We start from the raw sequence: 57,671 nt of genomic DNA, 5'->3' as shown, positions 1-57,671 counted from the left end.
CCCCGTCGCGGGCGTGAAATTCCCCGGCGATGATCGCCGAAAGGCTCGCGAGCGTCAGTGCGAATGCGGCGACCGCCGACCCGAGCCCGTACGCGGCCCGGCGGTACATCCGGTTCCCCGTCGCCGCGTACCGAAGCCCCGACGCGAACGCGGCCAGCGTCGCCGTCAGCGCGCCGAGCGCAACCGCCGTTCCGAAGCTCGGCGCCCACGCAAGCCGGAGCGCCGCCGCCGCCGAAGCGGCCGCAAGGGCGGCGCACGCCAAGCGCAAGCCGCGTCCGGCGCCGGACTGCGGTCCTCCGGCCGGGGCGCCTCGTCTCTTGTTCGATTCGAACGTCATGACGGCTTCCCTCTCTTCCCCATCGTCCGTCCCCGTGCGGACCTTCTCATGCGCATCGTACCGGACAAGCCCGCCGTTGTCAAAAGGCGCGCCTCGCCGTCGTTGCCGGACGGCTGTCCAACGCGCGGAGAATCGGGTACAATGAAAGTCGAATTCGCCCTTGACCCTCACATCAATGTGACGGTTTATACTGAGGGTGCGGTACGTAACGAGACATCCGGAGGTGGTCCGCGCATATGAAAATCGGCGAACTCGCCCGCCGTACGGGCGTCAGCATCCGTTCGCTGCGCTACTACGAGGAGCAGGGGCTGCTCGCTCCGGTGCGGGCGGACAACGGGTACCGGGTGTACAGCCCGTTTGCGGTTGAGCAGGTCGAGCGCATCCAGTTTTATTTGGGACTCGGCTTTTCGACGGAGCAGCTGGCCGGATTTCTCCATTGCGTGCTGCAGCACAAGGAAGCGTTTTGCCGGGACGTCCTCCCCGTCTACGAATCGAAAATCGCCGAGCTGGACGAACAAATCCGGCTGCTTTCCTCGATCAAATCGAATCTGGAGGAACGCGTGCGGTCGATCGTCGCGGAACGGCACGAGGCGGAGACGAACCGGACGGAACGCGACAAAGGGGCGGATTCCGATGGCCATTACGATGACGGACGATAACTGGTCTGCCATTATGAAAGAGCGGGACACGGTGCTCGTCGATTTCGACAGCCCGTACTGCGGACCTTGCCGGGCGGCGGCGCCGGCGCTCGAGCAGCTGGACCGGGAGCTCGGCGACCGGGTGGCGGTCGCGAAAATGAACGTGGACGAACATCCAAGCCTTGCCGGTCGGCTCGGCATTATGGGCGTGCCGACGTTCGTCCTGTTCCGCGGAGGCCAGCCCGTCAACAAGACGGTCGGCTTCCGGTCGAAGGACGAGCTGATCGGCACCGTGCGCGCTTGGCTTGACAACCCGAGATGACGAAAAAAAACGGAGCGCGATCGCTCCGTTTTTTCGTCATTCCCGCTTACGCCCGCAGGTAAGCGTCGGCGAACCATGCGGCCGCGGCTTCAACCTCGGCCTGCACGAGCTGGTGGCCGAACCGTTCCCAGTGAACCGTCACGCCGGCTCCCGCCCCGTCCAGCAGCCGGCGCAGCTCTTCCGTTTCCTCCGGCGAGCAGATCGGATCGTTCGTTCCCGCGCCGATAAACACGCCGACTCCCGACAAATCCGGAAGCCGCACGCCTCGTCGCGGCACCATCGGATGGTGGAGAACGGCTCCCCTCAGCGAGCCTTCGCAATGAAACAGCAGGCTCCCCGCCATATTGGCTCCGTTGGAATAGCCGAGCGCCACGAGGTTGCCCCGGTCGAAGCCGTACTGCCGGGCCGCCTCGTCCAGGAAGCCGTTCACCTCGTTTGTCCGGAACAAAAGGTCCTCCTCGTCGAAGACGCCCTCGGCCAGCCGCCGGAAAAACCGCGGCATTCCGTTCTCGAGAACGTTGCCCCTCAAGCTCAAGACGGCCGAGCCGGGCGAGACGACGCCGGCGATGCCGAGCAAATCGCGCTCCGTGCCGCCGGTTCCGTGCAGCAGCACGAGCGTCGGCGCTTGCGCGTCCGTTCCTGGCCGGAATAGATGCTTCATTCCGCTTTCACCTCCACGCTGCGTACCCGGATCGGGAGCAAATTCGCTTCGATCGTCTCCCGCTGCGGCTCGTACCAATCGGGAAGCATGAGCCGTTCGCCAAGCTCCTCCGGACGCTCGTCGCGCGCGAATCCGGGCGGATCCGTGGCGATTTCGAACAAGATGCCGCCGCCCTCGCGGAAATAAACGGCGTTGAAATATTGCCGGTCCAAAATCGGGGTGACCTCGTAGCCGCGCGTCCCGACCTGGGTTCTCCATTCCGCGTGCTCGTCGAAATCTTTCGCGCGCCAAGCGATATGGTGAACCGTTCCGGCTCCTCCGCGGCCCCATTCCATGTCACGGAGCGGGACGTCGATGACGTTCCCCCGGTCTCCGGTCGCCCGGAATCGGGCGTAGCCGTTCTCCTCCCCGACTTTCGAAAGTCCGAGCGCGTGTTCGAGCGCTCCGGTCGTCTGCGCGGCGTTCGTGCTGTACAGCACCGCGCCGCCGAAGCCTTTGATCGCCATTTCGGCGGGCACGCCTCCGAACGACCATCCGCTGTTCGGGCCTTCCTCCCGCTCGACGAGCTCGAGCCGCATCCCCTCGTTATCCGCGAATTGCAGGAACGTCTCGGCAAACCGCGTCGCACTCGAGACGGATACGCCGTGCTCTTTCAGCCGGCTTTCCCAAAACCCGAGCGATCCGGGCGGGACGACGAACGTCGTATATCCGACCTGGCCGCCCCCGACGCGCCCTCTGCGCGCGCCCGGAAACGGGAAAAACGTAATGATCGTGCCGGGACTGCCGTTTTCGTTGCCGAAATACAGATGATACACCTCGGGTGCGTCGAAATTGACCGTTTTTTTCACGAGCCTCAGTCCCAGCACTCCCGCGTAAAAATCGACGTTCGCCTGAGGGTCGCTTGCAAATGCCGTAATGTGATGAATGCCCGCCGTACGAAGCGCCATTGACGATCAGCTCCTTGTTCTCGATATTTTCATGATTCCCCATTCCGTTAAACGATTGCGGCGATAAATCTTTGTTTTGAATTTCTTAAATTTAAGATATATCATTTCCAGCTTCTTGTCAATAGCCCCGTTTTGCAAAACATTTCGCCATACGGCAGCAGGATCGATTATGAAGAACAACCAAGGAACCGATCGTCGCATGCTTTTTAGGGGGGTGTCTTCCGGTCCTCTTCGTTTCCTGAGGCAATGCGGACTGCTCGGCCCGATTCGCCGCGGAAAGGGCCGCTCTTGCTCGGACGCCTCAAATCTTGGTGAGCAGCGAGGCGTCGATATCCCGAATCGAGCAGCGGCCCGAAATCGCAAGCTGCAAATCCGTTTCGGCCATCAGGTTCTCGAGAACGGACCGTACTCCCCGTTTCCCCGCAACCGCCAGCGCGTAGGCGTAGGGTCTGCCGACCAATACCGCCGTCGCCCCCAAAGCGATGGCCTTCAATATATCGGCGCCGCGTCGGATTCCGCTGTCCAATAAAACCGGCACGGCTCCGCGGACCGCCTGTACGATTTCGGGCAAAGCCTCCAAGGTTCCGATCGCCCCGTCCAGCTGTCGTCCGCCGTGATTGGAAACGATGATACCGTCCGCCCCCAGCTTCACGGCATGCTTCGCATCCTCCGGATGGGTGACCCCTTTCAGCAGTAAAGTCAAACCGGTCTTTTTCCGCACGTCCGCGAATCGGTCCCATGTAAAGTCGGTATTATTGCCCTCGTCCAGCGCTTTGCGAACGGCGGCTTGGAGATTGTCGGAGGGAGGCTCGTCGAGCATATCCAGGAAAACCGGGTCCGTGAAATAGTTGCCCATGCCGTGGCCCTCCAAAAAGGGCAAATAGGCGTTCCGCAAATCGTATTCCCGCCAGCCGAGCATGGTCGAATCGACCGTTACGACGACGGCGCTGTAGCCCGCCTTTTCCGCGCGATCCAGGAAGCTTTCCAGCAGTCTCGGCTCCTTCGGCGGATAGAGCTGAAACCATCGCTCCGCGTCGCCCATCGCTTCCGCGACCTTTTCCAGCGGTTCGCTCGATACGTTGCTCAGAATATAGGGAACGCCCAGCTCCGCGCATACGCGTGCCGGAGCGAGCTCGGCGTCCTTGTGCAGGATGGAATTGACCCCGATCGGCGCAAGGAGGAAGGGAACGGGCATCGTCTTGTCAAAAAGCCGCACGGACATGTCGCGCTTCGTGATGGACGTGCAAATTCGCGGGCGAATCCGGTAAGAGCGAAACGCTTGTTGGTTGGCCAGCATCGTATCGCCCGCCCCCGCTCCGCCATAGACATAGCCGAAAGGACCGGGAGCCAGCAGTTCCCGCGCCCGTTGCTCCCATTCGTGAAACGCTACGGGGAGATGCATGGCCGCGTCGTCGGTATGTTCGTAAAACCGCATTTGGATTTCGTCGCTTTTCATAACCGATATCCCCCTATTCCTGTCGTACCGACCATAAAATTCTCCGATGCGACGATTTCAATAAGCGGGAATAATTGTTAAGGCTTCGCAACGAATTCGCCATACGGAAAGAAGTCCGATAATTTATGGTAAATCGGGAAAAATAAGCGCGGAGGTGATCGTCGCATGTCTACCGGGTTTCGCAAACCGAAGTCGTTTTCCGAGTGGGTCCGCCATCGTTCGCGGCAAAAGCAAGATCGTCTCGATCAGCGATTCGACCGGTCCATGTCGGCTCTGCAGGACATTCCGCTGGAAAGCAGCCTTGAAGCGAACGTGGACAATATTCGAAACATGCTCGGCAACAGCGACGATTTGGTCATCCGGCATTTTTTTATCGAAGGCGACATTCGCCGCAAAGCGGCGATCGCCTATATCGACGGCTTGATTGAAACGGTATTCGCCAATCAATTCGTGATGAAAGCGGCCATGGAGCTCGGCCGTCCCGCCCATTCGTCCGGGGAAGGCAGAGTCGGGTCGGTTACGGAAGTTTTGGCCGATTACGAAATTCCGATCAGCGAGACGGCCAAGACGAAACGGCTGAGCGAGGCGATCCGCTCCATCTTGTCCGGCGACTCAACGCTGCTCGTGGACGGGACGGACGAAGCGGTTTTGCTCAATACGAAGGGTTGGGAGAAACGCGGCATCGACGAGCCCCGCACCGAATCGGTCGTCCGCGGGCCCCGCGACGGATTTACCGAGACGATCTGCACGAACACCGCCCAAATCCGCCGCCGGCTGAAAGACCCGAACTTGCGCATCCGTTATTTCACGGTCGGCCGCCGGACGAATACCGACGTCGCGGTCGTTTTTTTGGACGGAGTGGCCAACGCGAAAATCGTCGAGGAAGTCGTTCGCCGCATCAAGGCGATCGACATCGACGGCGCCCTCGAAAGCGGCTATATCGAGCAGCTGATCGAGGACAGCCACTGGACGCCGTTTCCGCTTATCCAAAATACGGAGCGGCCGGACAAGGCGACGGCCAACATCCTGGAAGGCAAAATCGTCATCGTTTGCGACGGGACGCCGTTCGTGCTGATTGCGCCCGCCGTCTTCGCGCAATTTTACCACAGCCCGGAAGACTACTACGAGCGGTTTCTGATCGGAACGCTGATCCGGCTCATCCGCGTCATCAGCATGGCGATGGCGCTGCTGCTTCCTTCGCTGTATATCGCGTTCAGCTCGTTCCATCCGGAGATGATCCCGTCCCGTCTGGTCATCGCGATGGCGGCCGGACGTTCGACCGTGCCGTTCCCGTCCATCGTCGAAGCGTTCGCGATGGAAGTGACGATGGAAATATTGCGCGAGGCGAGCGTCCGGCTCCCCGGTCCGATCGGCCCTACGATCGGCATCGTCGGCGCCCTCGTCGTCGGGCAGGCGGCCGTCCAGGCGGGCATCGTCAGCCCGATCATGGTCATTATCGTCGCTTTGACGACGATCGGCTCGTTCGCCGCCCCGAGCTACAGCGCGGCCATTGCCCTGCGCATGCTCCGGTTTCCGATGATGGTGGCCGCCGCTCTGTTCGGCCTCTACGGCATCATGCTGCTTCTCATCCTGATCATCATGCATCTGTGCTCGCTGAAATCGTTCGGCGTCCCCTACCTGGCGCCTCTAACCCCGAGCCGATTCGGCGACCTGAAAGATACGTTCGCCCGCGCTCCTCTCCAATGGATGAGGAAACGGCCGTTATTTTTCAAAACGAAAGACAAAAGGCGGATCGGCGCCGATTCCGAAGATACGGGGGTACAACACGGTGGCGCGAACAACCAACAACAACAGGACCACGATCAACGAGAGCAAGAGCAACGGGGCGGAGAGCAGCCGCACCCTGAACAGCAACAGCGGCAACGGGGCGGAGAGCAGCAGCGGCCCGATGAGCAGCGGCAACGGCGTGGAGAGCAGCAGCCCGAGCAGCAATAGCGGCAATAGCGGCAATAGCGGCAATAGCGGCAATAGCGGCAATAGCGGCAACGGCAACGACGGCCGGGGCGGCAATCCGACCGACTTGACCTCCAATCCGAATCCGACGGATAAGCCGTTCGTCATCAGCACCCGTCAAGCGGGCTCGCTTATCGCGAGCACGTTGATCGGCGTCGGCGTCCTGACGCTCCCGAGAGTGACGGCGGAGACGACCGCCGAGAGCGGGTGGATTTCGGCGATCGGAGGAGCGCTGCTGGCCATGGCGGCTATGGCGGTGATCGTGACGCTGGCGAAGCGCTACGTCGGGCTGACGATCGTCGAGTATGCGTCCCGTCTGCTCGGCCCGTCCCGTTTCCCGCTTGTCGGCCGGATGATCGGCTTCCCGATATTCGCGCTTTTTTTCACTTACTGGGCGTTGTCCACGACGGTCGTCGCCCGCGTGTTCGGGGAAGTGGTCATCACGACCGTCCTGCCGAAGACGCCGCTCGAGGTCATCATTTCCACGATGCTCATCACCGCCTTCATATTCGTCATGTACGACGAAGAGGTGCTGGCTCGCGTCAACGAAATATTGCTGCCGATCATCGTCATTCCCGTCCTCGTCATCGCCTTGTCTTCACTGCAAAGCGCGAGGCTGGACAACCTGCTGCCGCTGTTCGCCGTCGACTGGAGGGCGCTCCTGAAAGGCATTCTCATAACGGCGACGTCCTATCTCGGCTTCGAGATCATGACGATGTTTTTCTCGGTCACCCAGCAAGGGCACAGGCTGATGTCGGCCAGCATGATCGGCATCGCCATACCCGGGATTATTTATACGCTGATCGTCATCTCCGGCATATCCGTATTCGGGGTCGAGGAGATGCGGCTGCTCGCTTGGCCGACGCTCGAGCTCGTCAAGACGACGGAGGTGCCCGGCCTCATTCTGGAACGGCTCGAATCGGCGTTTCTCGGCGTATGGGTAGCAGCGGTTTTCACGAGCGTGGGCAATATGTACTACGCCACCGCCGCGATCGTCCGGCACGTGTTCCGGCTGCGCGGACATCGGGTCGTCGCGACCGTGATGCTGCCGGCGTATTACTGGCTGTCGCTCCGTCCGCCGAACGTCCAGAAGCTGTTCCAGTACCAGACGTGGCTCGGGTATATCGGCGCGGTATGCGCATTCGGCATCCCGGTCGCGCTGCTCCTGCTGTCGCTCGTCCGCGACGGCCGGGCGAAACGGTCCGGCGAACCCGACGCCGCCGGCAAGGAGGCGATTCCCGAATGAAGGTCCCCTTTGCATCGGTGCGCACGATCGTCCGGCTCGTCCTCGCGCTGCCGCTGCTCGTCCTTCTGACGGCCGGCTGCTGGGACCGCCGGGAGATCGAGGAGAGAACGTCCGTCGTGGCGCTGGCGATCGACCGAGACCGGGACAATCCCCAATTTATTACGCTGTCCGTGCAAATTCCGATTCCGATCCGGATCGCCGGGTCGGGAGCCGGAGGCGGGGGCGGTGACGGAAAAAACTCGGTAAAGGTTATGTCCGCGACAGGCAAGACGGTCGTCGACGCGTTCCAAAATTTGCAGAAGCGGCTGAACCAGGAGCTGTTCTACGGCCATACCCGCATCATCGCGATCGGCGACGACGTGGCGAAGGAGGGGCTAATCCACATTCTCGACCCGTTCCGGCGCGATCCGCAAATCCGCCGGCTGCTGTGGCCGATTATCGTCAAAGGCAACGCCCTCGAGCTGCTCAACGCGGTGCCGACTCTCGAGCAAATTCCGACCGTCTTCATCATGTCGCTGATCGAGAACGGAGCCAAAAGCGGCCGCATCCCCGACGTCAATCTAGGCGATTTTTTCATCGACTTGTCGTCCGCCTCGCGCGAAGCGTATATGAACTATGTCGAGGTAAACAAAAACGACGTGAAATGGTGCGGGGTCGGCGTATTCCGAGGCGATCGGATGATCGGGAAGCTCGACGAACGGGAGACGTGGAATTTGATCCATCTTCGCGAGAAAAAGGGCGGCGGCAATATCGTATTCCCCTACGAGAACGATCCGTCCAAGCTCGTCACGCTCAATACCGAGTTCGTCAGCTCGAAGAAAAACATATCGTTCCAGGACGGTAAGACGATCGTCCGCATCCATGTCGAGCTCGAGAGCAACCTGCTTGAAAAAACGTTCGACATGAACTTGTTCCAGGAGGCTTCGATCAAACGGCTGGAACAGCAAGCGGAGAAATATTTGAACGAAGGCGCGGCGGATCTCGTCCGCAAGCTGCAGCGGCAGTACAAGACGGACACGCTCGGCATCGGCAGCTATATCAAGGCGCACCATACTTCCGAATGGAAGCGGATGGACTGGGAGCGGCAGTTCCCCGAAGCGGACATTCGGATCACCTACCGGATCCGGGTGAGAAATCCGGGCATGGAGCTGCGCTGACGGTCGGCGATCGGGCTTGTTCGCATGTATGCGCCACTCCGGGAATATATATAGGAAAAAACGAATTTTGGAGTGGCGGCGCATGCAAAAACAATCGTTCGTACGAGGAACTTTCATCTTGACGGCCGCGGCGTTCGTGACGAGGCTGCTCGGCTTCGCCAACGGCATCTTCCTGGCGCGGCTGCTCGGAGCGGAAGGAATCGGCCTGCTCATGATGGCCCATCCGCTTCTCCCGCTCACGATCACGTTGACCGAGCTCGGCTTGCCCGTGGCGATTTCCAAGCTCGTGGCCGAAGCCGATGCGCAAGGCAACGCGAGGAAGGTGAAGCGCATCCTCGTCGTCTCCCTGTCCGTGACCGGGACGCTCAGCGTCGCGCTGACGCTCGTCTCGCTGATCGGCTCGAAAGCGATCGCGGCGCTGTTCCTGCCGGATCCGCGAGCGTACCCGGCCATGCTCGCGATCACGCCGATCGCGCCCATCATCGCCGTCTCGGCCGTGCTGAAAGGCTATTTCCGCGGCAAGCAGCACATGAAGTCGATCGCCTTCTCCGACGTGCTGGAAAACACGGTACAAATCGTCGGCATATTGGCGCTCGTGCAGCTGCTGCTGCCTTACGGGCTCGAGTACGCCGCCGCCGGCGCGATGGTCTGCTCCGTCTTCGGCGAAGGTGCCGGCCTGCTGTACTTGCTGGCACGCTACCGGCGAAGCCGCGAGCGCGGGGACGGCGGCGATTCGATCGCCACCCATCTGAGAAACGGCAAGCGGACGCTGGCGGAGCTGCTACACATGGGGCTGCCGACGACCGGCCACGGCTTCGTCCAATCGATCTACAGCGCCTTTCAGCCGATGCTCGTGCTCAAAAGCTTGGCGCTGGCCGGCGTCGGAACGGCGGTCGCGACGAAGCAATTCGGGATGCTGGCCGGCTACGCGTTTCCGCTCCTGTTCTTCCCGAGCTTCATCACGCACTCGCTGTCGACGGCGCTCATACCCGCGATCAGCGAAGCGAACGTTCATAAGAACGGCATGGTCATCCACCAGCGGATGGATCAGGCGATGCGGATCGCGCTGTATGTCGGCGCTCCGAGCACCGTCATTTTGTACGTATGGGCGACGCCGCTTACGACGCTGCTGTACCATTCGCCGGAAGCGGGCAAGCTGCTGCAGCTGATGGCGCCGATCTTCTTCCTGCACTACTTCGAGGCGCCGCTTCACGCCATCCTGCTCGGCCTCGGCAAAGCGAGCACGACGATGTGGAACTTTATCGTCATGACCGTGTTCAAGGCGGCGGCGATTTATTTTCTCGGCATGCAGTTCGGCATCACGGGCGTCGTGCTCGGCATCAACTTCGGCATCGTGTTCATTACGCTGCTCAACTTCCTGTCCATTTCGAGCGCGATCGGCTTCTACATCAATTTGCGCCGAATCGTGAAGGTGGCGATCGGCATGGCGTTGATGGCGGCGTCCGGGCAGTACGCCCATGCGCTGCTGCTTCGGGAAGGTTTCCCTCCGGCCGGCAGCTTGGTCGTGTCGGTCCTCGCGTCGCTGCTCGTCTTTTTGCTCGCGCTGATCGTCACCGGAGCGGTCGACGGGCGGGCCGCACTGAACGTCCCGTCGGCGCTTCGGACGCTGTCTCTCCGCAAATAGACGGCGGCCGTAACGACCAATAGAGCCCCCTTCTATCGCGAAGGGGGCTTTTCGATCGAGACGCGTTCATTTTTTCAAACGTTCGTTGAAGTAGACGCCGGTCGGGTGGAACCCGATCTTCGACTTGAGCTGCTGGGCGATTTCCTTGAACGAGTGCATGCATGTGCGGCACAATCGGTTATCCCGGATCGGGCTTCCGCAAGATTCGCACGGATAGGTCAGCTTGACGTAAGCTTTCGACAGCTTGCCTTCCTTCATCAGCTTGGCGATGGCGGATGACGGAACGCCGGTCGCTTCGCTCAGCTGCTCGGTCGTCGAATCCGGGCATTTCCACAGATGATCGAGACAGCGGTTCAAGCCGTCGTCCAATCGGGCGCTGCATGCCTGGCACAGGTTGCGGACGTTTATCCGATACACGGCGCCGCAAGACGGACAGTTATCCACGTTTAAGTTCATCCGCGCTCGTTCCCTCGTCCTGAGTAATAAGTCCTAGTTCCATATTACTACACAAAGGAAGCGGCTACAATAGGCGTTCGCCCTGCGGGCGAGCCCGTTTGTCATTTTATTTGTACTCGGTCGTCCAGTCGTCGATTTTGATCGAACCGTTCTCCTCCAGCAGCGTGCACGTCAAGTACCCGTCATGCGTCCCGGACAACACGTACGTGGCCGTAAAAACGACCGGATCGGCCGGCTTGCCGGCCGCGGTTACCTTCGCGTCCTTGACCGATTGGACCGGTCCGGGAGGGAGAAGGCTCGGAAAACCGCCGGCCGTGATATAGCCGCCGCCCGAGGGGACGACGAGTCCGTCCGCCACCTCGGCCGCTTTGCGCGCCGTGAACGCATCGTTCAGCCAGGCGACGATTTTCGCCCTGCCGGCTTCATCATCTCTTTGCCGAACGCGTCCCGAGGTGCCGGCCCATGCGCCAAACGTTCGTACCATTCCGGTTTAGTCCCGCTCATCGTTCATCGCCTCCTTCCGCTTCGCCGATAGTTTCGCCCGCGCTCTCGCGACGCGCGAGTTTACCGTTCCTTCGGGAACGCCCGGCAGCCCCGCCATTCTCCTTCACCGGCAAGCCGCAGCGCGCGTCGAGCAGCAGCGCTTCCCGGTACGGCTCGGGCAGCTCGAGGACGAGCCGCCATTGCGGATCCGCTTCGATGCGGGACATCGCTTCCGTTTCCGCGGACGGGTAGCTTTCGGTGCGGACGCGAAGCGCGGCGCGGTCCAACGTCGTCGCATAGCGGACGTACTCGTGCTCCATGTCATCACCTCTGTAAGGATTAGACACCGTTCGAGCGATTTGGTTCCCGCCATTCGAAAAAAAGTTCCGCCCCCCGCCCGCCTCTCCCTCTATCGCGCTTCAAAAGATCGCCGGCCTGCCGGCCGGGACAGCTGCCGCCGGGGCGGAACAAAGGCACGTCCGGCTTCTGTTGCGGCACGGCGGGCGAAGCGTTATGATGAAGAGGAATTCCGATGAAGGAGCGTGAAATCCGTCATGACGTATACCCCCCGCGAAGAACGGTACGCCGAGATGAAATATAACCGGTGCGGCAAATCCGGCCTGAAGCTGCCGGCCATCTCCCTCGGCCTGTGGCACAACTTCGGCGGCGTCGACACGCTGGAGAACATGCGGGCGATGCTGCGCCGCTCGTTCGACCTCGGCATCACCCATTTCGACTTGGCCAACAACTACGGACCGCCTCCGGGAAGCGCGGAAGAAAACTTCGGCCGCATCCTGCGCACCGACTTCGCCGGCTACCGCGACGAGCTCGTCATCTCGACGAAAGCCGGCTATTATATGTGGCCGGGCCCGTACGGCGAATGGGGCTCCCGCAAATATTTGATCTCGAGCCTCGATCAAAGCTTGAAGCGGATGGGGGTCGATTATGTCGACATTTTCTACTCGCACCGCCCCGACCCGGAGACGCCGCTCGAAGAAACGATGATGGCGCTCGATCAGGTCGTCCGTCAAGGCAAGGCGCTCTACGTCGGCATCTCCTCGTACAGCGCCGAGCAGACCGCCGAGGCGGCGGCCATTCTGAAGCGGCTCGGCACGCCGCTGCTCATCCACCAGCCTTCGTATTCGATGCTGAACCGGTGGATCGAGAACGGCCTGCAGGATACGCTCGACGAAGCGGGGGCCGGGACGATCGCGTTTTGCCCGCTCGCGCAAGGCTTGCTGACGAACCGCTACGTATCCGGCATTCCGGAGGATTCCCGCGCGGCCAAGCCGTCCGGCTTCCTGAAGTCGAAGGACATCACGGAGGAGAAGCTGGCCAAAATCCGCTCGCTGCACCAGCTCGCAACCGAACGCGGCCAGTCGCTCGCCCAGATGGCGCTCGCCTGGGTGCTTCGCGGCGGACGGGTTACGTCCGCGCTGATCGGCGCAAGCCGGGTATCGCAGATCGAGGAGAACGTCGCCGCCTTGAACCGGCTCGACTTCACCGAGGACGAGCTGCGCCGGATCGACGATATTGTGCAGTAGGACGGCATCACGCTCGGAATAAATAAGACACGGCACGGAGCGCCGCTCCCCGCCGTGTCTTTTTGCTTGCGCCGTGAACGTTCCATTCCGGCCGAAACGTTTAGCTTTCGCGAAGCGTTCAATTCCCCGTTCGCGTCGACCAGCTCGACGAATTTCTAATTCGAATCGGACATTGTGCTTGAAAGCTGTCTGCCAGGGGGGTTGCCTGATCAGGTAATCTCCCTTTTATGCGGGAAGTACCATTGCTGAAAAACGAATCATTGGTGGACTGGTATGACACTTCTTAACAATTGTAGCAGGACGACAATTCGTAGGTTTCTACGTACTGAACGACTTTCGGCCGAGTCTTAATCGGTACCTATAATCATTTCAGCTTGCTTCTTGAGTATTTGCTTACTGTCCTCCGGAATATCCTGTTGACCGGGTTTGTCCAAATGCTTCAGCAAATTGTCCATATGCTTTGAAGCTTGCTGCAAGCTGTTTAGAAGCTGCTTATATAGCGAATGGTCGATCGACCCCCATACATTTACTCGCTCGATAAGCTGCCTCATCGAAGAAAGCGAAACGGCTACGCTGAAGGTTACGCTTTTCTCCGTCGCGTTACCCGCATTGTCCGTCGCCGTTGCAACAAGGGTATGTGTACCAGGCTGGCCTGCAAAATCCAAGGTACCTCCTCCATAGGGGATACCGTCGATGGTGACGGCGACCAGCGCTACACCCGACAAATTGTCGGCAGCCAAAGGATCGAATACGTATAGCTGTCCGTCTCCAAAAATCATTCCTTCTTCCAGCACGCTGCCATTCGTCTTCAGTACCAGACTCGGGGCAGTCGTGTCGATGCTGATCCTGACGGTACGTTCCTCTTCCGCATTTCCTAACGTATCGATAGACCGGTATGAAAGGTCGTACACACCTTCAGTAAGAACAATCGGAGAAGTATAGTTGACGAATCCATCCGTTGAAGGCTGCGTTACGCCATAAACGCTTTCTATAACGGTACGCCTGAACTGCGTGACGGCCACCGGCACATCGGTGCTTTGCGCGGTGAGCGTAACATCGACATCCCCGACATACCAGCCGTTTACACCAAGTTGTCCGGCAACCTCTATTTGCGTAATCGGACGTTGTGAAGCCACGTAGGTATTCTGCCTGTATAAGCCCTGATCCCAAGTTACCCCTCTTGAAATACCGTCATAATCGGTCGATATGTCAATCGTTTGCCCAGTTCTCAAGACGAAGTCCGGGTTCGCCTCTCCTGCGCCGATAGCCGGACTGCCCTCCTTCAGATGCCAGTTCCCGCCGTTCAAGTTCGCTATATACGGATCGGCGTATACGCCGTGAGTCTCGGCAGAAAGAGGCGAGACCGCATTATTATGATACAAGTTATAGTCATGCACCATATTGATCGGCGGCTTAGTTCCGGCCAGCTTCACCGCTTCACCGGCAGTGTTCATGATGATATTGTTTTTGAACACCGGGTTCACATTATCGGGATCCCATGCCCAACCTACGCCTGGCGCCGTGTTTTTAGGCACTTCAAGATAGATGCCATACTTGCTTCCTGCAATCAGGTTGTTGTAAGCGGCGCTATCTTTGCTCCCCATAAAGGTGATACCCTTGTCGATCTCGGCGGTTCCTTCGGCTACGATCACATTGTTATACGCTACCACGTTCCACGCTTCATAGCCGTTAACGCTATAGTCGAGCGCGGATATGTTGTTGGTTTGACCGCCCAAGTAAATGGCGCCGAGAAGCATGTCGACATTCCCATTGTGTACATAATTATTGTGAATTTGAACGTCGTACGAACCGCCTTTAACTAGAAGACCGACACGGGCTGCATCGAAGATTTCATTGTTCCGGATTACACTGGAAGATACATTGACCAAATCGATGCCTTCATGCGCCATGTCGTAAATGAAATTTCCTTCGACGAGGAAATCCGTAATTTGCGTGCCCTTCACACCTTCCTCATAAGCGTTGTGGATCTTGTTCCCGATAATGCGAACGTGATCCGCGCCTTCTCTCACTTGTACAAAAATATCGTTCGTGTCGATTCCCCGCGTATCTTGGGTAATTTCAAAGTCTTGCAACGTAATATAAGGTTTTCCTTTGATCAATATTTTCGTTGTCGGCATGTTGTAAAACTTAATGACGGCTTTATGCTTATTCCGAGCTTTCACTACAATTCGCTCGTTCGCGTTCCCGCCTTCCGCAAAAATAGCCGGCCGCGTCTCCATATATACGCCGTCTTCAAAAATGACGGTATCTCCACGTTGAACCAGTTCCGCGACTCTGGCAAACGTCCTCCAAGGCGCTTGCTCATTCCCGGGGTTAAGATCGGACCCTGTCGGGGAAACATAGTACGTGCCGCCAGGAGCCGGTCTTGGACCTGGACCAGGACCGTTCGGCCCTGATGAAGCGTCGATTTCGGTTACCTTGACATCGTCGATGTGAGCATCGGCTCTGAAAATAGCGGCCGCAATCCCGCCGGCGGTAAGCTGTTGATCGGTTCCGCTTAGCTCAAGACGACCATTGATATACACTTGGATGTCGCTGCCGTTCACCACAAATTTAATATCCATCCATTGTCCGATAGGAGCCTGCCATCCCAGCTTTTCCTGCAGCGGGGTAACGGTGCCGCCCACCTTTTTCTTCAATGCAATATAACCGGTTTCCGGACTGCCTTTCATCTCTACCAAATAATAATTGTTAGTGTCCACAAACCTGGTGTAAAGAGTTACCCAACCCGAAGAATGATAAAATCGATTGAATTTGACTCTAGTTTCGAGCTGATAGCTTCGCCATGCCGTAGATCCTGCGAACGATCTGGCCAATCCGCTTGTAGCGGAGGCACCCGGCTGAGTATACACGTGATTGCCCCCATACGTCTCCTCTACAACAGACATGTTGCCAAGTTGGACAGTCCAAGCATTCGCCCCGTTCTCGAAGTTGTCGGAGAGCAAAACAGCGCCTACCGCAGGCATGGCATCGGAGTAAATTCCCATATGCCACGGTTCGGACCTCGGTTTTCCGTTGTAATCCAGAAACACGTTCATCGTCTCGCCGTAATATCCAGTAACGTTCACCATTTTGCCTTCGCCGAGGGCCGGGCTATCTGCCTGCAGGCGCCAGTCGCTGAAACGGTCGGCAAATTTCGGATCGGCATTAACTCCGTTCGTTTCAACCGGAGCATTCGTACAGTTGTGATACAAATTGTAGTCGTTCGAAGCATCAACAGGGGCGTTCGTCACAAGTTGCGCACCAACCGTGCAGCCGGAGAAGATGTTGTTCATGAACTTGGGGGAAGTTGTAACCGGCAGCCATCCAGCCGTCGAACCTCCGCCGTTCATGTAGCGAACGCCGTATTTCGCATCAATGACAACGTTGTTATAGAAGCCGCTATTGGTGCTCCCTGCAAAAGATAATGCACTTTCAATTTTGCCCGGCTCCTCCGCCACGACGATGTTATTCCAAGCTGCAGCGTTGTAAGCCTCGAACCCGTTCGGATCATAAGCCGCCGAAGCGGGATAGCCTCCTCCGAGCATAATACCGTACTTTAACGGAGCAACGCTCGTATGAATATAGTTATTGTAGATTTGAGCGCTTCGGGTGCCTGCCGCCACCATAATGCCTACATTGCCGACCTCATAGATCTCGTTGTTATTGACGACCGGCCGATCCATGTTCGCCAGGACAACGGCTTGACCCGTAATATCGTAAAAATCGTTCATATTGATCGTCACATCGCTGCTCTTTGAGCCTTGAACCCCTTTTCCGCCGGCGCCATGCACGGAGTTCCCGCTAAACAGGCAGTTGTCACAGCCTCTGATGTCGATGAATATATCTGCGCTGGATGTCCCTCTGACGGCCTGGGTAATTTCAAAATCTTGAATCGCGATATATTGTTTGTTCAACAAGATGACTTTGCTAGTTGCGTTCAACCCGGTAAACGTCAGCTTCGCTTGGTGCTTGTTCTTCGCCTTGATCGTAATCGGGGCCCCAGCCGATCCATTGTTGGCGAATGTAATCATCTGATTGCTATCGTATACACCGTCTTCAAAGATAGCCGTATCCCCGGCTGCAAGTGCCGTCGCCGCTTTCTTAAGCGTTCTCCAAGGGGCGGCCTCCGTTCCGGAGTTCAAGTCCGAGCCGTTTGGGGATACGTAGTAGGTGGTTCCCGCAGCGGCAACCCCTTGCTCACCGCCTAACCGCAAGCCTGCAAACAAGCTCAGAACAAGTACGAACGAACATAAAATACGAATACTCCCGATCACTCTCATCTGGAACCCTCCATTGGAAATGAATCTGACTACAGAGTATGCGTTTCTTATTCCTCGATCGCTATCCGGTTAGCAGGGCGGCGCCTCTATTCTTTGATTGCCCCTATCATGACGCCTTTTACGAAAAATCTCTGCAAGAACGGGTAAATGAAAATAATAGGCAGTATGGCTACGATGATTGCGGCATACTTGATTTGCGCGCCCACCAAAGCCCTCTCGAATTGATCCGTCACCCCCTCCATCAGCGACATCTCCTGCTTGACCAAAATTTTGTACAGGTATAGCTGGAGCGGCTGCAACTTGGCATCCGAAAGGTAGATCAAAGCCGAAAAATAGCTATTCCAGTACCCGACAGCATAAAATAAAACAAGCACGGCAGTGATCGGCTTGGATAACGGCAGCATGATCGAGACAAGAATTCTCATTTCGTTGGCTCCGTCGATTTTCGCCGATTCCTGCAAGCTTTCCGGTATCGCTTCGAAAAAGGTGCGGGCCATGATAATGTAAAAGGCGCCCACAGCCCCAGGCAGTATAATGGCCCAGCGCGTATTGTACAATTGCAAATCGTTCACGATCAGGAAGGCGGGAATGAGCCCCCCGCTGAAAAACATCGTGAAAGCGATAAAAAACAGGATAGGCGTTCTGGCAAAAAAGCTTTTCCGCGACAAAACGTAACCGGCCGTCACGGTTAGCGCGACGCTGATCGTCGTCCCTACCGCCGTATACCATACCGTATTGTAGTAGGACTTCCAGATGTCCGGATTTTCGAAAACGATCTTATACGCTTCCGTGGAGAAGCCTTTGGGAAACAGGAAAACCTCTTGCCTCATCGCATAAACCGGATCGCTGATCGACATGCTGACAACGTAGAGGAAAGGATACAAGGTTACCGCAACGACCAGAAAATTTACTATGACGATGGCCGCGTCCGAAAGCTTCTCACCGAATGACCGCTGTACTTTCATTGCCGTCTCTCCTTACCATAAAGCGATGCCCGATGTTTTTCGACTGAGTCTGTTCACCGTAACGAGCAAGGCAAAATTGACTGCCGAGTTAAACAATCCTACCGCGGAGGCAAAGCCGTATTCCGCCCCTTCAAGCCCCCTCCTGTATACGAAGGTCGAGATCACGTCCGAGACGGCGTAGGTGGAAGGATTGTAGAGCAGGATGATTTTTTCGAAGCCGACGTTCATGATATGTCCCATATTCATGATGAGCAGAATAATGATCGTCGGGCGTATGCCCGGCAGCGTAATATACCGGATTTGCTGCCACCGCTTGGCTCCGTCCATTTTGGCCGCTTCATAAAGGGATGGATCGATCGATGTGATGGCGGCCAAATAAATAATCGAATTCCAGCCGAAGCTCTGCCATACGTCGGAACCGATGTAAATCGTCCGGAACCAACCTGGCATGCTCAAGAAGTTGATCGGACTGAAGCCGAGCTTCGCCAGAAGCATGTTTACGACCCCTTCGGCGGGAGACAGGAAGCTGATAATCATCCCGCCAATGACGACCACCGAGATGAAATGAGGGAGATAGCTCGTCGTCTGCACAATCCTCTTGAAGAGGCCGTTCTTCAATTCGTTCAGCAGCAGGGCGAACAGAATCGGGACGGGAAACCCCCACAACAGTCCGTAAACGCTAAGCAGCACCGTATTTTTGATCACGCGGACGGCATAGATGGAATCGAAAAACTGCTCAAACCATTTGAGTCCGACCCAAGGGCTCCCCCAAATCCCTTTGACCGGCGAATAATCCTTAAATGCGATGATAACCCCGTACATGGGAAAATAGTGGAAAACGATATAGTAAACCAGAACCGGCGAAATCAGCAGCAACAGAAACAGATCCCGCTTCACATGCGTACTCAGCCGGGTAAGAAATCCTTGTTTGCCGTTTGCTTCATTCTGCCCTGCATATTGTACCTTGGTCGTCAAAACGTTCACTCCTGTTGAAATCGGAAGCATATGCCGGGCTTTCATCAAGTGCATTGCTCCCTGTCCCGTTATTTTTTGTACCTGTCGTACTGCTGCTGTCTGATCTTCACAATCTCGTCGATGCCCAAATCTTTAAGATTCTTCATAAACTTATTCCAGTTTTTGTCGATATCGTCGCTGCCGGTAATAAACTTGGCTATACTTTCGTTCAGCTTCGACTGATAATCAGCGTATAGCGGTTTAAATTTCGAAGCTTCTTCTGGGGTCATCGAAATATAGTGGAACGGAATCGGATCGATAATCGACGGTAAAATTTGTTCCACCGCCTTTTGCAGCTTCGGTTCGCGGGCAATCATCTGCGGCGGCTGCTTGGACAAAGGCCCTTTGTCGTTGCGTATCCACGGAAGCCGGGGCGCAGCGCCCAGCGTGCGCAAGGCGTTCATCGAGCTCAAGCCGTCCGGGTTTTTGAGGATAAAGTCGGTAAACTTCGGCTCCCCGTTCTCCATCACATAGCTCTTGCCTTCGATGCCGAACGACGTAAAGCGATTGCCTTCCTCGCTCGCATACACGTAATCCAGCCATTTGATCGCCGTTTCCTTGTTTTTGGATTGCGAGCTCATACCGAAATATCCGCTGATCGGCCCGTATTTCTCCGTGTGGCCTTTATAGCCGTTAGGGCCTTGGGGAGGCTTGACCGCAATCCAATTGACGTCACTTACGCCCGCCGCCTGAACGTTCTTGTCGTATTGAACGATCCGGTTTACGAACACGCGCGTAGCGCCGACGACGTTCTTCGTAATTTTGGTCGTAAGCTGATCGTCAGACGAGGTCAGGAAATCGGGATCCAATAATCCTTCCTTATACAGCTTGTTCAGCCATGCCACCATTTCTTTGGCCCGTGGATCCAGCCACTCGCTTTGGATCTTCCCCTCCTCATCAGGCCAGAACCCGTCGCTAAACAACAAGTGCAGTCCCCACGCGTCGCCAAAATAGTGAGCCACGGTATAGAGAGGAAGTGCCAGCGGAATTTCATCCTTTTTGCCGTTTCCGTTCGGATCCCCGTCCTTGATCGCCTTCAGTACGGTATACCACTCGTCGATCGACTTCGGTTCCTGCAGCTTCAGCTTGTCGAGCCAGTCCTTCCTGATGAGAAATCCGCCGGGATCGGACAAATTCGTTCCGGTTACGATACTGGAGACATAGTAGATGTGGCCGTCCGGCGCTTTCAGCAAATTGTAGATGTTAGGGTTCTCCGCGAAAAACTTCCTCATGTTCGGCGCATGCTCTTCAATCAGCTTCTCGAGCGGCTGGAGGACGCCGTCCGTCCCGAATTTGACCGGATCGCCCGGAACGACGAACAAATCCGGAACATTGTTCATCGAGGCGAGACGCACATTCATCGTTTGAGCATACTGAGCGGCAGGCACGACATCCCACTTGATTTTCACGCCCGTTTTATCTTCAATCGCTTTCCAGATGGGCAGGTTCTGGGTGTAGCTTGCCGGCGTGTAGCCGTTATCCTCCGAGCCGATCGTTAAAGTTACCGAGCCGTCCGCAACAAGCGGAAGCGTGTAATCCTTCTTCAGGCTTCCCGCTGACGAATCGGGCGACGGTTTGCTCGTCGACGAAACTTCACTCGATTGCTGCCCCTGATTGCTTTGGCTTTGGCAGCCTGCGATCAGAAGCGCCATCGCTGCCGCTGCGCATATCCCCTTGCTAAAACGCTTTCTGTACATTTGCATCCTCCTAATTATGCTGTAATCGCTTCCAATCGATTGACCTGTCATTTCCGCTGCCGCAGCCCGGCGTTGGAAACGACGTTACCTTCACTATGCCGCCGCGGGGTAAGCGTAATCAACGATCAAGTTCGGGATCGGGCATCTCATTTTTCACATCGGCGATCGTTCGTTTTTTTCAAGTAGTTTCGACCATTTTACACCACTTATTATTGATGCACATCTGCTTGGCCGCCCGCGATATACAATTTTTTCGGGGCAGATCACCTTTTTACATGTCGCCTATCCCGCGCCAAAGCTACTTCCGCCGGCATATGTTTTGTGTTATGATCACGCCTGAAGCTCTCGAATTCCTGCAACGGATCGCGATGAGGCACGAAGAACCGTACCCGTTTTACCAGCTCGGTCCGACCAGGCTGCCTTCCGACGAAAGGAGAGATCTTATTGCTAAAGCTGCCCTCGCTTCCCGGAAGCAGAAGCTCCGTCTTTACGAAATTTCTAATGTCGTACATCATCGTGTTTACGGTTCCTTTCATGATTCTGGGCGTCGTCATTTACTCTCTGACATTCGATATCGTCAAGACGCAGACGGAGAAAACCTATTTAAACGCCGTACAAGACGCTGCCAAAAATGTCGACGCCAAAATGGAAGCCCTGCATGTCCTGTCCGCGCACATTGCCGAATTGCAGTGGGTGCAAAAATTGATGTATATGCGTGGAAGCACGGTTGATTATCATGCAGTCAACCCTTTCTCCTTCAATTACTATATGAACGATTTAACCATGTTCAAGGGCATTAACGGATTCGTAAGCGATATCGCGATCTATTTCCGCGAGAAGGATTTGGTCCTCTCCAGTCAAGGAAAACATACTTTATCGTCGTTCTTTGAAGACGCTTTCTATTATGACGGATTAACGACAGACTATTGGAACGGCCTTCTTGCCGAACGAAGCTTCGCCGCCATGAAATATCCGGAAGACGTTCTTACGTACAAACAGCCGAGGAGACTGCTCGCGTACATGCAATCCCTTCCCATGGTAGCTAAAGATTTCAAGGCTGCGTTCCTCGCTTTTATCGATGAAAATACGCTGAAGGACAGCTTGAATATAAGCACGATCTCGAACAGCGGCAGTTTGTACATCATAGACCGCAACGGCCGCTTCGTCACGGGAATCAACCCGGACGAAGAGATGAAAACCATTTTGACCGTGCAAATGGCGAAGCAAAACTCTCCCCTCGAAGGGCGCATCGCGAATCTGAAGTCGCCGAACGGGGACGATCATATTGCCATCCGATCGAATTCGACGGTTAACGACTGGTCCTATATCGCTACGATCCCGCTAAGCACCGCAATGGCAAAGGTGAATCGCATCAAAACGCTTACCCTATGGATAACGGCGCTGTCTGTGCTTGCCGGGCTTATGGTTTCCTATATTTTGGCGCTCAGGAACTATACGCCTCTTGCCAATATCGTGAAAGATTTAAGTCCGAGGCTGTTGAACCTGCCCGGCGCAAGCAAACGGCCGAATGAATTCAATTTTTTGCAAAAGGCGCTACACTCCATGCTGGATTATGAAAACAAGACCAAAGAAGAGATCGAAATCTATAAGCCTCTTGTGCGAAATTCGCTATTTATTCAGCTGTTGGAGGGGAAGCCGGCCCCTTCCAGCTCCAAGCTGCTTGAGATGATGGAGATTACATTCAATAACAGCTTTTTTACATGCGCCTCCGTCATCCTTGACTCGGACCATGCGATACCCAACGATGTGCAGAACGACCTCATCCTTCGTTTGTCCAAGCGGAAAACCGCCGTCTTTTTTGTCGATATCGGGGCTAAACATAAAGTCATCGTGTTCAACTCCGCATACAAGGAGCAAATCGAACCGAGCATCGAAGAAATTGTATGCGCCTTCAAAGATGCCGGCCTTTCCTGCAAGGCGATAGGAGTCGGCAAGGCCTGCAAAGGATTGGACGAGCTGTGCAGCTCGTATCGCGAAGCCAACGCCGCGCTGGATTACCGGTTTATAAGAGGGCATAGCTCCGTTATATTCTATGAGCATATAGAGGACGCCTTTACGCTGCCGGCTTATTATTACCGGACGGAGAAGGAAGACCACCTGGTCAACTTTATTCGGTTCGGCAATGACGAAGAGGCGGTCAAGCTGTTCCGCGAAATCGTGGACAACCATATCGCGAACGCCGCGCTTCCTCCCGCGGTGGCGCGAAATTTGTTCTATAACATGGCGGCTTGCGCGCTTAAAGCGTTGGAGGACTTGAATATCGATATTCATCAAGCGTTTCACATGGACGAATTTCTTCATCTGGAAACGTATAACGAGATGTCGAACTATATTGAGGAACTGTTCCGTCATGTATGCGAAATCATCGTACGGAAGAAAGAAAGCAAGAACACGGTTCTGAGAGATGAGCTTCTGAACTATATTCACGAACATTTAACCGACCGCAATTTGACGCTGACAAGTCTTTCCGATCAATTCGGCAGCTCCCTCTCCTACTTAAGCAGGTTCATCAAGAATCAGACCGGTACCAATTTTGTGGACTATTTGAATAAACGCAGGATTGAACTGTCGAAGACGCTGTTAGTCCGGGATATAACGATTCGCGAAGTATCGCAGCAAGTAGGCTTCGATAACGATCTTACCTTCCGGCGTTTGTTCAAAAAATACGAGGGAATCAATCCAGGAGAGTTCAAGAGCATGACGGGCGGGGGGAAGAAGTAAAAAGACCGCGACACGGCTGGTCAAGCCCCCAAATAGCGGACATTGGAAAAAAGCCCTAGGCAACAAGCTGGCGTCGGTACTCAATCGGCGTCAGCTTGTTTAGCTTTCTCTGCGCTCGCCTTTGTGCTTCCGCAATGCTTCGGATATGATTTGGGCGCCAACCTTTGGCGGCAAGTCGTGACAGGCATGGGACGTGTACCGGCTCCCCTGATCGCTGTGAACGATCGGGCCAGTCACGTCTTTATGCGTTTCAAAAGCCTTTTAAAATTTTTGATTCGGTTTAGTGGCTTTAAAATCCCGTTGCAGCAAATTCTCCGCGATTCTTCCATCAGATTTTGCTGCTTCACGCGTCGTACGATGAACCTATTTACGACGGATTATCGCCTAATCCCCGACTCTTGCATAAGCCGCAGAACCTTCTTATGGTTTACACGCCGGCGTTCCTGACGGTACAACTCATCCTGCATCCGCCGATATCCAAACGTCTTCTTGCGCTGATGATAAATGTCTAGAATCTTCTCCTTGAGATCAGCGTCAGGATCTGCGTCTTTCCGCTTCAAATAAGCGTAGCAGCTGCTCCTGGAGACTTGAAGCATGCTGCACAACGCTACGACCGGATAGTGCCCAGCCGCAGCTTCAATGATTCCGTACTTTCCGTTCACCCCCCCCGTTTCCAGATTTGCAAACCCTTTTTTAGAACATCATTCTCCCGTTTGAGCTTCACCACATGGAGCCGACAGAGCGATCGTCAAGCCCGAAACCAAACGCACATTCGACCGTATTGAATAACGTGGCATACCGCACAATCGAAAGGAGCCAACATACCGTGTCCGAACCGAAAACCGTTTCATCGCCCAATCCGAAGCTCATATCCAAAGGAATAACGGGTCTCGTCGTCGTCATCGTCATCGCGCTGCTCGCATTTCAATCGTTCACGATCGTCGAAGCCGGCCATCGCGGCGTCGTCCTCCAGCTCGGCGCCGTCCAGCCGAAAGTGATGGAGGAAGGACTTCATTTCAAAATACCGTTCATCCAGACGGTCATCCCGATCGAGGTACGCGTGCAGAAAGCCGAATCGAACCAAGTGTCGGCCAGCCGCGACTTGCAAACCGTCAGTACGACGCTCGCCGTCAACTACCATCTGGACGGCGCGACGATCAACAACCTGTATCAGAACGTCGGTCTCGAATATCGCGGGCGCATCGTCGATCCGGCAATCGGCGAATCGCTCAAGGCGGTTACGGCGCAATATACGGCGGAGGATCTGATCTCCAAGCGGTCGGAAGTAAGCGCCAAAGTGAAAGAGGTGCTCGCCGCCAAATTGAGCCTGTACAACATGATTCTGGACGACATCAACATTACGGAGTTCAAGTTCTCCGAGGAATTCGACCGCGCCATCGAGCAGAAGCAGATCGCCGAGCAGCAGGCGCTGAAGTCGAAGCTCGACCTGGAGCGGATCAAGATCGAGAAGGAGCAGGAAATTACGCGGGCGCAAGCGCAAGCCGAGGCGCTCCGTCTGCAGAAGCAGGAAGTGACGCCGGAGCTGATCGAGCTGCGTGAAATCGAAGCCCAGCTGAAAGCGATCGAGAAATGGGACGGCAAGCTGCCGAACGTGACGGGCGGCGCCACGCCGTTCATCAACGTGCAGCCTTAATCGGCAGCCGGAATCGAAGAGGACATCGGCTTCAACAAGCGGCCGATGTCCTCTCTTTTTTCGTTATCTTCGTTCGCCGCCGTCAGCCGGCGTCCGCGACCGGGAAATGCCGCGCCAGCACGTCGCCGATGCATTCGGCGATGAGCCGCTGACCGGCGGCCGTCGGATGGACGCCATCGTCATCCCCGCTGTTCTCGACCGTCCGCAGCAGATCGCGCAGTCGGCCGCCCTCCTCGACGAAGCGGCTCCAATAAAGCGCGACGTCGGCCAGAGGCACGTCGAGCGCGGCGGCGACGCCGCGTATCGCCTCGTTGTACAGATCGATCCGCGCCTGCGCCCCGTCCGGATCGCGGTACCATTCGCGCGGATGGCGGTTGTAATAGTATCGCTCGGCGTCGCCCTCGATGATCGGGTTGACCGTGGCGAGCAGCGGGGCGATCCCTTCCTCGCGCAGCCGCCCGACGATCCGTTCCACGTTGCGACGGAAATCGGCGAGCGGCGTTTTCGCGATCCCCGGCGCCGTAAGGACGTGGTCGTTCATGCCGAAGGCGACGATGCACGCGTCCGGCCGGTGCGCGATGACGTCGCGCTCGAACCGCTCCAGTCCTTGACCGGTCGTATTGCCGGGTACGCCGGCGTTGACGGCGTCGAGCCCGAAGCGGACCGCCAGCATATGCAGGTACGTATCCGTCTCCTCCAAATATTGGCCCGCCGTTATGCTGTCTCCGAATGCGGCAAGTTTCATGATCGCGTTTCCTTCCTTTGTCCGATAATGCGTCTCCCTGACAAAGGCATCATAAGCGCTCGGACGGGCTCCGTCAATAGCCGATTGGCGGCGTCGAGGCCGGGTTACCCTTCCCGGGCGGCGGCGGCGTCGAGCAGCGAAGCCGATTCGCGGTCGACATACAGCGTCCAGTCCTTATGCGTCTTCAGCATCGTCGACGGCACATCCGGTGTCACCTCGTTCTCGATCGTCCGCTTGACCGCGACCGCTTTCACTTGGTGAGGCACGCACGAGATGATCGAGGTCGCCTGCATGATCTGATGGACGGTCATCGTGATCGCCCGCTTCGGCACGTCGTCGACGGAGGCGAACCACCCTTCCCTTACTTGCTGCTTTTTGCACGCTTCGTCGAGGTCGACGACGATGTATGCCTCCCGCGCGTCGAAATCGGCCGGCGGATCGTTGAAGGCGATATGGCAGTTCTCGCCGATGCCGATCAGCGCCACATCGATCGGCGCCCGGCGCAGTTCTCCGCTCAGCTCGCGGATGTTCGCTCCGACGTCCCCTTCTCCGTCTACGAAGAAAGCCCGAACCTGCGGGACGTGAGCGACGAACCGCTCCTTCAAATAACGGCGGAAGCTGGCGACATGGCTTTCCGGCAAGCCGACGTATTCGTCCAGATGGAACATGTCGACTTTGCTCCAATCGATCGGTTCCCGCACGAACGAGCGGATGAACTCGAATTGCGACGCCCCGGTCGAGAGCACGATGCGCGCCCTTCCGTTCGCGGCGACGGCCGCCCGGACGACGTCCGCCGCCTGCTTGGCCGCGGCCGCCCCCAGCTGCTCCGGCGTATCGGAGACGATCAGGTTGATGGTCATTCGGATTTCCTCCCTTTTCTGTCGGAGTCTGTACCCGTTACGTTCAGTGACTGACGGGCTCGGGCGATTGCAGAAGGTCGGATATGGCGACCGGCCTCCCGCTCTCGATCGATTCGTTGGCGGCGGCGCCGATCAGCAGCGACATCGCGCCGGCCCGCGAGCCGGCCATCTGGCCGAGCGGGTCGGGGACGTCGCCGGCGAATATCATCCTGCGCAGCCGCTGGTCGCCGCCGCCGTGATCGCCCGACGCCTTGCGGCTGCGCATCGTGACGAGCTCGTTGCGGCGGTTGTACAGACGAATGATGTCGTGCCCGGCGTCGTGATCGGGGCCGCTGTGGCGTTCTTCCGCCTCGATCCGACCCTTCGTGCCGACGAACGTCGCCTTCCACCCCTCGTACGGGCTGTACGCATTCAGCGAGTAGGTGAAAAGCGTTCCTTTCGCATACCGGACGTTCAACGACATCGTGTCGTAAATGTCGATGTCGTCGCCGAACACGCACCGGTCCCGTACGTAGCCGTCGTGCGCTTCCGCGTCGCGGTAGAACGACCGGGTGAACTCGCTTGCCGTTATATCGAAGTAAAATTCGCACGATTGCCGATGCTCGCACGTGAGGCATCGTTCGCCGCGGTTGTCGCGGGTCGGTCCGTAAAACAGCCGGGCGCCGCGGGCGAAGACGGATTCCGGCTCGTCGTCAAGCCACCAGTTCACCATATCGAAATGGTGCGTCGACTTGTGGACGAGCAAGCCGCCGCTGTTCTTCATCTGCCGGTGCCAGCGGCGGAAATAGTCGGCGCCGTGGCTCGTGTCGAGCGACCATTCCATGGCGACGTGAAGAATGTCGCCGATCGCCCCTTCCCGGATCAGCTCCTTGATCCGGACGACGTACGGCATGAACCGGCAGTTGAACGTGACGACGACCCGCTTCCCCGTCCGCCGCTCCGCCTCGATGATCGCCCGCGTCTTCTCGGCGCTCGTCGTCATCGGCTTCTCGGAGACGGCGTCGCAGCCGGCTTCGAGCGCGCGGATGATGTAATGGTCGTGCAGGCTGTCCGGCGTCGTCACGATGACCGCGTCCGGCTTCGTCTCGCGAAGCATCGCGTCGAAGTCGCCGAAAACGGGTGCGCCTCCCGCCTGGCGGCCGAGCATCTCCGCCCGCACCGGGTTGACGTCGTACACGCCGACCAGCTCCGCCACCCCTTTCAGCTCGGTCGAAAACGGCTTGGCGAACATCCCGTACGCCCTGCCTCCGGCGCCTACGATGGCATATTTCTTCATGTCGCATCCCCCTGCACCCAAAATTACGCATGTGTGCTTTCCGCCCCGCGATTCGCAGTAATCGATTAACAGGAACATGACCCGCTCCGTCTAGGAAATATAGGATCAATGCGGTTCGAGAAATAAGCGAATTATAGTAATCGATTTCTATAAATCAGTTTAGCACAGCGTATCCGATTTGCCAACGAAAAAAACGCGTATCCGCCAATCCGAAAAGGCCCGGTCTCCGCCGAACCTTTTTCGGTTTCCGTGGGGCACGCTCGGACCGTGCCGAGAATCGCGCGAATAGAGAGAGTGTGCGGCGAACGGAATAAGAGGCGGAGAGAGTGCCGCAGCGGGCTTAACCGCCAACGAGCAAGTCTGCGACCGACTCGCGCTCGAGCAGCCTCGGCTGCAGGACGATGCCGACGTCCGGCTTCTTGCCTCCGGTCAGCATGTCCAGCAGCATGGTGCAGGCGAGCCGCCCCATCTCGTACGTCGGCTGGAGCACCGACGTCAGCGGCGGCGTAATCATCTGCCCGATATCGAGGCCGTCGAAGCCGATGACGGATACGTCGTCCGGCACTTTCAAGCCTTGCGCCGCCAGCTCGTTGACGACGCCGAAGGCGGTCATGTCGTTGCAGGCGAACACGGCGGTCGGCCGGTCGCCGCCTTCCGCCAGCAGCTTGCGCGTCAGCGCCTTGCCGTTCTCGAACTCGTACGCGCCGCTGTACGTCGTCTCGCTTCCGGCCTCGACGACGGAAGGCTGCAGCCCTGCCTCGTCCATCGCCGCCGCATATCCTTCGCATATGCTTTTGCGGCTCGGCCGATCGAGCGGGGCGGTGACGTAGGCGATATTCCGGTGCCCTTTGCCGATCAAGTGGCGGGCGGCGATATAACCGCCTTTCCGGTAATCGAAATCGACCTGCGTGACGTCCTCCATCTCCACCTTCTGGTCGAGCGCCACGACGTTGAGCCCCATGTCGATAAAATGCTTCAGCTGCTTTTTGTCGCTCGAAATGGAGGAGATGACGAGTCCGCGCACCTGCTTCTCGAACATCGCATGAATGGCTTTGTCCTCGAGCTCCGGATCCTGGAACGAGTTGCAGAGGAGCACCTGGTAATTGCTTTTGCGGGCGATTTCCTCGACGCCCAGAATGATGGACGAGTAAAACAAGTTCGTGATGGACGGGATGACGACCCCGATCGTCATGCTCGTTCTCGTCTTCAGCTGCTTGCCCAGCATGTTCGGCACGTAGTTCGCTTCCTTGGCGATGCGCAATATTTTCGCGCGCAGCTCCGGGCTGACCGGATAGCTGCTGTTGCTGAGGACGCGGGAGACGGTCGCCGAAGACACTTCGGCCATTTTCGCGATATCGTGTATCGTAAGCGACTTCTTCATCGGATTCGCCTCGGTTTCGTATAGTAATCGGTTGCTGTAGCAATTCGATTATACCATGTCCCGCCGGTTGCGTCCTCGCCGCGGAACATCGCCACCCTTCGGGGCCGTAGCGAAGGCGAGCCGTTACGAGGAAACACGCCGAAAACGCGACAAGGCTAACCGCAACCGCCGCATACGGCGGCACCGGTTAGCCTTGTCTGTCTGCGGTTCGCGCTCACGATTCGAAAAACTCCTGCTCGAGCATGATGCACAGCGCATGGTAAATCGGCAAATGCCGTTCCTGAATATCCGGCGTGCTGTCGTACGGTACGCGGATCATGACGTCGCACAGCTCGTTCATCTTGCCGCCTCCCCGGCCGGTGAAGCCGATGGTCCACATGCCGAGCGCGCGCGCCACCTGCAAGGCGTGGACGACGTTTTTCGAATTGCCGGACGTGCTCAAGCCGACGATCGCGTCTCCCGGCTTGCCGTAGCCGTACACCTGCTGCGCGAACACCATGTCGGCGTCCACATCGTTGATGAAGGCGGTGGACAGCGCCGAATGGCTGACGAGCGAGATGGCCGGCAGCGCGCCCTGCAGACGGTCGGCCAAATCGTCGCCGTTGTCCGGGAACAGCTCGCGCAGCTTTTGCCGTTTGGCGTCGGGCACCGGGCGCCGGTACATGAAGCCCTTCATCAGCTCGCCGACGATATGCTCGCTGTCCGCGGCGCTGCCGCCGTTGCCGCAGACGAGCAGCTTGCCGCCCTGCCGGTAGCTCGTGCGGATCGTCTCGAACGCCCGCGCGATCGCATCGGCGCAGCCTTGCAGGTCGGGATATTTGGTCACAAGTTGTTGCAGCACGGGATGCATGTTCGCTGACTCCTTTATGTCGGGTAATAGCGGGGCGGCTTCACGCCTCCGGCCGGCCTTTGACCGGGCATACGATCAGCTGGACGCCCTGCTTCTCGATTTCCTCCAACACCGTTTCGTCCGCCAAATCGCTCGTAATGAGAATGTCGACGTCCTGAAAATTGCTGAACGAAATGAGCGCCTGCTTCTGGAACTTCGAATGGTCGGCGACGATGACGACCTTTTGCCCGGCGGTAATCATCGCCCGCTTCACTTCCGCCTCGTAAATGTCGGAGCTGGTGAAGCCTTTGCGCAGCGAAATGCCGGACGTGCCGAGGAAGACGTAATGCGCGTTATATTTTTGCAGCTCGATTTCCGCCTGCGGTCCGACGAGGCTCATCGATTTCTTGATCAGCTTGCCGCCGATCAAAAAAACGGACGAATCCTCGATATAGCTGCATTCGTCGGCGACGTTCACGCCGTTCGTAACGATCATCAAATTGTGGACGTTCCGCAAATGCCGGGCGATGCACCACGTCGTCGAGCCGGAGTCGAGAATGAGAATTTGCTCGTCCTGGACGAGCTCCGCCGCCTTCCGGCCGATCGCGTCCTTTTCTTCGAAATGCTGAAATTTGCGCTGCTGGATCGGAGGGACGGACGTCGCCGCGTTTTGGAGCTCTTCGACCAAAATCGCTCCGCCGTAATTTTTTTGGATGAGGCCTTCCCGCTCCAGCTGGTTCAGATCGCGGCGTATCGTTTCTTCCGAAACGTTGAATTCCCGAACGAGATCGGCCACTTTGACGCTGCGTTCCTGCAGCAATATTTCTTTGATTTTGTTACGCCGTTGCACGACGATCATCGTAAAAATCCCCTCCAGATGGACAATCCAACTGTACCATTATAACGCATCGGCCTTATTGTGTCTTTAAATGCTCCAGCGCGCGGACAAAAAAGTCGGGCTTGCCGAAGCTCCCCGATTTCAGGACGAGCAGCACCGGACGGTCGGACAGCGACACGCAGGACGGAAGGCCGGATTCGATCTCCTTCCAGACGCGCATTCCCTTCACCCCGAGGCGGGCGCAAACGGCGGCCGACGTGTCCCCGCCGGCGACGAGCAGACGGTTTTCTCCGGTGCGCTCCAGCACCCGCGCGGCGATTTCGGCGATCGCCCCCGAGACGAGCCGGGAGACGTCGGTGTTCGTCAGTCCGGCGCGGGCGCCGGCTTCCTTCGTCCGGGCGACCCGCTCCGCTTCGTTGGACGAATGGTACAAAGCGTTCCGGCCCTGCTCCAGCACGGCGGACAGCTCGGCGGTCAGCCGGCCGATCTCCGCCTCGCGGGACGCCTCGTCCAACAGCCGCATCGTATCGAGCTCGAAGCCGGCGACGCCCGTTCGCTTCAGCTCGGCGATCTGGGCCGCCGTCTGCGGCATAAGGCTGCCGGCCGCGCACAGAATGCCGACGCCGTCCCGCTTCGCGAGGGGCAGCCGGCTCGCCTCGCCGGCCGGCTTCGCGCCCCACGCGAGCGCCAGCTCCTCGGCGAGCGCCGAGCTGCCGCCGACGACCCGCTCTCCGCGCACCGCCTCCGCGATCGCGGCGAGCGCCGCCTGGTCGGTCACGTCGAGGAGGAGATAGCCGCCGGGGCCGTTCGCCTTCCGCGCCGCAATCGCCTCGCGGAGCGCCTCCGCCCCCCGCTCCACCGTCTCGCGGCCGATCCGCTCCACGCTGCGTCTCGTCTGGGCTTGCAGGATGCCGACCAGATCGGAGCGGCGCATCGGATGGACCGGGTCGTGTCGGAACTCCGACTCCTCGAGCTTGCGTCCGTGCACGTAATGGATGCCGTCGACCGTCGTCCGTCCGTTTTTCGGGAAGCCGAGCACGACGATCATGAACGATTCGCCGAGCGCGTCCAGCATCGCGTCGAACTCCGCGCCGACGTTGCCGCGGAAGACGGAGCACGTTTTGTTGTAAAAAAACGTGCAGCCGCTGTCCGCAAGCTGCCGGGTGGCCGCGTACGCCTTGTCGTAGGCGGTTTTCGCGGAATCGAACCGCGAATCGGTATCGAGGATGACGACGTCCGGTCCGCCCTGCGCGCGGAACGCCGCTCCCGGCTCGAACGGATAGACGTGGGTGACGTAGTTCGATTTCGCGAACATGATGCCGATATCGTTCGCTCCGGTAATGTCGTCGGCCACCACTCCGATCATGTCGGCCACTCCCTTCTCGGCTTGTAGCCGGCCCGGTGCAAAAAATCGCTCACCGTGTCCGGCGTCAGCTTGCGCAGCGCGACGCCCGACTGCATCGACGTCACGACCATGCGGCAAGCCATCTCCAGCGTCTGCAGCGACATGCGCGCCTCCCGGATCGACGTGTCGTACACGAGCACGCCGTGATTGTCGAGCAGCAGCACGTTCGCTTTCCGCACTTGCGCCCGCACCCCTTCGCCGAGCGCTTCGGAGCCGGGATGGAAATAAGGAACCCGTTCGACGCGCTCCAAATAATACATCGTCTCGACGAACAGGTCGGACGGCAGCTCGACGTCGGAGCAGGCGATCAGCGTGCTGTAGAACGGCGACGCGTGCAGCACCGCGTTCACCTCGGGGCGCTCCTCGTAGACGGCGCGGTGCATCGGCAGCTCCTTCGACGGCTTGCGGCCCGCCGGATGCCGCGCTTCGCCGGCGAACGTGCACTCGACGAAGTCGTCCTCGGCCAGCTCGCCCAGAAACGTGCCGCTCGCCGTAACCAAGTACCGGTCCGGGCCGGTACGGGCGCTGATGTTGCCGGCGTTGCCCCACGCCAGCCCGTGGTCCATCATGTACCGACCCGCGGCGCTCAGCCGGCGGGCGGCTTCGGTTGCTTCCAGCATCGGTTCTCGCCTCGTTTCTGCATGGGATGGGGCGGCGCTACGGCAGCCGCAGCGGCCCGGCGTTGAAGCCGCTCGCCTCGATCGACCGGTCTTCCTCGGGAACGACGCCGTCCCAATCGATCACAATCGTCCGGCTTTCGCCGGGCAGCAGATGGAAATGGTTATCGTCGAAATAGACGTAGCCGCAATCGCCGAGCCGCCGGGCATCGTCCAGCCGGACGCCGACGGCGGCCGCTTCGCCGTCGTTGCGCAGCGTCACGTTCCACCGATCCCCGTTCCGCGCGATCCCGGCGACGGTCAAGCCGCCGGCCGGCAGCTGCAAGATCGGCTCCAGGTCGGCCGTGCGGCTGAATAGGTAACGGTTGTCCGCGAGGACGGCTCCCTCCGGACCGGTCAGCGTCAAATCGAGGAAGAAGATGTCCGTCCCAATCCGGTCTAGCGCGAAGCCGAATTCGCCGATCCGCTCCGGCGCGTTCGCGGCGAGCGCGAACGCGTGGCGCGCCTCGTGGACGAGCTTGCCGGCGGCGTCGCGGACGGCGGCGTGCAGCGCGCAGCCGTCCAACGCGCACTCGCCGGAATGCGCCGCCCACAGCTCCGCCTCGAAGACGTCGCGCTCCGCCCAGGCTTGCGCGGCGAACGAAGCGGTGACCGCTACGGGCGCATACGCTTTCGCCACCGCGTAGTAGACCGGCTTCGGAACCGCGTAGTAGTCGAGCGCCGACGTGCAGTAGCCGTTCGGGTACGGCTCGTTGAACTGCCACGGCAGCGATCCGCTGTTCCGGTATTTGCGCCGCCGGTTCGATTCGACCGCATAGCGCAGTCCTTCCGCCTGCAGCAGCTGGCTGGCGCGGATGAGCGTGCCGACGTCGCCGATGCCGCCGCCGAACGCGCTTTGCACGTAGGGCTCGTTCGTCCACCACGAGCCGCGGTGGAAATAGACCGGATTGTCTTTGCTCGCCGGCCATTGGTTGTCGGCCGATATCGTCGCGTCCAGCGTCTTCCGGTTCGTCATCCCTTCGACGCCGAACTCGCTGTGAAGGAGCGACGTTCCTTGGTTGTACAGCGTATACTGCGAGGTCAGCCCTTGGTGCTCCCAGGGTCCGTGCACGTCGTGAAGGCCGTCCGGGTCCGCCTCGATATGGGCCAAACTGTTGCTGAACAGCCGCCCCGTCGGAGACGTCGCGAGCCAGTGGCGGTCGGGGTCGAGCCTCCGCACCGCGTCCCGCAGCGCGGCCAGCGCCGGCTCGGCATCGTCGAGCGGCCTCCCGTCCCGCGTCTGCAGCTCGTTGCCGCCGCACCAGAGCGCGAGCGACGGATGGTTTCGCTTGCGCGGAATAATCCGCTCCGCTTCGCTTACCATCATGGCGATGAAGGCGGGATCGTCCGACGGCTTGTTCTCGATGCCGGAGCTCGACTGGATGAACTCCTGCCAGACCAGAATGCCCATCCGGTCGCAAAGTTCGTAGAACGCCTCCTTCTCGATCAGCCCGCCGCCCCAGACGCGCAGCATGTTGACGTTCGCCCGCTTCGCCAGCGTCAGCAGCCGCTCCAGCTTGGCCGGCCGCTCGACGCCGTACATGACGTCGATCGGCACCCAGTTCCAGCCTTTGATATAGAGCTTCCGTCCGTTCACGACGAACGTATACGGCAGCGCCGTCTCGTCCGGCGTTTCGTTGCGGACGAGCTCGACGGACCGGATGCCGAACGTCGTCCGCCTCGCGTGGGAGACGGGCGGCGACGATTCCGCATCCGGATGCGGATGCGACTCCGTCCCGCTCCGCCGCTCCAAGATCCGGACGGCTACCTCGGCCTCGTACAGCGGCTGCGCGCCATAGCCGTTCGGCCACCATAAGCTCGGCTGCGCGACGTCCAGGCAGACGTTCAGCGGCGTTTCGCCCGGCGCGACCGCATGCTTCGTCGTCGAACGCGCGACGACGCGCCCGCCCAGCGTCAACGTCACGTCCGCTTCGACAACCGCCCGAACGGTCGAGTCCAGCTTCGCCGTGACCGATACGGCCGCGGCCGATCGATCCGCCGACAGCTGCGGCCGGACGAACGCGTCCTCGACCGTAACCGGTCCGCTCACTTCGAGGCAGACGTCGTCCCAAATGCCGAGATGGATCATCCGCGGGCAGAAGTCCCACCAATACGTCATCCGGCTTTTGTGCGTCCGCACCTTCGACGTGCGGCCGACTTGGGGCTGCGCGTCGGGCGCCCGCTCCAGCACGACCGCGAGCAGGTTGTCTTCCCCGTACAGCAAGGCGTCCGACACCTCGAAAACGGCCGGCGTAAACATGCCCCGATGGGCGCCGATCGGGACGCCGTTCAGGAACAGCCGCGCCTCGTAGTCGATCCCTTCGAAGCGAAGCCGGACGCGTCGTCCTTTCCAGCCGAGGTCGGCGCGGAACGTCTTCTTGTACACCCACGTCCGCTCCGGTACCCATTCGGCTAGCAGGCTGTTTCGCTCGAAATACGGATCGGGAAGTTCCCCGTTCGCCCACAGGTCGTGATGGACGCTGCCCGGCACGGTGCCGGTCCGCCACCAGCGGACGTCGCGCGTATCCGGCTTCTCGGCATGGCGCCATACCCAGTCCTCGCCCAAAAAGTCTTTGTACAGCCAATCGCTGCCGTTCAGCGAAATGCGCATCGGCCCGCTCGCCCTCCGATCACCATTCGAGCATGTTGTTCTCGACGACCGGCAGGCTCGCGTCCTTCGGCACGCGGAACGTCTTGATTTCGCACGGACCGAACTTCACCCGGATCGTCCGGTTCCATTTCGGCAGCTCGATCGTCGCTTCGGTCGCCGTCTTCGTCGTCTCGTACACGCGGAGAATCAGGTCGTCGTTGTCCTCGGCCTTTTTCACCGCGCTGACGATGACGTTGTCCTTGTCGACCGACAGGAACGAGTCTTTTTGCGGCAGCGGACCGTCATGGTACGTTTCGATAATCGTTACCGGACGGGTATTGAGTTCGGCCGCCCGTTGGACCGTGCCGCCCTGCTCCCAATTGCCGAGGTGCGGAATCATCCGGTAGTGGAACGTCTGGATGCCTTGGTCGATGAACGAGTAATGGCCGTCCGGATCCGGTACGAGCGGATCGTGGTGCGCGTAGATCGGGCTGCGGACGACGGTGATCGCCATCTCCTTGTTGTGGATGCTGTAGCTGTATTTCGCGTCGTTCGCCAAGCTGAGCCCGTAGACGAAGCCGCCCTCGCGGGTGACGCCGGAGTAATCGATCCACTTCAAGCCCGGCTCCTCCTCGCCGTTATGCTCCCGCTCGATGTAGCCGTACGGAATTTCGTACGATTGGCGGGTAAAGACGAAGTTGACCGGGAAGACGAGCTTCAGCATTTTGAAATGCTCGCGCCAGTCGACCGTCACCTTGACGTCGATGTAATCGAGCTCGCGGTACATCGCGAAATCTTGGACGAGCTTCGAGCTGCCGTATTCGCTGACGACGCGGATGACCGATTTCACCGGACCGTGCTCGACGAGCTTGACGCTTCTCGCCTGGAACGTGCCGACGACGTTGTTGAAATGGAACACGTTATGGCTCCACGTGTCGCTCTTGTCCTCGATGACGACCGGCTTCGCCGCGTCGCTGCGGAACACCTCGGTCGCATGCGTCTTGTCGTACAGCGACTTGACGAACCCGGTTTTCGGATCGAATTCGACGCGGAACCGGTCGTTTTCGAACGAATAGTCGTTCGCCTTGATCGGCTGGGCGTCCGATTTTTTCACCGACGGGTTCGACGTCATCCGGTACGTGCGGTAGCCCATCGGCGGCAGCTCGGCGACGAAGCTGACGCGATGCCGTCCGCCCGCGGTCGCGAGCGACTGCACCTTCTGATACGGGACGGTGCGTCCCTCCTCGTCGACCAGCTGATCGGCTTCCTTCAGGCCGCCGTATTCGAGCTCGACGTTCACCTTCGCGTTCCACGAATGCGGGTTGAAGACGACGATCGGCTTCATGCCGTCCTCCTGGTCGATCTTGATGCTCCAGGAGATCGATTGGAGCGCGTAGTTCATGTTGCGGTCCGCGATCGACATCGCTTCGCCGTATTGGTTGCGCGCGTCCTCGTAAGCGGGCTCGATGCTCGTGCCGGCGAGAATGTCGTGGAACTGGTTGAACAAAATGTTTTTCCACGCCTGCGTATATTCCGCTCTCGGGTACGGCTGTCCCGTCACCCATTCGGCCAAGGCGGAAAATTTCTCCGCGGCGACGATCATGTTCTCCGCCTTGCGGTTCCAATGCTTCACGCCGGAATGCGCCGCGTAGCAGCCGCTCGCATGATGCTGCAAATCGTCGTGGACGACCGGAATCGGCAGCCCCCGCTTCTCGATCTCGGCGAAAAATCGGTTCGGCGAGCTGAACGTCATCGACGGGAATTCGGGATCCTGCGCCATCCGCTTCAAGCTCTCGATGTTTTCCTTCGTCGGGCCGCCGCCGTGGTTGCCGACGCCGTAAAAGCACATCAGCTCGTCGAACGGCTCCTTCAGCTCGGTCGCGCACCGGCGCACGTGCTTGTCCAGCTCCTTCGGCCACGTGCAGTATTCGAACAGGATGCGGAACGTCAGGACGCGCGAGCCGTCGTCGGATTCCCAGTGGAACAGCCGTCCCGGCAGCCCTTTCTCGTTCGGCATCGGCCGCATCATGACGTAGTAGTCCATGCCGCTTTTCTTGAGAATTTGCGGCATCATGCCGAAATGGCCGAAGCTGTCGACGTTGTAGCCGACTTTGGCGGTGACGCCGAATTTCTCCTTGAAGTAGCGCTGGCCGTACAGCCCTTGGCGGACGAACGACTCGCCGCTCGGAATGTTGCAGTCCGGCTGAATCCACCAGCCGCCGACGATGACCCAGCGGCCTTCGGCGACGCGCCTGCGGATTTCCTCGAACATCTTCGGATCGTTGTTCTCCACCCATTCGTACGTGGCGGCGGAGCTCGACGTGAAGATGAAGTCGTCGTACTCGTTCATCCGGTCGAGCGCCGAACGGAACGTCGCCTTGATTTCCTGAAAGCCTTCCTGCCACTGCCACAGCCATACCGGGTCCAAATGCGCATTGCCGATCAGGTGAAGCTTCTTGTCCTTCATCGCCATCGTCTGTTTCCCTCCGTCTATATGGGCGGATTTCGTTCCGCCCGTTTTCGTCTTACGGCCGGACGACCGTCACGAGCGCCTCGGCCTGCTGGCCGAACCGGCGTCCGTCCGCCGTCACGTCGACGGCGATCCGCTCCCGCCGGACCGGCTCGGCTCCGGGCGGCACGGTCGCCGCGAAGCGGATGCGGCGCGTCTCGTTCGCCGCGAAGCGCTCGCGCGCGACGGCCGGCTCGGCCGTCCATCCCGTCGGCAGCACCGGCTCGAGGACGAGCTCGGCCGGGCGGCCGAACGGGTTGACCGTCTCGGCCTCGTACTCGATCGTCTCGCCGGGGCTCGCGATCGCCTGATACGGCTCGAGCCGCGCGGCGAACCCTTCGGCGCCGAAATCGGCTTCGCCGAGCGGCAGCAGCTCGCGGTGCAGCCGCTCGAGCGCTTCCCCGCGCTCGTCCAGCGCGTCGAAGTAGGCGGGCGTCGTCCAGAGCGGCTCGGCGTGCCCGGTTACGACGACGTCCGGCGCAAGCCGCCGGTACAGCGCCGCGCTCGCCGCGTAGTCCGGAATCCGGAACCGGTTCCGGTAGACGTAATTCCACATCTCGCCTTGGTATTGGTCGCCGCCGACGAGCACCTTCTTCCCGTCGACCTCGAGGAAAATCGCCGCCGCGTACAGCGTATGGCCGCCCTGCTCGTACAGCGTCAGCTCGTACTCCTCCCAGCGGATCGGGGTGCCGAGCGGCAGCCTCCGGTCGACCGGGATCGGCTCGAACCAGAGACACTGCACGTCGAACCGCTCGGGGCGCTCGAGCACGTCGGCGAAGTTGTCCGGCGCCCACACCCGCGTCCCCTCGACGTCGCGCAGCAGGTTGATGCCCGCGACATGGTCGTCGTGGTAATGCGTCGGCACGACGACGTCGATGCGGGCGACGCCGTAATTCCGCTTCAGCGCCGGCAGCGAGTACAGCCACGGCCTGCGGGCCGGGCGAGCCGTCTCGACGGCCATCCCGGTCATGAAGTCGTAGCCGAAATCGAACAGCAGCGCCTTGCCGCTGTCCGACAGCAGCACGTAGTAATTCGCGAAGCTCGCCCGGCTCGCCAGCAAATGCGGCGTCACGTTCTCGTACGGCTTGTCGCGAAGCAGCAGCAGCCGAGGATTGTGCCCTCTGTACGCCATCAGCTCGCGCAGCCGGGAAACGGTCAAGTCGATCGCTTCGCCGGGGTTTGCGATCGGCGCGCCGTGCGACGGGAGCAGGACGTCCGGCTCCCGGTCCTTCAAGTCGAGCAGAGAGGCGGCCGTCGCGGGCAGCCCTTCTCCGCCGTTGTACGACCATTGCGTCGCGGCGAGCGACCATATTTTGCCCGGCGCCGCGATCAGGTCGCCGGTGAACGCGTACGTCCGGCCGTCGCGGCGGGCCAGCACGCTGATCGAGCCGACCGTGTGTCCGGGCGTCGGCAGCACGGTCAGCGTCCAGCCGCCGAAGACGTGCTCGCTGTAATCGCGCAGCGTATCCGCTACCGGGACGGAGCGGAGCAGGCTGAACCGGTCCTGCCGGCCGCTGTATTCGTTGGACAGCTGCTTTCGCTGCCAATGCAGATCCGCCTCGTCGAACAGCTCGCGCTCGGCGTGGGGGACGAGGATCGGGATGCCGGCTTCGGCGGCCCGCCCGAGCCCTTGCCCTTGGTCGCGGTGGTGGTGCGTCATCCAGACGCCGGCCACCCGCTCGACGCCGATGGCGCCGAGCGCGTCGAGGACGCCGCCGCCGCCGAAATCGATCAGCAGCGCTTCGGAGCCGCTGCGGACGACGTAGACGCTGCAGCTGTCCTCGTAGAGAAAGAGGTTGTCGGATAGCGGCTTCAGCATAATGCGGCCGGCCTCCTGTTCCAGTGAGATAGGGAAAATGCGGCAAAAGAGCCGGACTATCGTGCGAATAAAGTCGTTTTGTACGCGATTTCGCCCGCTGCCGCTACGCCAGCTCGATGCGCACCGTCGCCAGCCCCCAAGCCGGCACGTCTACGGCGAGCGTGCCGTCGGCCGCCACCGGCAGCTCGCCGAGCTCGCGCTCGAGCAGGTCGGTGCGCACCGCCTTGACGATGCGCCGGCCCGGAATGTCCACCGTCGCCGTATTCGGCCGGCCTGCGATGTCGAGCAGCCGGACGACGTAGCCGTCCGCCCCTCTCGCCTTCTTGACCGTCGTCGCGACGACCCCGTCTCCGCCGATCCGGGCGAGCGTGCCGCCCGTCTTCGCTTCGTACGGCGGCTTCGTGTCGCGGAAGTCCTGGAAGCTCATCCGCTGCGCATAGAGCGGCATCCGCTGCTGCCAGCCGAACTTGTACAAGTCCGGCTTCGCCAATCCGCGTCCGCTCGTAATCGAATAACGGAACGCGATATCGCCGCCTTGCGACGCCTTGTAGTTCGTATGCCAGTAATTGTTCAGCACGTACGAGAATATGCGTCCGCCGGTCAAATCCATTTCCTTCGGCCAACGCCCTTTCACGACGTCCCCGACGCAGAAGAGCGGAATGTCCGGGGAGGCGATGAATACGTCGGCGTCGCCGCCGTTCACCCAAATCCCGGTCTGCAGCGGCAGCCATTCCTTGCAGCCGCCCGGCAGCTGGTCCTTGTCCCAGCATACCCAGCCGAGCTGCGAGTCGGAATGAACCAGCGCCCCGGGCTGCGCGACCGGGAACGCCACGTACACCGCTTCCTTCTCCGTCCGCTCTTCTTTCCGGTACGCGTAGCGGACGTCGACCCGCTTCGCGCCGTTCGGCAGCGACCATTCGACGGTCAGCTCCCCGTACGGAACCGAGCCGGTCAGCACGATCGCCGTTCCGTAATCGTACCGTTTCAGCTCCGCCGACTTCGGCTCGAACTCGCCCCGCACGTGCGGGTCGCCGTCCTGCAGGTCGGATTGGTTGCTGACGAGCCGGGTCCCTTCCCCGCCTTCCGCGTACAGCAGCTGGCCGAAGCCCCAGACGTCCGCCCCGTCGGCCAGCTCCCGGCCGAGCTCCTTGTCGAACAGCCCGGTGGCGAAGCCGCGCGCCGTCGAGACGGTCAGCCGGTACCAGTCGTTCTCGAGCGTCAGCTCCCGGCCGCCGTCGGCGATACCGACCGCCTCGACCGTCGTCCCGGCACCGGCGCGCGCCGCGGGCGACGCCTCCTCGCGCAGCACGAGCCTCCGGTAGCTGAGCCCGGGCATGTCGTCGACCCACAGCTCGACGATCGACTGCCCGTTCAGCTTTCGTACGAGCCGCGCCGGTACGGGCCGTCCGCTTTCCGCATCGTATACGTTTTCGCCCGCGCCGATTTCGACCGTCACCGGACCGCCGAACGTCCAGCTGTTCGGGTTGTACACGACGACCTCGCGACCGTCGTTGTTCCAGCTGAGCGAATGCCGCGTCGCCGCTCCGTGCAGCAGCCGGTCGGCCCACCGCTTCGCCCCGTTCGCCATATGCTCCTTGATCGTCCATTGGTCGCGGGCGAGCAGCGCCTCCGGGTCGGTGCAGCTGAGAAACGCGCCCCAAGTATGCTCGTCGTACAGAAGCAGCTCGCGCCACGCCTCGTCGAACTGGCGCTCGGGATAGCTCCAATCGCCGTTGTGGATAACGGCGAGCGATTCGAGCCGTTCCGCCGCCGGCAGCATCGCCTGCGCGTGCCGGACGTCGATCGTCGGGACGATCGACGAGCCGGCGCCGTCTTCCCAATACGCGCCGCCGTCGCCCTGGAACGTGCGCAGCGTATCGCCGAAACGGTCCTCGACGTAACGGAAGAAATCGCCGAGGTGGCCCGCGATCAGCTTCGGATATTCGTACTTGGCGTTCCATTCGGCGATGAACGCGTTCGGCTGCGGGTCGAGGTCGGTATTGTCCGCCTCCTGGCCGTACAGCATAACCGCATCCGGCGCGTAGTCGCCCGTCTCGTACTCCTGCAGCCACATGCCGAGTCCGCGCTCCGCGGCATTCGCCAGCGGCGGGCTGCCGCACACCTTGCGCAGCTCGCAGTACATTTTCGCCAGCCAGACCAGCACTTTGCCGCCGTTCGTCCCTTCCCAATAAAAAGGCGATACGCGGTGCAAGCCGCCGTTCAACCGGAACGGTCCGCGGTCCTGATTGTTCGCGTGGACCAAATACGGGACGCCGCACCCTTCCAGGATCGCCGGCATCGATCCGGTAATCGAGGCGACGTCGACGACGGCCGACAGATCGGCCTTCATGCCGTGCGGTCGCAAGTAGCCGTCCGTCCGTTCCCCGTTGCGGATCAAATCCTCGAGTGCCGCGTACTGCGTAAGCAGGTCCACGTAATTGCTGACGACGTTGATGCGGCCCGCCTTGACCCATTTCAGCAGCTGCTCCTTGCGACGCTCGCTCCGCGTTTCCAAGTACGTCTCCAGCACCCAGAACGAATCGAGGTGGTAGGCGAACGCCGGCGCCGTATCCGGCCGAGACGCCCGTTCCGCCTCCTCCGCTTCGAGAAAATCGATCGCCGTATCGACATTCCGGCACAGACGCTCGGCCACCTCCCACTGCCGGTGCGTATACCCGATATCCGTATGGGCGTGGTCGGTAACGAACACCTTCCATTTCCGCCGGCGTTCCACATTCCCTTGCCACGATACGGCCTTCCCTCCGACCGTCCCTTCGATCGCGACCTTTACTTCGCCCTCGCCGTCGAACAAATCGAACGCGATGCGGCGATGGCCGAACGCCGCATCCGGCACGTGCAGCTCGATCCGTTCCGTTCGGGAGGCGTCGCCGACCGTCGCCGTCAGCGCCGCGTCCCAAACCGGGCCGTCGAACTCCAGGTACAGGTCGCACCGCTCGACCAAGTCGCCGCGGTCGTTCCGGTAATACAGCACCGACGGAATCGGCTCCGCCCGCCGCAATCCCGCGGCGTCCGTCTCGTCCGCCAGCTCCGACAGGGCGATGCATTGGTACAGGAAGCCGGCGCCGTTCGCCATCCGGTCGAGCCGTTTGATTTTCTCGACGCGATCGATGCGGATGTATTCCCCGCCGTCCCGGGCGGTCAGCTCGAGGCGGTTCACTCCCTGCCGCAGCAGGCCGCCCGGAATGACGACTTCCGCGACGCCTTCCGAATAGATCGTCGTATGCAGGCCGGCATACAGCCGGATTTCCCCCGATTGCGAAGGAACGGGGCGAAAGTACGCATGGCCGGCCGTGCCGTTTACGCCGATTTCCAAATAAGCGAGCCGCGGCGCGATGACCAAGTAATGAATGCGCAACGCGCAGTTCCCCGCCGGCCGGTCCGCCAGCTCGAACTCGATCCCGTACGTATACGTCCGGTAGCCCGCTTCGGGGTCCGCCTCGCTCGGGTGGAAGATCGGCCACCGCTGGCTGCCGTTCCCCGCCGCGGGATCGGACGGCACGCGCCATGTCGCGTCGCCCGGCACCGTCGGCGTCTTGTAATTGTCGTACAAATCGGCGGACTTCCCGTCGGGAGAGCCGATCGACCAGATCCGTCGTTCCGTCATGCGATCACCTCTTGTACGGGGCCGATTTCATCCCGCCCCTAAGTCGGCTTATAGCGCGAACGTGCCCGCCTGTCCGGCGCTCGAAAGGAAGTTGCTCATTTTGTCGGCGACCGTCTTCTCCACCGCCGCGCGGCCTTGCTCGAGACGATCGGCCGGCAGCGCCTTGCACTCCGCGTTCGTCATCCGTTCCTCGCGGCCGAGCGCTTCGAGCAGCGACAGCTCGAGATCGGTGGCGATGTTCACCTTGCTGACGCCGCCGCCTTCCAGCTTGATCGCCTTCGACATCATGTCGGCCGGAACACCCGAGCCGCCGTGCAGCACGAGATGAACCGGGGTCAGCCTGCGGATCGCCTTCAGCCGGTCGTAGTCGATTTTCGGCTGGCGCACCATGTAGACGCCGTGCGCCGTTCCGCACGAGACGGCCAGCGCGTCGACCCGCGTCTCGCCGACGAACCGCTCGGCTTCCTTCGGATCGGTGTACAGCTCCTCGTCTTTGTCCGTTTCGACGAAGTCGGTCGTGCCGATCATGCCGAGCTCGGCTTCGACGGACACGCCGTGACGATGCGCATATTCGGCCGCTTGCTTGGAAATCGCGATGTTTTCCTCGAGCTCCTTCTCGGAAGCGTCGATCATGACCGATGTGAACCCGGCGGCGATGGCCGCTTCGATGACCGCCATCTCCTTCGTATGGTCCAGATGAAGCACGACCGGGACCGTAATGCTCTCCTGCTCGACGACGCGGTAAAATTCGTCGGCGAACTCCTTCGGGGTAATGCCGTACCGGTCCAGCTCCTTGCTCGAAATTTGCACGATGAGCGGCGAGTTCATCCGTTGGCCGGCGCGCAGCACGGGCGCGATCATCGGCGTATAGCGGGGAGAAAAGGAGCCGAGGGCGTAACCGTGCCGCTCGGCGGTTTCCAGTGCGCGTTTCAACGTAATCACATTATGGGGTCTCGTACTTTGGCTCACAGTCATCTCTCCCTAGCTGAATGTATGGTAAACGAGTCGGAGCGGACCTTGCAGCGGCATGTAGCCTTCCTCGTAAAGCTTTCGATACCGCTCGTGGCGTCCGGCTTGCGGATATACCCACTCGACGCTGCGGCTCGCGGCCGCCGCCTCGGCGGCTCGTTCGGCATCGGCGTACGCGCCGCCGGCGACGCCCGCCGCGAGCGCGGCGCCGAGCAGCGTCGCCTCCGGCAGCCCGGCTTTGCCGATCCGGCAGCCGGAGACGTCCGCCTTGATCTGCATCCAGTGGCGGTTTTTCGTTCCGCCGCCGACCGCCACCATAGAGCCGATGCGCCGTCCCGCCGCCTTTTCGGCGGCCCGGCGGATCGATTCCAGCTCGTAGGCGGTGCCCTCCAGCACCGCTTTCATAAGCTCCGCCTTCCCGTGGGCCGCCTTCAAGCCGACGAATGCGCCGGACGCCTTCGGATCGGGCTGCGGCGCCCCGCTTCCGGACAAATACGGAAAGTACAAAATGCCCGTCGGCTCGGGGGACAATCGGTCGAGCATCGCCAGGACGCGCCCGTAATCGAGCGGCTCGTCGCCGAGCAGCGAACGGAGCCATTCCACCGATCCGCCGGACGCCGACAAGCCGCCCATCCAGAAATGCCGCCCGCGGACGGCGTGCAGGCCGTACGCCAGTCCGGACTCGTACTCGGCGGCGCCGAGCGGCGACGCGTCGACCGTTCCGACGAGCGTCTCGGCCGTCCCCATCGAGTCGTACGCGTCTCCCGGTGCGACGGCGCCGACCGCCAAGGCGGCGCAGACGTGATCGTGGCCGGCGACGCCGACAGCCGCGCCGGAGCCGATCCCGCAGGCGGCGGCCGCCTCCGGCGTCACCCTGCCGATCTTCGTGCCGCAGCGGAACGCGTCCGGGAACAGGTCGGGCGGCAAGCCGAAATGGCGAATCCAATCGCGGTCCCAGTCGGCCTTCGCGATGTCGAAGGCGAACGTGCGGGCGGCCAGCGTATAATCGGTCGCCATGACGCCGGTCAGCCGGTACGCGATATAATCGGCCGCCGACAGCCATACGGCGCCGCGGAACGCGTCGGGCCGTCTTTGCTTCAGCCAGAGCAGCTTCGTCAGCCCTTGCTTGAAACTGGCGCGCAGCCCCGTCTTGGCGAAGCGCGACAGCGGATCGTCCGCCGCCTCGACGACGTCCGCGAAGGCGGCGGCGCACGGGTCGAACCACGGCAGAAACAGCGAGCGCGGCTCCCCGCTTTCGCGGTCGACGAGCAGCCCGCTTTCCGCCATGCTGGCGACCCCGATTGCCGAGACGGCCCCGGCAGCGACTCCGTCTACGGCTTCGCCGCCGGCCGCCGCTTCGCTTATGGCGGACGCGACCGTGACCCACAGCCGGTCCGGGTCGTAATACGCGTAGCCCTCCGGGCTGCGTAACGTTTCGGTGGGACGGGAGGCGATGCGGACGGGCGTCCCGTCCTCCCGGAACAGTCCCGCCTTGCAGTGCGTCGTGCCGATGTCGATTCCGATCAACGCCATATTAGCCGCTTCCCTCCATAACCCGTTTGACCCGCTCCATGCCGAGCCGCGGGCTGGACAAATATTTCGGGCGGACCGCCTCCGGCAGCGTCTCGACGACGCGCGCCATCGACGCCTGCGCCAGCACGACGACGTCGACCTGGTCGCCGAGCTCGAGCAGCGTCTCCGCGAGAACGCGGTCGTGACCGTCCTTGTCGCCGGCCATCAGGAGGCGGTACGCGGAGTCGGCCAGCGCCGGCACGAATTCCGCGTCGTTGCCGGCGGCGGCGGCCTTCGCCCGCAGCAGCCGGAGCGTCGGCTCGAGCGTCGTCGGCACGGTGGCCGCGACCCCGATTCGCCGGCCGCGGCCGACGGCCTCCTCGGCCATCGCCTCGTCGATGCGGACGATCGGCACGCCGACGTGCGGCTGTGCCTTCGCGACGAGCTCCCCGACGGACGAGCATGCGTTCAAAATGCAATCCGCCCCGACCTGCTCGGCGAATTTGGCGTAATGGATCCATCGCTCCTCGACTTCGGCGACGTTGCCGCCGTTAGCCGCGAGCTGAGGAAGTATCGAATCGTCGACGAAATTGACGATTTCCGCGTCCCGAATCGTTTCGCGGGCAAGCGCCTTCAACGAATCGACCGTAACCGGCGTCGTATGGATGATGGCAAGCTTTCGGCTCATCGACAGTTCACGCTCCTTGCGAATGGGCGGCGGCGCTCGGCGCGCCCGCCTTTTGCCGCTTCATCTATCGGGAAAGGACTTGACGGACGAACAGGTGGACGTCCTCGACGACGCCGTAATCGTCGGACGGAATGACGAACGTCACGTCGGCCGACCTCTTTAGTCGAGTAGCCGGTCGACGATCGCGAAATCAAGCGACTCCGGCGTCCGGATCCAGGCGGTCCGCTATTCGTCGTCAACGTGGCGAACATCGCGTTCCTCTCCCCGATTGCGCACATCGTGCATTTTGTTGTGGAAATTACGGCTAGTATTCCGCAATTTTTCCGTTTTTACGTGCCTCCGCCAACCTTTTCGACGGTTTTTCGTATAACATACCTTAAAAACGTCAAAATCGCAATGCGAAAATTCAAAATCCCACAAAAATGTTTACGCATCCCCCATCATTTAGAGGGATTTCGCCCCGCCGCACTCGTTCCGCCAGCCCGGCCCGAGCCGTTCGAACAAGCTTAAAAGCGGATTTCCAGCGTTACGATTTCCGCCGGTCCCGCCCTGACGACGAACGAGCCGTCACCGGCGATGGACGCCGTCCCGCCGTACGGCTCGACCGGCTCTTCCTTCAAATCGACGTAACGGACCGAGGACGGCGCCTCGCCGAGACGCACCGTGGCGGCCGTCTCCGCCTTGGCCACGTTCCACAGTCGGACGATGAGGGCGTCCGACCGCTCCGCTTTTTTGCAGGCGCTCATCAATAGCGTATGGTCGCCTTCCAGCGCGAGCATGCCGCCTCGCATCGGCAGCGTGCCGTCGTGCTTGCCCGTCACCGTTCCGTACAGCGGGGTCAAATAGTCGTGCACCCGCTCGAACACCCGCGCCTCCAGGCCGTCTCCGGCATGAGGCACGATCGCGTATTCGGCGCGCTGCACGCCCGGGCATTGCGCCTCCGGCGTCGGCGTCTCGGGTCCGGCTCCGCCGACCCGCACGAGCGTATCCTCGCGCGACAGCCAGCCGACGGCGCGCAGCAGCGTCACGGCGATCGTCCCCCGCCCGTCGCGCAGCAGCTCGAACTCGGGCAGCCCTTTGTTCGCCACCGTCAATCCGCGGTCTTCCGCGCTGACGGTAACGTAGCCTTGCTGCGGCATTTGCCCGATCGACGGCTCCGGCCAGCCGTTGCCGAAGAACGACTCCCCGTCGCCTTCCGCCCCCCGCTCGGCCCCCCAGTCGCCCGGCGCGCCCGCCGGCCGCTCGACGACGTCGAAATGACCTTCGGCCCGCGATGCCCGCGCGTCCCGCCCGAGCGGGAACAGCGCCCGCAGCCGGTGGTCGCGGATCGCGTTGTCCCATTCCGTCGCGATGTCGACGCGCCGGGATTCGGCGGCCAGCGTGACGCGGCTGACGAGACGGACGACGGTCCGTTCGGCCGAACGGCTCAGCCGATCGGCCGTCAAGCCGACGGGCAGCGCCCAGTCGATCGTAACCGCGAGCGTCGCCGAAGCGTGCCCGGCGACAGCCGCCTGCACGGTTACGACCGCGTTCCGGTCCGTGTCCGTGCGCAGCACGTTGTCGTTCAGCGGGAACGCGTAGTTGTACGTATCGCCGGCGTCCCCGCTGCTCTCGAACGCGTTCAGCCCCCCGTACGTCTCGCCCGTCGTCTTGTCCACGACAGTCAGCGTCCCGTCGGTCAAGCTCGCCTCGACGCGCAAATACCGGTTTTCCAGCACGTTCCGTCCGACATGCAGGTCGGTCTGCGGCTCGCTGCCCTTCAGCTTCGCGGTCGTCTGGACGGCCGCATACGGGACGAGCTTCGGATCGAGCGGCTTCTCCCGTTCGGCGAGCCGGTACGCCGCGTAGCCGAGACCCGGCACGCCGGAGGCGACGAAGCGCACCTCGGTATGAAACCATTTGTCCGTCATCGCCATCCGACCCTCGACGGGAGCGACCTGGAACGGAACTTCGTTGCCTTCGTCGTCGAGCAGCCGATGGGTTCGCGGATGGACGCCCTTCTTCGGCTCGAGGCGAACCGTCGCAACGTCCGTCCGGCTCCACGGCAGCGGATTGTGGACGACGATCGCCTCCTCTCCCTCGTGCAGCGCGCTCGTATCGAGAAGCGAGTTGAGATGCTGCGCCGCCTTCTCCGTCACGATTTCGGCGATTTGCGCCGATTGGTCGAACCGCGGCATCATTTCGCGGTGCACCTGATCGATGCTGCAGCCGCAAATGCTGTCGTGCGGATGGTTTTGCACGAGCAGCTCCCACGCGTGCCAGAGCAGGCTCGCGTCATACTTGCGCCCCTTCCTCCACGCGATCGCCGACATCGGCTCCGCGTACCGTTCCAGCCAAAGCTGGCCCCGGAAGTTGAGCCGCTTCAAGTACATCCGCGCCGACAGGACGCCCGGCAGCAGGTGCGGCAGGTCCGCACCGGCGCCGCGGAGCTCGCCCGCGATCGTCTCGAGCTGCGGGTTACGCTCGCGAAGCGCCGCGACGAACTCCTTCGTCGTCGACCAACGCAGCTCGGCGAACCCTTTCAAGTCCTCGTTCACTTGCCGGATGAGCCGTCCGAGCCGGCGGTCGATCAACCGATGATCGCCGCCGTACGGCATGAGCAGGCAGTCGGTCGTCGCCCGCTTCGCCCACCGCTCGAGCGAGCGTCTCACCCGGCCGTACGTCTCGTCGTACGTCTTGTTCGGATTGTCGAAGTGAAGGAAGTCGACGACGTAATAGCCGTCGGGAAACCAGTAGGCGAGCACGCGGCTGCCGTTCGGCGCCTCCCAGGCGAACTCCTGCTTGAACGTCTCCTCCGGCCCGCCGAGCCCGCGCCAGACGAGCGCGTTGTCGATGCCGAAGCCGTTCAGCAGCTGCGGCATTTGCGAGATGTGCCCGAACGTGTCCGGAATGTAGCCGACGTCCTGATTGACGACGCCGTACTTCTCGGCGGTTTTGATCCCGAGCCACAGGTTGCGAATATGGGCCTCGCCGCTGACGAGAAATTCGTCCGGCAAAATGTACCACGGCCCGCACTGGATCCGGTTGTCGCGGATATAGCCGGTCAGCTTGTCGCGGTTTTCCGGGCGGATGGCCAAATAGTCGTCCAGCACGATCGTCTGGCCGTCCAGCAGGAAGCAGCGGAAGTCCGGATCTTCGTCCAGCGCGTTCAGCAGCTCGTCGATCAGCTCGACGAGACGGATGCGGAAATCTTGATACGTCGCCCACCATTCCCGGTCCCAATGGGTATGATGGTAGACGAATACGCGGTAAGGCGCGCGTACGGCTTCTTTCTCGGTTCCATCCAACATGGCGGCAGCTCCTATCCGTTGCATCGATTCTCTTGGTCCGTCATCCCTTCGTGCCCGAGCTGATGTTCATCCCTTCGATGAAATATTTCTGGAACAGGAAGAACAGCAGGATGACGGGCGCCAGCACCATGAGCGAGCCGGCCATCAAGTAGTGCCATTGAACCGCTTCGGTTCCTTTGAACGATTGCAGACCGAGCTGCAGGTTGAACATTTCCGGCTTGTTGACGTAAAGCAGCGGGCCGAGGAAGTCGTTCCAGGCGCCCTGGAACGTCGTGATCGCGATGACGATGATCGCCGGCTTCGCGAGCGGGATCATGATTCGCCGCCAGACGTAGAAATGGCTGGCGCCGTCGATTTTCGCCGCTTCGATCAAGTCGTTCGGAATGCCCAAGTAAAACTGGCGCAGCAGGAAAATTTGGAACGCCGAGCCGAAAAAGCCCGGAATCGTGAGCGGCAAGTACGTGCCGACCCAGCCCATTTTCGAAAACAGAATATATTGCGGAATGAGCGTGCAAAAGCTCGGAATCATCATCGTCGACAGCATGAGCGAGAACAAAAACCCGCGGCCCTTGAACTTGATTTTGGCGAAGCCGTAGGCGATGAACGAGTTCGACAGCACGTGGGAGCAGACGCCGACGCCGGCCAGGAAGAGCGTGTTCAGCGTATACCGGCCGAAGTTTCCTTTCGTCCACGCGTACTTGTAGTTCTCCCAATGGACTTCCTCCGGAATCCACGTGGGCGGGTATTTCATAATTTCCTTCAACGACTTGAGCGACGTCGAAATCATCCACCAGAACGGCGCCAAAATGATGATCGACAGCCCAACCAGCACGATCGTGATGATGATTTTGACGATCAATTGCTTCGTCTTCCGGCTCTGGAAATGGCTCGAGCCCGCGTTCGACAGCGTTGCCGCGCTCATCGGTTGTCACCTCCTTCATAATGGACCCAAAATTTCGAAACGAGCATGTTGATCGCCGTCAGCACCATGACGATCAAGAACAGGAACCAGGCCATGGCGGACGCGTAGCCCATTTCGTATACGCGAAACGCTTTCAGGAACATGTGGAGGTTGTAGAACAAAAGCGAGTTCATCGGCGAGCCCGGGCTGTTCTGGTCCTGCGCCATGACGTAGCCTTCCTGAAAAATTTGGAACCCGCTGATGAAATGCGTTACGAGCTCGAAAAACAGAACCGGCGTAATCATCGGCACCGTAATGTGCCAAAACCGGCGGATCGCGCCGGCGCCGTCGATTTCGGCCGCTTCGTACAGCTGCTCCGGCACGCCCTGCAGGCTGGCCAAGTAGAGCAGCATGCCGCCGCCGACCGCCCACAGCTTCATGAGAATGACGGCCGGCTTCGTCCAGGCCGGGTCGACCATCCAAGCCGGTCCTTCGATGCCGATCCAGCCGAGCGCGACGTTGACCAAGCCGGAGGTCGGGTTAAGCAGCATCATCCACAAAATATAGACGGCCACGCCGGACAGGACGGACGGCAAGTAAAAGATCGTCCGGAAATAGCGCATGCCGGGAATTTTCTGATTGAGGGCGACGGCCAGCAGCAGCGACCCGAGCGTCGTGAGCGGCACGTTGAACGCGACGTAAAAGAGCGTGTTTTTCAAGGACGTCCAAAACAAGGCGTCATGGTTGAACATCGTATCGTAATTGCGCAAGCCGACCCATTCCATGCGGGACGTGATATCGTAGTTCGTAAAGCTCGCGTATAAGGAAAACAGCAAAGGAAACATCGTAAAAACCAAAAATCCGATCACCCAAGGGGAGACGAACACATAACCCCAAAGCGACTCCTTGCGTTCCAGCGATAACGCTTTTCGTTTTTTCGTCGTGGAGACGGCCACGGGCTTCACCCTCTCTCTTTCGTTCGATTGATTGCCTCAAGCGTTCCCCGATCGATCGGAAAAAGGTGGAGCGGCATTCGCCAACCGCTCCACCCCGTACGCATCCGTCGAACCGGATTACTTCGTATTTTGCTTGATCAAGTTCTCGACGTCCGCTTGCGCCTTGTCGAGCGCTTCCTTCGCGCCGATCTTCTTCAGGATCGCCGCGTCGCGCTGCGGGTCGATCAGCTTCGTAAAGTCGGGCGCATTGAGCGGGGTCGGGAATACTTTCGTCCATTTCATGTTGTCGACGGCCGCTTTGTACACCGGGTTTTTCACGAGATCCGGATCGTTCGCCGCTTTGATGTTGGCGACGTTGTCGAAGTTTTTCTCGGCCCAATATTTTTGGGCGGCCGTGTCGGTCATAAATTTCATGAATTCGTACGACTCGGCCGGATGCTTCGCGCCCGCCGGAATTTCGATGACGAAGCCGCCGCCGATGCTCCAGTGGCCCGAGCCTTCCTTCAGCTCCGGAATCGGAGCGATGCCGTATTCAAGCCCTTGCCCGTAATCGCGGATTTCCGTGTAGAACGTCGTGTTGTTCGGCCAGATGGCGACTTTGCCGGCGATGAACGGGTTCGCCTGCTTGCTGCCGAACTCGGCCTTGAACGCGTCGAGGTTTTTCTGTCCGATCCGGTCTGCGTTGGCCAGCACGTAGTTCATCGCTTCCAGCTTGGCCGGAGCGTTGATGACCGGCTTGCCGTCCTTGTCGAACCAGTTGCGTCCGCCGTCGAAGTTCATCGCGATGCTGCCCCAGTCGAAGCCGCCGTATTGCGGCGAGAAGCCCATCTGCAAATATTTGTCGCCCTGCTTCTTGTCGAGCTTCTTCGCCGCTTCCTCGAGCTCCGCCCACGTGTTCGGGAACTTTTCGGGATCGAGTCCGGCTTCGCGGAACATTTTCTTGTTATAGAACATCATGCGGGTGTCGGTGTTGAATGGTAGCGCATACGCTTCGTTTTTGTACAGGACGGTGTTCCACAGCTCCGGGAAGAAGCGGTCTTTCACCGATTGGTCTTTCGCCAAATATTGCTGGATGTTCGTGTTCTGCTTCTTCTCCGCGCGGATCGCGGTGGCGTTGATATCGTTGATGATGACGTCGGGAGGATTGCCGGCCGCGACGGCGGCGAGTTCTTTCGTCCAAATGTCGCCGAACGGATAGTACGTATGCTTGACTTTGATTTTATCCTGCGATTTGTTGAAATCGTCGATCATCTTCTCGATAACCGGCCTGCGCTGCTCGGATCCCCAGAACGTCCAGAAATCGAGCTCGACGACTTGGCCGGATTTGCCGGAATCGGTGTTCGTGCCCGTATTCGTGCCGGCGGCTCCGTTATTCTCGTCTTTGCCTCCGCAAGCCGTCAGCACCATGCCGGCGCCCAGAACGACGGTCAACGTCGCGCCCAGAGCTTTTTTCATCTTCATTTGCGATGACCTCCTGTTTCTTCTTTTGTCAGCTTCAACATCCCACACCCACAAGTTGAACGTTTTTAACTGGTATAGCGCTTTCAACGTTGTTTTATGAAGCTTACAACCTTATTATTACCTAACATCCGTCAACAAGTCAATATGGTATTTAGGCATCGTTCGCCGTTTTTTTGGCGCTTTCTTGACCGGTTCGCTGCGAAAGAAGACGGTTTTTGTCGAAAAACAGGCACAATCCGCAAGGTGAACAGACAAAAAACGACGACGCCCCTCCCGGCGCCCCGGCGCGATACGGTCGCACCGCTTCGCCGCTTTTTATGGTGTTCCCGGACAGGCAAAATTATGCATCGTTTCTCGTCCGGGAAAGCGCTATACCGATCGCGGGCGCTGCTCCGCCGGTGATGAAATTCCGGCGCCTTCCTCGGCTCGACGCTCGGCACGAGCCCTTCGATCGTCGGCCACCCGTCTGGCCCCTATTCGATTCGGTCCGGCGGGAGCGGTCGCCGCGGCGGTTACCGCCGCCCGGCGCCCGGCGCCATTTTCGCAGCAGCATCCCGAAGCCCCGTTACGCCTCCAGCGTGTTCAGCGCGACGGAGAGGCTCGCCAAGTCGCCCACCTGCTCCCCGAGTCCGGCCGGAACGACGCGGCATACGCGCAGCGAAATCGGCAGCGCCTCCTTCTCCAGCTCCTCGAGCGTAATCGGCTCCAATATGGACCGCTGCCGGCCGTAAATGCTGCCGATGACGATCCTTTCCGGGTTGAGCAGGTCGACGATCATCGCCAGCCCCCGGCCGAGCTTCCGGCCGACCGTATGGAACACGTCCAGCGCAAGCGGATCGCCCCGCTCCGCCGCTTCGCCGACCGCTTTCGTCGTTATGCCGCCGAGACCTTCGGCCGTCGGGCAAAAGGCGGGCGGACGCCCGGCGCGGATCGCCTCCTCCGCCATCGCGCGGGCCAGCTGGGCGATGCCGCCCCCGCTGCAAAACCCTTCGAACGAGCCGGCCTTGCCGTAGCCGACCGGACCGTCCGCCTCGAGCCGGATATGGCCGAGCTCGCCGGCCATGTCGTTCGTGCCCGCGTACAGCTTGCCGTCCAGGATGAGCCCGGCTCCCATGCCGGTGCCGAACGTGAGGAACACCATGTTGCGGGTTCCGCGCCCCGCGCCCCATTTCCATTCCGCCAAGGCGCAAGCGTTGGCGTCGTTTTGCAGGCCGACCGGCACGCCGAAGGCGTCGCGGAGCGGCGTGACGACGTCGATCTTGTCCCAATGAGGCAAGTTCGGCGGCGACAAAATAAAGCCGGTCCTGCTGTCCAGCGGACCGCCGCAGCTGATGCCGATCGCGGCCGGGCGCTCCGCCGGACGTTCGGCGATCAGCCGCTCCATCGCGCCACGAAGCTTCGCGATCGCCTCCTCCGGCGTCGGAGGGGTCGGGAACTGCGTCTTCGCGATCACCTCCACGCCGCCGTCTTTCACCGCGCCGAGACTGACGGCGCACTTCGTCCCCCCGATATCGACTCCACCCAATACGGTCATCGCATTCGCTCCCTTGTCGCTTAACATGTAAACGGTTTCCCGCCATTCGGCGGAATCGCGCTCTCCTTCGAACATCGCCGCTCGTTCGCGTTTCGGTAACGTCACGTTCGTTCGACTTCGACCTCTGTCGTCTGAACAGTCCGGAAGCAATCGTTCGACCGTCGACGCTCGTCCTTTCGGAAGCGGCTCGATCGTTCGATCATCGCCGTCCGCTCCTTCCGTCCACCGCGCATTGAACCTTCCGGCAACTTTGCCGACGCCCAACCGCGTGCGCAGCGCCGCCGCACTTCACGCCGAGCGGCTGATCGCGGGCAGGCCGAAACGCAAGTGAGAGCGAAACCCAACGAAACGGTCCGAATGTAAACGGATTTACGCCTATTTTCCCGCAGTAACCCACGAGATGTCAATGCGATATTGCGACAATCGTCTAATTTATTTGTGGGAATGTGTGGTTTCCGCATCGGTTTTGAGTTTCTCGCATCGGGATCGAATGCCGATGTCCGTTCGTGCTTTTCGAGGAGAAGCGCACGCTATGCAACAAAGCGGGTAACGGGCCGTGGGCAGCGGACTTAGACAGCAGACCGCGGGGAGCAGGCTACTGACAACGAGCCCCGGGCCGTTTCCGGTAAGGAGCGGCGGTGCATGACGAGGGCCGACCGTCCAAGCGCCGCGTCTTCATTCGACCGTTTCGCTTGCTTTCATGGATTTTGTCCAATGACTCGACTCGTTCCGGCTCTACATATTAGACCCTATTGGAAAAAATCCAACCGTTTCGCCTCCGATCGCACCCGTCGGCCATTTTTTTGGATAAAATCCAACGAACGCGCGGATTTATACCTTCTCGGCCTTTTCTATTGGATGAAATCCAATCGACGGGCTATGGTAGGTTTATTGTGTTGCGTCTAGATAGGCGATTTCAAAGGCTTGGCTCATGTGGAGACGGTGAATGGCGGCAAGGTGGGAGAACCAATTTGTAACCAAGCCGGAGGATGTGGGCGAGCCGCGAGACTAGGCTGTGGCGGGGTCACAGTGACTACGGGCGGCAAGACCATAACCGAGGCCGCCGCCGAGTTCGAAGCCGGGGAAGGGACGCACGAACACCGCAACCGTCGTGCTCCCCCTCATCCCCTCACCGTTAGGGAGCCTCGTCCCGTGCAGCGCAAAAAAAACCGTCGGCAGGCCCGACGGTTTCCCTTATCGCTTCAAAGCACCCGCGCCGCGGGCGGCATCGGACGCCCGTACGCCGGTTTCGTAATATTTGCAGGCGTACCGCAAAAAGAAGCGCAGCTCCTCCCAATCGATTTCGTGGTCGCGGAAATCGCGCGGGTGGATGACGATCGTCAGCTTCTCCGTAAACTTCCTCGCCTCGCAGGCGGCGAGAAACGACCGCACGATCGTCTGGATCAGCTCGAGCCGCGTCACGCCGACGCGGGAGAGCCCGCTGCCGAGCACCGGCACGACGAGCGGGCCCATCCCTCCCCGGTGGGCCAAGTAGCTCCACAGCTTCGCCAGCGCCGCCTCGATATGACCCGGCGACGAGTGCGCCTTGCCGTACTCGTTCAGCTCGGCGATGGCCGTGAAATACGCCACCCGTCCGCCCGCGTCCAATCGGGCGACGGTGCCGATGTCGTACGTTTTGACGCGTCCGCCGGCCGTCGTCCTCCACGAATGCGGCTCGCCGGCCAGCGCCCCCTCCAGCATCGTCCCGAGCCGTTCCGAAGAATCGCAATACCGGTCCGCGAACTGTGCCTGCAGGCTGGCCCGGTCGATGCCGGCAGAGCGAAAATCGGCGTTGCTCCCGATTACGAGCGCGCCGTCAAGCTCGAAGCAGTCGCCGACGCGGATTTCGATCGTCGCGTCTTTGCCCGCCACCCGCTCCGTCATCGCGAGTCGGGGCCGGCTCTCCCATATCGTCCACAGAAGCCCGATCAGAAAAAAGTACGGCCAATTCGCCTTGATCCCATCGCCGATCGCTCCGGAGAAAAAAGCGGCGATTTCCGTGGCGAGCCAAATGACGGCGAACACCGCGAGCAGCGATTTGACGGCGTTTTTCGCGGAAAACGAAAAACGCCAATAGTTTTTCATAAAAAACGCTTTCAGCGTAGTCATTCGTCCCCGACTCCTTCCGAACGCCGTCAAGTGGCGACCGGTACCGCTTCCTCCTTGTCCGGCACGTACGTTTCCGCGACGATGCGCACGCCCTCATCGCCGGGCCGGCTCAGCCGGAAGGACCGGAACCGTTCCTCGAAGATGCTGAATTTGCGCCGGAACAAGCTCGCGACCGCCGGATTCGCCGTCGTGAATACGATTTGCGTCCCCCGCTCGATCGTCAGCTGACGCAAAAAATCGAGCAGGCCGAGCACGTTCAAGTCGTCCATGTTCGCGACCGGTTCGTCCAGCAATATAAAGTTGGGCGCCGTCTCCATGCTCAAGTGCATGACGAAAAAGATCGACAGCAGGACGGCCGTCCGCTGGCCGGTGCTCATTTCGTTGACGCCGCAGCCGTCCGCGTCCGTCCGCCCTCTGCGGAAGGCGACCAGCTCGTCGCCGCGCAGCGCGAGACGCTCGAATTCGCGCGGAGCGTGGAGCCGGACGAACAAGTCGCC

General features: G+C 60.2%; 43 protein-coding genes (2 of these 43 running past the window's edge). 9 read left to right on the top strand and 34 right to left on the bottom strand.

The genetic code is table 11. From position 1 onward, the window contains the following. Positions 1–337: the start of a YdcF family protein gene (locus DLM86_RS17495; RefSeq protein WP_110841327.1), read on the bottom strand. It extends 497 nt beyond the left edge of the window; the window shows 337 of its 834 coding nt (coding positions 1–337); the start codon lies at positions 335–337; its stop codon lies off the left edge, out of view. Between the two features lie 236 nt (positions 338–573). On the opposite strand from DLM86_RS17495, the gene DLM86_RS17490 reads away from it, so the two are divergent. Beyond that, the gene (locus DLM86_RS17490; RefSeq protein ID WP_110841326.1) at positions 574–996 is read left to right on the top strand and encodes a MerR family transcriptional regulator; all 423 of its coding nucleotides are present in this window, start codon (positions 574–576) and stop codon (positions 994–996) included. Further along, entirely contained in the window at positions 971–1,297 is a 327-nt protein-coding gene (locus DLM86_RS17485; protein ID WP_110841325.1) for a thioredoxin family protein, read from the top strand. The genes DLM86_RS17490 and DLM86_RS17485 overlap by 26 nt, the downstream gene beginning before the upstream one ends. A gap of 46 nt (positions 1,298–1,343) precedes the next feature. On the opposite strand, the gene DLM86_RS17480 is transcribed toward DLM86_RS17485, so the two are convergent. The 3 genes from DLM86_RS17480 to DLM86_RS17470 form a co-directional block, all read right to left on the bottom strand. Next, entirely contained in the window at positions 1,344–1,958 is a 615-nt protein-coding gene (locus DLM86_RS17480; RefSeq protein WP_110841324.1) for an alpha/beta hydrolase, read from the bottom strand. Then, entirely contained in the window at positions 1,955–2,905 is a 951-nt protein-coding gene (locus DLM86_RS17475) for a ring-cleaving dioxygenase (RefSeq protein ID WP_110841323.1), read from the bottom strand. The genes DLM86_RS17480 and DLM86_RS17475 overlap by 4 nt, the downstream gene beginning before the upstream one ends. Positions 2,906–3,206: 301 nt before the next feature. Beyond that, positions 3,207–4,361: an alpha-hydroxy-acid oxidizing protein gene (locus tag DLM86_RS17470; protein ID WP_110841322.1), complete on the bottom strand. Its 1,155-nt coding sequence runs from the start codon at positions 4,359–4,361 to the stop codon at positions 3,207–3,209. 165 nt (positions 4,362–4,526) lie between these two features. Here DLM86_RS17470 and DLM86_RS17465 point away from each other — a divergent pair, with 165 nt between their 5' ends. The 4 genes from DLM86_RS17465 to spoVB all read left to right on the top strand — a co-directional run bounded on the left by DLM86_RS17465 (position 4,527) and on the right by spoVB (position 10,383). Next, positions 4,527–6,317: a spore germination protein gene (locus tag DLM86_RS17465; protein WP_146250236.1), complete on the top strand. Its 1,791-nt coding sequence runs from the start codon at positions 4,527–4,529 to the stop codon at positions 6,315–6,317. Next, the gene (locus DLM86_RS17460) at positions 6,271–7,581 is read left to right on the top strand and encodes a GerAB/ArcD/ProY family transporter (protein ID WP_110841321.1); all 1,311 of its coding nucleotides are present in this window, start codon (positions 6,271–6,273) and stop codon (positions 7,579–7,581) included. The genes DLM86_RS17465 and DLM86_RS17460 overlap by 47 nt, the downstream gene beginning before the upstream one ends. Continuing rightward, a complete protein-coding gene (locus tag DLM86_RS17455) occupies positions 7,578–8,738 on the top strand; it encodes a Ger(x)C family spore germination protein (RefSeq protein WP_158289531.1) in 1,161 nt (386 codons plus the stop codon). Before DLM86_RS17460 ends, DLM86_RS17455 begins: the two co-directional genes overlap by 4 nt. Before the next feature lie 82 nt (positions 8,739–8,820). Next, complete coding sequence (spoVB, locus tag DLM86_RS17450) at positions 8,821–10,383, top strand: stage V sporulation protein B (RefSeq protein ID WP_110841319.1); 1,563 nt, start codon at positions 8,821–8,823, stop codon at positions 10,381–10,383. 66 nt (positions 10,384–10,449) lie between these two features. Here the strand turns inward: spoVB and DLM86_RS17445 are convergent, their stop codons facing one another. The 3 genes from DLM86_RS17445 to DLM86_RS17435 form a co-directional block, all read right to left on the bottom strand. Beyond that, positions 10,450–10,839 carry a hypothetical protein gene (locus DLM86_RS17445; RefSeq protein WP_110841318.1) on the bottom strand — a complete coding sequence of 130 codons (390 nt, stop codon included), beginning with the start codon at positions 10,837–10,839 and terminating at the stop codon, positions 10,450–10,452. A 106-nt stretch (positions 10,840–10,945) separates the two neighbouring features. Beyond that, positions 10,946–11,323: a hypothetical protein gene (locus DLM86_RS17440; protein WP_110841317.1), complete on the bottom strand. Its 378-nt coding sequence runs from the start codon at positions 11,321–11,323 to the stop codon at positions 10,946–10,948. 16 nt (positions 11,324–11,339) lie between these two features. Beyond that, on the bottom strand, positions 11,340–11,642 hold the full coding sequence (locus DLM86_RS17435; protein WP_110841316.1) for a hypothetical protein: 303 nt from the start codon (positions 11,640–11,642) through the stop codon (positions 11,340–11,342). A gap of 234 nt (positions 11,643–11,876) precedes the next feature. On the opposite strand from DLM86_RS17435, the gene mgrA reads away from it, so the two are divergent. After that, the gene (gene mgrA / locus DLM86_RS17430) at positions 11,877–12,866 is read left to right on the top strand and encodes an L-glyceraldehyde 3-phosphate reductase (protein WP_110841315.1); all 990 of its coding nucleotides are present in this window, start codon (positions 11,877–11,879) and stop codon (positions 12,864–12,866) included. Between the two features lie 347 nt (positions 12,867–13,213). Here the strand turns inward: mgrA and DLM86_RS17425 are convergent, their stop codons facing one another. From DLM86_RS17425 to DLM86_RS17410, 4 genes are all read right to left on the bottom strand, one after another. Continuing rightward, complete coding sequence (locus DLM86_RS17425) at positions 13,214–17,149, bottom strand: right-handed parallel beta-helix repeat-containing protein (protein WP_110841314.1); 3,936 nt, start codon at positions 17,147–17,149, stop codon at positions 13,214–13,216. Between the two features lie 86 nt (positions 17,150–17,235). Continuing rightward, positions 17,236–18,114, bottom strand: a complete 879-nt coding sequence (locus DLM86_RS17420) for a carbohydrate ABC transporter permease (protein ID WP_110841313.1) — start codon at positions 18,112–18,114, stop codon at positions 17,236–17,238. 12 nt (positions 18,115–18,126) lie between these two features. Next, positions 18,127–19,134, bottom strand: coding sequence for an ABC transporter permease (locus tag DLM86_RS17415; RefSeq protein WP_170143720.1), 1,008 nt, complete (start codon positions 19,132–19,134; stop codon positions 18,127–18,129). Between the two features lie 23 nt (positions 19,135–19,157). Continuing rightward, positions 19,158–20,876 (bottom strand): extracellular solute-binding protein, encoded by a 1,719-nt coding sequence (locus DLM86_RS17410; protein WP_110841312.1) that lies wholly within the window; start codon positions 20,874–20,876, stop codon positions 19,158–19,160. Positions 20,877–21,326: 450 nt separating this feature from the next. On the opposite strand from DLM86_RS17410, the gene DLM86_RS17405 reads away from it, so the two are divergent. Then, a complete protein-coding gene (locus DLM86_RS17405; RefSeq protein ID WP_158289530.1) occupies positions 21,327–23,567 on the top strand; it encodes a helix-turn-helix domain-containing protein in 2,241 nt (746 codons plus the stop codon). Between the two features lie 377 nt (positions 23,568–23,944). Here DLM86_RS17405 and DLM86_RS33195 read toward each other — a convergent pair whose 3' ends face one another. After that, on the bottom strand, positions 23,945–24,163 hold the full coding sequence (locus tag DLM86_RS33195; RefSeq protein ID WP_425453976.1) for an IS3 family transposase: 219 nt from the start codon (positions 24,161–24,163) through the stop codon (positions 23,945–23,947). Positions 24,164–24,435: 272 nt separating this feature from the next. On the opposite strand from DLM86_RS33195, the gene DLM86_RS17395 reads away from it, so the two are divergent. Then, complete coding sequence (locus DLM86_RS17395) at positions 24,436–25,221, top strand: prohibitin family protein (protein WP_245954687.1); 786 nt, start codon at positions 24,436–24,438, stop codon at positions 25,219–25,221. Between the two features lie 82 nt (positions 25,222–25,303). Here the strand turns inward: DLM86_RS17395 and DLM86_RS17390 are convergent, their stop codons facing one another. The 22 genes from DLM86_RS17390 to DLM86_RS17285 form a co-directional block, all read right to left on the bottom strand. Then, positions 25,304–25,966 carry an SGNH/GDSL hydrolase family protein gene (locus tag DLM86_RS17390; RefSeq protein WP_110841308.1) on the bottom strand — a complete coding sequence of 221 codons (663 nt, stop codon included), beginning with the start codon at positions 25,964–25,966 and terminating at the stop codon, positions 25,304–25,306. A gap of 104 nt (positions 25,967–26,070) precedes the next feature. Then, positions 26,071–26,826 (bottom strand): 6-phosphogluconolactonase, encoded by a 756-nt coding sequence (locus DLM86_RS17385; protein WP_110841307.1) that lies wholly within the window; start codon positions 26,824–26,826, stop codon positions 26,071–26,073. A 43-nt stretch (positions 26,827–26,869) separates the two neighbouring features. Further along, positions 26,870–28,102, bottom strand: coding sequence for a Gfo/Idh/MocA family protein (locus tag DLM86_RS17380; RefSeq protein ID WP_110841306.1), 1,233 nt, complete (start codon positions 28,100–28,102; stop codon positions 26,870–26,872). A gap of 340 nt (positions 28,103–28,442) precedes the next feature. After that, complete coding sequence (locus tag DLM86_RS17375; RefSeq protein ID WP_110841305.1) at positions 28,443–29,483, bottom strand: LacI family DNA-binding transcriptional regulator; 1,041 nt, start codon at positions 29,481–29,483, stop codon at positions 28,443–28,445. A 214-nt stretch (positions 29,484–29,697) separates the two neighbouring features. Continuing rightward, entirely contained in the window at positions 29,698–30,333 is a 636-nt protein-coding gene (locus tag DLM86_RS17370) for a D-sedoheptulose-7-phosphate isomerase (RefSeq protein ID WP_110841304.1), read from the bottom strand. 40 nt (positions 30,334–30,373) lie between these two features. Further along, entirely contained in the window at positions 30,374–31,171 is a 798-nt protein-coding gene (locus DLM86_RS17365; RefSeq protein ID WP_110841303.1) for a DeoR/GlpR family DNA-binding transcription regulator, read from the bottom strand. A 55-nt stretch (positions 31,172–31,226) separates the two neighbouring features. Next, positions 31,227–32,516 carry a four-carbon acid sugar kinase family protein gene (locus DLM86_RS17360; RefSeq protein ID WP_110841302.1) on the bottom strand — a complete coding sequence of 430 codons (1,290 nt, stop codon included), beginning with the start codon at positions 32,514–32,516 and terminating at the stop codon, positions 31,227–31,229. Continuing rightward, positions 32,513–33,175 (bottom strand): class II aldolase/adducin family protein, encoded by a 663-nt coding sequence (locus tag DLM86_RS17355; protein WP_110841301.1) that lies wholly within the window; start codon positions 33,173–33,175, stop codon positions 32,513–32,515. Before DLM86_RS17355 ends, DLM86_RS17360 begins: the two co-directional genes overlap by 4 nt. A 37-nt stretch (positions 33,176–33,212) precedes the next feature. Beyond that, positions 33,213–35,822, bottom strand: a complete 2,610-nt coding sequence (locus tag DLM86_RS17350) for a glycoside hydrolase family 2 protein (protein ID WP_110841300.1) — start codon at positions 35,820–35,822, stop codon at positions 33,213–33,215. A 19-nt stretch (positions 35,823–35,841) separates the two neighbouring features. Beyond that, complete coding sequence (locus DLM86_RS17345; protein WP_211326549.1) at positions 35,842–38,274, bottom strand: alpha-mannosidase; 2,433 nt, start codon at positions 38,272–38,274, stop codon at positions 35,842–35,844. A 52-nt stretch (positions 38,275–38,326) separates the two neighbouring features. Next, a complete protein-coding gene (locus DLM86_RS17340) occupies positions 38,327–40,129 on the bottom strand; it encodes an MBL fold metallo-hydrolase (protein ID WP_110841299.1) in 1,803 nt (600 codons plus the stop codon). Between the two features lie 103 nt (positions 40,130–40,232). Then, positions 40,233–43,754, bottom strand: a complete 3,522-nt coding sequence (locus tag DLM86_RS17335; protein WP_110841298.1) for a glycoside hydrolase family 38 N-terminal domain-containing protein — start codon at positions 43,752–43,754, stop codon at positions 40,233–40,235. A 48-nt stretch (positions 43,755–43,802) separates the two neighbouring features. Beyond that, complete coding sequence (locus DLM86_RS17330) at positions 43,803–44,696, bottom strand: class II fructose-bisphosphate aldolase (RefSeq protein ID WP_211326548.1); 894 nt, start codon at positions 44,694–44,696, stop codon at positions 43,803–43,805. Positions 44,697–44,735: 39 nt separating this feature from the next. Beyond that, positions 44,736–46,256, bottom strand: coding sequence for an FGGY-family carbohydrate kinase (locus DLM86_RS17325; protein WP_110841296.1), 1,521 nt, complete (start codon positions 46,254–46,256; stop codon positions 44,736–44,738). A gap of 1 nt (position 46,257) precedes the next feature. Next, positions 46,258–46,923, bottom strand: a complete 666-nt coding sequence (locus tag DLM86_RS17320; RefSeq protein ID WP_110841295.1) for an aspartate/glutamate racemase family protein — start codon at positions 46,921–46,923, stop codon at positions 46,258–46,260. Between the two features lie 506 nt (positions 46,924–47,429). After that, positions 47,430–50,213 (bottom strand): alpha-mannosidase, encoded by a 2,784-nt coding sequence (locus DLM86_RS17315; protein WP_158289529.1) that lies wholly within the window; start codon positions 50,211–50,213, stop codon positions 47,430–47,432. A 40-nt stretch (positions 50,214–50,253) separates the two neighbouring features. Then, on the bottom strand, positions 50,254–51,135 hold the full coding sequence (locus DLM86_RS17310) for a carbohydrate ABC transporter permease (protein ID WP_110841293.1): 882 nt from the start codon (positions 51,133–51,135) through the stop codon (positions 50,254–50,256). Beyond that, entirely contained in the window at positions 51,132–52,079 is a 948-nt protein-coding gene (locus DLM86_RS17305) for a carbohydrate ABC transporter permease (protein WP_245954678.1), read from the bottom strand. The genes DLM86_RS17310 and DLM86_RS17305 overlap by 4 nt, the downstream gene beginning before the upstream one ends. A 108-nt stretch (positions 52,080–52,187) precedes the next feature. Then, entirely contained in the window at positions 52,188–53,531 is a 1,344-nt protein-coding gene (locus DLM86_RS17300) for an ABC transporter substrate-binding protein (RefSeq protein WP_245954677.1), read from the bottom strand. A 565-nt stretch (positions 53,532–54,096) separates the two neighbouring features. Beyond that, complete coding sequence (locus tag DLM86_RS17295) at positions 54,097–55,170, bottom strand: ROK family protein (RefSeq protein ID WP_245954676.1); 1,074 nt, start codon at positions 55,168–55,170, stop codon at positions 54,097–54,099. 1,089 nt (positions 55,171–56,259) lie between these two features. After that, entirely contained in the window at positions 56,260–57,174 is a 915-nt protein-coding gene (locus DLM86_RS17290; RefSeq protein ID WP_110841292.1) for a macro domain-containing protein, read from the bottom strand. A 26-nt stretch (positions 57,175–57,200) separates the two neighbouring features. Continuing rightward, positions 57,201–57,671, bottom strand: the 3' end of a protein-coding gene (locus DLM86_RS17285; protein WP_158289528.1) for an AAA family ATPase. Its footprint extends 2,895 nt past the window's final position; the window shows 471 of its 3,366 coding nt (coding positions 2,896–3,366); its start codon lies off the right edge, out of view; its stop codon occupies positions 57,201–57,203.

This window comes from Paenibacillus flagellatus (assembly GCF_003217775.1).
In the GTDB taxonomy this organism is placed as follows: Bacteria; Bacillota; Bacilli; order Paenibacillales; family NBRC-103111; genus Paenibacillus_AB; species Paenibacillus_AB flagellatus.
Note: the sequence above shows the minus strand (reverse complement) of the source record. Positions and strands in the feature narration are given on the sequence as shown.

What these genes read in the sequence shown, in the direction of transcription:
- DLM86_RS17490 (WP_110841326.1), top strand. Translation starts at nt 574, where the DNA reads ATGAAAATCGGCGAACTCGCCCGCCGTACGGGCGTCAGCATCCGTTCG.
- DLM86_RS17485 (WP_110841325.1), top strand. Translation starts at nt 971, where the DNA reads ATGGCCATTACGATGACGGACGATAACTGGTCTGCCATTATGAAAGAG.
- DLM86_RS17480 (WP_110841324.1), bottom strand. Translation starts at nt 1,958, where the DNA reads ATGAAGCATCTATTCCGGCCAGGAACGGACGCGCAAGCGCCGACGCTC.
- DLM86_RS17475 (WP_110841323.1), bottom strand. Translation starts at nt 2,905, where the DNA reads ATGGCGCTTCGTACGGCGGGCATTCATCACATTACGGCATTTGCAAGC.
- DLM86_RS17470 (WP_110841322.1), bottom strand. Translation starts at nt 4,361, where the DNA reads ATGAAAAGCGACGAAATCCAAATGCGGTTTTACGAACATACCGACGAC.
- DLM86_RS17465 (WP_146250236.1), top strand. Translation starts at nt 4,527, where the DNA reads ATGTCTACCGGGTTTCGCAAACCGAAGTCGTTTTCCGAGTGGGTCCGC.
- DLM86_RS17460 (WP_110841321.1), top strand. Translation starts at nt 6,271, where the DNA reads ATGAGCAGCGGCAACGGCGTGGAGAGCAGCAGCCCGAGCAGCAATAGC.
- DLM86_RS17455 (WP_158289531.1), top strand. Translation starts at nt 7,578, where the DNA reads ATGAAGGTCCCCTTTGCATCGGTGCGCACGATCGTCCGGCTCGTCCTC.
- spoVB (WP_110841319.1), top strand. Translation starts at nt 8,821, where the DNA reads ATGCAAAAACAATCGTTCGTACGAGGAACTTTCATCTTGACGGCCGCG.
- DLM86_RS17445 (WP_110841318.1), bottom strand. Translation starts at nt 10,839, where the DNA reads ATGAACTTAAACGTGGATAACTGTCCGTCTTGCGGCGCCGTGTATCGG.
- DLM86_RS17440 (WP_110841317.1), bottom strand. Translation starts at nt 11,323, where the DNA reads ATGGTACGAACGTTTGGCGCATGGGCCGGCACCTCGGGACGCGTTCGG.
- DLM86_RS17435 (WP_110841316.1), bottom strand. Translation starts at nt 11,642, where the DNA reads ATGGAGCACGAGTACGTCCGCTATGCGACGACGTTGGACCGCGCCGCG.
- mgrA (WP_110841315.1), top strand. Translation starts at nt 11,877, where the DNA reads ATGACGTATACCCCCCGCGAAGAACGGTACGCCGAGATGAAATATAAC.
- DLM86_RS17425 (WP_110841314.1), bottom strand. Translation starts at nt 17,149, where the DNA reads ATGAGAGTGATCGGGAGTATTCGTATTTTATGTTCGTTCGTACTTGTT.
- DLM86_RS17420 (WP_110841313.1), bottom strand. Translation starts at nt 18,114, where the DNA reads ATGAAAGTACAGCGGTCATTCGGTGAGAAGCTTTCGGACGCGGCCATC.
- DLM86_RS17415 (WP_170143720.1), bottom strand. Translation starts at nt 19,134, where the DNA reads ATGAAAGCCCGGCATATGCTTCCGATTTCAACAGGAGTGAACGTTTTG.
- DLM86_RS17410 (WP_110841312.1), bottom strand. Translation starts at nt 20,876, where the DNA reads ATGACAGGTCAATCGATTGGAAGCGATTACAGCATAATTAGGAGGATG.
- DLM86_RS17405 (WP_158289530.1), top strand. Translation starts at nt 21,327, where the DNA reads ATGTCGTACATCATCGTGTTTACGGTTCCTTTCATGATTCTGGGCGTC.
- DLM86_RS33195 (WP_425453976.1), bottom strand. Translation starts at nt 24,163, where the DNA reads ATGCTTCAAGTCTCCAGGAGCAGCTGCTACGCTTATTTGAAGCGGAAA.
- DLM86_RS17390 (WP_110841308.1), bottom strand. Translation starts at nt 25,966, where the DNA reads ATGAAACTTGCCGCATTCGGAGACAGCATAACGGCGGGCCAATATTTG.
- DLM86_RS17385 (WP_110841307.1), bottom strand. Translation starts at nt 26,826, where the DNA reads ATGACCATCAACCTGATCGTCTCCGATACGCCGGAGCAGCTGGGGGCG.
- DLM86_RS17380 (WP_110841306.1), bottom strand. Translation starts at nt 28,102, where the DNA reads ATGAAGAAATATGCCATCGTAGGCGCCGGAGGCAGGGCGTACGGGATG.
- DLM86_RS17375 (WP_110841305.1), bottom strand. Translation starts at nt 29,483, where the DNA reads ATGAAGAAGTCGCTTACGATACACGATATCGCGAAAATGGCCGAAGTG.
- DLM86_RS17370 (WP_110841304.1), bottom strand. Translation starts at nt 30,333, where the DNA reads ATGCATCCCGTGCTGCAACAACTTGTGACCAAATATCCCGACCTGCAA.
- DLM86_RS17365 (WP_110841303.1), bottom strand. Translation starts at nt 31,171, where the DNA reads ATGATCGTCGTGCAACGGCGTAACAAAATCAAAGAAATATTGCTGCAG.
- DLM86_RS17360 (WP_110841302.1), bottom strand. Translation starts at nt 32,516, where the DNA reads ATGATCGGAGTGGTGGCCGACGACATTACCGGAGCGAACGATATCGGC.
- DLM86_RS17355 (WP_110841301.1), bottom strand. Translation starts at nt 33,175, where the DNA reads ATGCTGGAAGCAACCGAAGCCGCCCGCCGGCTGAGCGCCGCGGGTCGG.
- DLM86_RS17350 (WP_110841300.1), bottom strand. Translation starts at nt 35,822, where the DNA reads ATGCGCATTTCGCTGAACGGCAGCGATTGGCTGTACAAAGACTTTTTG.
- DLM86_RS17345 (WP_211326549.1), bottom strand. Translation starts at nt 38,274, where the DNA reads ATGGCGATGAAGGACAAGAAGCTTCACCTGATCGGCAATGCGCATTTG.
- DLM86_RS17340 (WP_110841299.1), bottom strand. Translation starts at nt 40,129, where the DNA reads ATGCTGAAGCCGCTATCCGACAACCTCTTTCTCTACGAGGACAGCTGC.
- DLM86_RS17335 (WP_110841298.1), bottom strand. Translation starts at nt 43,754, where the DNA reads ATGACGGAACGACGGATCTGGTCGATCGGCTCTCCCGACGGGAAGTCC.
- DLM86_RS17325 (WP_110841296.1), bottom strand. Translation starts at nt 46,256, where the DNA reads ATGGCGTTGATCGGAATCGACATCGGCACGACGCACTGCAAGGCGGGA.
- DLM86_RS17320 (WP_110841295.1), bottom strand. Translation starts at nt 46,923, where the DNA reads ATGAGCCGAAAGCTTGCCATCATCCATACGACGCCGGTTACGGTCGAT.
- DLM86_RS17315 (WP_158289529.1), bottom strand. Translation starts at nt 50,213, where the DNA reads ATGTTGGATGGAACCGAGAAAGAAGCCGTACGCGCGCCTTACCGCGTA.
- DLM86_RS17310 (WP_110841293.1), bottom strand. Translation starts at nt 51,135, where the DNA reads ATGAGCGCGGCAACGCTGTCGAACGCGGGCTCGAGCCATTTCCAGAGC.
- DLM86_RS17300 (WP_245954677.1), bottom strand. Translation starts at nt 53,531, where the DNA reads ATGAAGATGAAAAAAGCTCTGGGCGCGACGTTGACCGTCGTTCTGGGC.
- DLM86_RS17290 (WP_110841292.1), bottom strand. Translation starts at nt 57,174, where the DNA reads ATGACTACGCTGAAAGCGTTTTTTATGAAAAACTATTGGCGTTTTTCG.